At 63.0% G+C, this 57,671-nt stretch carries 48 protein-coding genes, 11 tRNA genes and 1 CRISPR repeat array; of the genes, 46 read left to right on the forward strand and 13 right to left on the reverse strand.

Annotation, left to right across the window (positions count from 1 at the left end; translation table 11 throughout):
• Positions 1-44: 44 nt before the first annotated feature.
• Positions 45-1,014: direct repeats of the CRISPR family, unit length 32 nt; unit sequence GTCGCACCCCACGCGGGTGCGTGGATTGAAAC.
• Positions 1,015-1,229: 215 nt separating this feature from the next.
• Both HF854_RS04050 and HF854_RS04055 read right to left on the reverse strand, forming a co-directional pair.
• A tRNA-Thr gene (locus HF854_RS04050) sits at positions 1,230-1,305 on the reverse strand.
• A 118-nt stretch (positions 1,306-1,423) separates the two neighbouring features.
• On the reverse strand, positions 1,424-3,211 hold the full coding sequence (locus HF854_RS04055; RefSeq protein WP_168935180.1) for a 3'-5' exonuclease: 1,788 nt from the start codon (positions 3,209-3,211) through the stop codon (positions 1,424-1,426).
• 366 nt (positions 3,212-3,577) lie between these two features.
• On the opposite strand from HF854_RS04055, the gene HF854_RS04060 reads away from it, so the two are divergent.
• From HF854_RS04060 to HF854_RS04155, 20 genes are all read left to right on the forward strand, one after another.
• Complete coding sequence (locus HF854_RS04060; protein ID WP_168935181.1) at positions 3,578-4,015, forward strand: MarR family winged helix-turn-helix transcriptional regulator; 438 nt, start codon at positions 3,578-3,580, stop codon at positions 4,013-4,015.
• A gap of 48 nt (positions 4,016-4,063) precedes the next feature.
• Entirely contained in the window at positions 4,064-4,372 is a 309-nt protein-coding gene (locus HF854_RS04065; protein WP_168935182.1) for an SLC5/6 family protein, read from the forward strand.
• Between the two features lie 6 nt (positions 4,373-4,378).
• Positions 4,379-5,500, forward strand: coding sequence for a sodium:solute symporter family protein (locus HF854_RS04070; protein ID WP_168935183.1), 1,122 nt, complete (start codon positions 4,379-4,381; stop codon positions 5,498-5,500).
• A 354-nt stretch (positions 5,501-5,854) separates the two neighbouring features.
• The gene (locus HF854_RS04075) at positions 5,855-6,259 is read left to right on the forward strand and encodes a hypothetical protein (protein ID WP_168935184.1); all 405 of its coding nucleotides are present in this window, start codon (positions 5,855-5,857) and stop codon (positions 6,257-6,259) included.
• Positions 6,260-6,261: 2 nt separating this feature from the next.
• Complete coding sequence (locus HF854_RS04080) at positions 6,262-7,530, forward strand: PqqD family peptide modification chaperone (protein ID WP_168935185.1); 1,269 nt, start codon at positions 6,262-6,264, stop codon at positions 7,528-7,530.
• Between the two features lie 257 nt (positions 7,531-7,787).
• Positions 7,788-7,873 (forward strand) — tRNA-Tyr (locus HF854_RS04085).
• Between the two features lie 145 nt (positions 7,874-8,018).
• A tRNA-Gly gene (locus tag HF854_RS04090) sits at positions 8,019-8,094 on the forward strand.
• Between the two features lie 173 nt (positions 8,095-8,267).
• Positions 8,268-9,461: an elongation factor Tu gene (gene tuf / locus HF854_RS04095; RefSeq protein WP_168935186.1), complete on the forward strand. Its 1,194-nt coding sequence runs from the start codon at positions 8,268-8,270 to the stop codon at positions 9,459-9,461.
• 4 nt (positions 9,462-9,465) lie between these two features.
• Positions 9,466-9,615 carry a 50S ribosomal protein L33 gene (gene rpmG, locus HF854_RS04100; protein WP_072334080.1) on the forward strand — a complete coding sequence of 50 codons (150 nt, stop codon included), beginning with the start codon at positions 9,466-9,468 and terminating at the stop codon, positions 9,613-9,615.
• Positions 9,616-9,660: 45 nt separating this feature from the next.
• Positions 9,661-9,737, forward strand: a tRNA-Trp gene (locus tag HF854_RS04105).
• 23 nt (positions 9,738-9,760) lie between these two features.
• On the forward strand, positions 9,761-9,997 hold the full coding sequence (gene secE, locus HF854_RS04110) for a preprotein translocase subunit SecE (RefSeq protein ID WP_006003620.1): 237 nt from the start codon (positions 9,761-9,763) through the stop codon (positions 9,995-9,997).
• Positions 9,998-10,005: 8 nt separating this feature from the next.
• Positions 10,006-10,581 carry a transcription termination/antitermination protein NusG gene (gene nusG / locus HF854_RS04115; RefSeq protein ID WP_006003618.1) on the forward strand — a complete coding sequence of 192 codons (576 nt, stop codon included), beginning with the start codon at positions 10,006-10,008 and terminating at the stop codon, positions 10,579-10,581.
• A 50-nt stretch (positions 10,582-10,631) separates the two neighbouring features.
• Positions 10,632-11,054 (forward strand): 50S ribosomal protein L11, encoded by a 423-nt coding sequence (gene rplK, locus HF854_RS04120; RefSeq protein WP_006003616.1) that lies wholly within the window; start codon positions 10,632-10,634, stop codon positions 11,052-11,054.
• 109 nt (positions 11,055-11,163) lie between these two features.
• Entirely contained in the window at positions 11,164-11,871 is a 708-nt protein-coding gene (rplA, locus tag HF854_RS04125; protein WP_040368907.1) for a 50S ribosomal protein L1, read from the forward strand.
• A gap of 187 nt (positions 11,872-12,058) precedes the next feature.
• Positions 12,059-12,583, forward strand: a complete 525-nt coding sequence (rplJ, locus tag HF854_RS04130) for a 50S ribosomal protein L10 (RefSeq protein ID WP_006003612.1) — start codon at positions 12,059-12,061, stop codon at positions 12,581-12,583.
• Positions 12,584-12,642: 59 nt separating this feature from the next.
• Positions 12,643-13,029: a 50S ribosomal protein L7/L12 gene (gene rplL / locus HF854_RS04135; RefSeq protein ID WP_006003610.1), complete on the forward strand. Its 387-nt coding sequence runs from the start codon at positions 12,643-12,645 to the stop codon at positions 13,027-13,029.
• A gap of 627 nt (positions 13,030-13,656) precedes the next feature.
• Positions 13,657-17,793, forward strand: coding sequence for a DNA-directed RNA polymerase subunit beta (gene rpoB / locus HF854_RS04140; RefSeq protein WP_168935187.1), 4,137 nt, complete (start codon positions 13,657-13,659; stop codon positions 17,791-17,793).
• A gap of 120 nt (positions 17,794-17,913) precedes the next feature.
• Entirely contained in the window at positions 17,914-22,083 is a 4,170-nt protein-coding gene (gene rpoC, locus HF854_RS04145) for a DNA-directed RNA polymerase subunit beta' (RefSeq protein ID WP_168935188.1), read from the forward strand.
• A gap of 677 nt (positions 22,084-22,760) precedes the next feature.
• Positions 22,761-23,684, forward strand: a complete 924-nt coding sequence (locus tag HF854_RS04150) for a respiratory nitrate reductase subunit gamma (protein ID WP_168935189.1) — start codon at positions 22,761-22,763, stop codon at positions 23,682-23,684.
• 10 nt (positions 23,685-23,694) lie between these two features.
• Complete coding sequence (locus HF854_RS04155; protein WP_168935190.1) at positions 23,695-25,293, forward strand: (Fe-S)-binding protein; 1,599 nt, start codon at positions 23,695-23,697, stop codon at positions 25,291-25,293.
• A 479-nt stretch (positions 25,294-25,772) separates the two neighbouring features.
• On the opposite strand, the gene HF854_RS04160 is transcribed toward HF854_RS04155, so the two are convergent.
• From HF854_RS04160 to rsfS, 4 genes are all read right to left on the reverse strand, one after another.
• On the reverse strand, positions 25,773-27,188 hold the full coding sequence (locus HF854_RS04160; protein ID WP_168935191.1) for a mannose-1-phosphate guanylyltransferase/mannose-6-phosphate isomerase: 1,416 nt from the start codon (positions 27,186-27,188) through the stop codon (positions 25,773-25,775).
• Between the two features lie 92 nt (positions 27,189-27,280).
• On the reverse strand, positions 27,281-27,523 hold the full coding sequence (locus HF854_RS04165; RefSeq protein WP_168935192.1) for a hypothetical protein: 243 nt from the start codon (positions 27,521-27,523) through the stop codon (positions 27,281-27,283).
• Positions 27,513-29,048: a 2,3-bisphosphoglycerate-independent phosphoglycerate mutase gene (gene gpmI, locus HF854_RS04170; protein WP_168935193.1), complete on the reverse strand. Its 1,536-nt coding sequence runs from the start codon at positions 29,046-29,048 to the stop codon at positions 27,513-27,515. The genes HF854_RS04165 and gpmI overlap by 11 nt, the downstream gene beginning before the upstream one ends.
• Positions 29,045-29,437, reverse strand: coding sequence for a ribosome silencing factor (gene rsfS, locus HF854_RS04175; protein WP_168935194.1), 393 nt, complete (start codon positions 29,435-29,437; stop codon positions 29,045-29,047). The genes gpmI and rsfS overlap by 4 nt, the downstream gene beginning before the upstream one ends.
• 192 nt (positions 29,438-29,629) lie before the next feature.
• On the opposite strand from rsfS, the gene HF854_RS04180 reads away from it, so the two are divergent.
• The 9 genes from HF854_RS04180 to HF854_RS04220 all read left to right on the forward strand — a co-directional run bounded on the left by HF854_RS04180 (position 29,630) and on the right by HF854_RS04220 (position 32,610).
• Positions 29,630-30,934: a phenylacetate--CoA ligase family protein gene (locus tag HF854_RS04180; protein WP_040368905.1), complete on the forward strand. Its 1,305-nt coding sequence runs from the start codon at positions 29,630-29,632 to the stop codon at positions 30,932-30,934.
• Between the two features lie 107 nt (positions 30,935-31,041).
• Positions 31,042-31,116 (forward strand) — tRNA-Gly (locus HF854_RS04185).
• A gap of 8 nt (positions 31,117-31,124) precedes the next feature.
• Positions 31,125-31,199: transfer RNA gene (locus HF854_RS04190), tRNA-Cys, on the forward strand.
• A gap of 34 nt (positions 31,200-31,233) precedes the next feature.
• Positions 31,234-31,308 (forward strand) — tRNA-Gly (locus HF854_RS04195).
• An 8-nt stretch (positions 31,309-31,316) separates the two neighbouring features.
• Positions 31,317-31,391: transfer RNA gene (locus HF854_RS04200), tRNA-Cys, on the forward strand.
• A 32-nt stretch (positions 31,392-31,423) separates the two neighbouring features.
• Positions 31,424-31,498 (forward strand) — tRNA-Gly (locus HF854_RS04205).
• A 19-nt stretch (positions 31,499-31,517) separates the two neighbouring features.
• Positions 31,518-31,592 (forward strand) — tRNA-Gly (locus HF854_RS04210).
• 58 nt (positions 31,593-31,650) lie between these two features.
• Positions 31,651-31,725: transfer RNA gene (locus HF854_RS04215), tRNA-Gly, on the forward strand.
• Between the two features lie 231 nt (positions 31,726-31,956).
• Positions 31,957-32,610, forward strand: coding sequence for a GntR family transcriptional regulator (locus HF854_RS04220; protein ID WP_168935195.1), 654 nt, complete (start codon positions 31,957-31,959; stop codon positions 32,608-32,610).
• 415 nt (positions 32,611-33,025) lie between these two features.
• Here HF854_RS04220 and queE read toward each other — a convergent pair whose 3' ends face one another.
• The 3 genes from queE to HF854_RS04235 form a co-directional block, all read right to left on the reverse strand.
• Entirely contained in the window at positions 33,026-33,703 is a 678-nt protein-coding gene (gene queE, locus HF854_RS04225; RefSeq protein ID WP_168935196.1) for a 7-carboxy-7-deazaguanine synthase QueE, read from the reverse strand.
• Positions 33,703-34,119: a 6-pyruvoyl trahydropterin synthase family protein gene (locus tag HF854_RS04230; protein WP_006003584.1), complete on the reverse strand. Its 417-nt coding sequence runs from the start codon at positions 34,117-34,119 to the stop codon at positions 33,703-33,705. The genes queE and HF854_RS04230 overlap by 1 nt, the downstream gene beginning before the upstream one ends.
• Positions 34,120-34,259: 140 nt before the next feature.
• Positions 34,260-34,841 carry a manganese efflux pump MntP gene (locus tag HF854_RS04235; RefSeq protein WP_168935197.1) on the reverse strand — a complete coding sequence of 194 codons (582 nt, stop codon included), beginning with the start codon at positions 34,839-34,841 and terminating at the stop codon, positions 34,260-34,262.
• 263 nt (positions 34,842-35,104) lie between these two features.
• On the opposite strand from HF854_RS04235, the gene HF854_RS04240 reads away from it, so the two are divergent.
• On the forward strand, positions 35,105-36,034 hold the full coding sequence (locus HF854_RS04240) for a hypothetical protein (RefSeq protein ID WP_168935198.1): 930 nt from the start codon (positions 35,105-35,107) through the stop codon (positions 36,032-36,034).
• A 71-nt stretch (positions 36,035-36,105) separates the two neighbouring features.
• Complete coding sequence (locus HF854_RS04245; protein ID WP_168935199.1) at positions 36,106-36,600, forward strand: protoporphyrinogen oxidase; 495 nt, start codon at positions 36,106-36,108, stop codon at positions 36,598-36,600.
• A gap of 359 nt (positions 36,601-36,959) precedes the next feature.
• On the opposite strand, the gene HF854_RS04250 is transcribed toward HF854_RS04245, so the two are convergent.
• A complete protein-coding gene (locus tag HF854_RS04250; protein WP_168935200.1) occupies positions 36,960-39,464 on the reverse strand; it encodes a tetratricopeptide repeat protein in 2,505 nt (834 codons plus the stop codon).
• Positions 39,465-39,609: 145 nt separating this feature from the next.
• Between HF854_RS04250 and HF854_RS04255 the strand changes: the two genes are divergently transcribed.
• From HF854_RS04255 to HF854_RS04280, 6 genes are all read left to right on the forward strand, one after another.
• Complete coding sequence (locus HF854_RS04255; RefSeq protein ID WP_168935201.1) at positions 39,610-40,233, forward strand: MBL fold metallo-hydrolase; 624 nt, start codon at positions 39,610-39,612, stop codon at positions 40,231-40,233.
• Positions 40,233-40,820 carry a flavodoxin family protein gene (locus tag HF854_RS04260; protein WP_239463769.1) on the forward strand — a complete coding sequence of 196 codons (588 nt, stop codon included), beginning with the start codon at positions 40,233-40,235 and terminating at the stop codon, positions 40,818-40,820. The genes HF854_RS04255 and HF854_RS04260 overlap by 1 nt, the downstream gene beginning before the upstream one ends.
• On the forward strand, positions 40,817-41,638 hold the full coding sequence (locus HF854_RS04265; RefSeq protein WP_303932211.1) for a ComFC family protein: 822 nt from the start codon (positions 40,817-40,819) through the stop codon (positions 41,636-41,638). The genes HF854_RS04260 and HF854_RS04265 overlap by 4 nt, the downstream gene beginning before the upstream one ends.
• An 83-nt stretch (positions 41,639-41,721) precedes the next feature.
• Complete coding sequence (locus HF854_RS04270) at positions 41,722-42,705, forward strand: DUF4198 domain-containing protein (protein ID WP_239463770.1); 984 nt, start codon at positions 41,722-41,724, stop codon at positions 42,703-42,705.
• Positions 42,706-42,873: 168 nt separating this feature from the next.
• A complete protein-coding gene (locus HF854_RS04275; protein ID WP_168935202.1) occupies positions 42,874-43,776 on the forward strand; it encodes a Tim44 domain-containing protein in 903 nt (300 codons plus the stop codon).
• Between the two features lie 90 nt (positions 43,777-43,866).
• Positions 43,867-44,262, forward strand: a complete 396-nt coding sequence (locus HF854_RS04280; protein ID WP_168935203.1) for a PaaI family thioesterase — start codon at positions 43,867-43,869, stop codon at positions 44,260-44,262.
• Positions 44,263-44,391: 129 nt separating this feature from the next.
• On the opposite strand, the gene HF854_RS04285 is transcribed toward HF854_RS04280, so the two are convergent.
• The gene (locus HF854_RS04285; RefSeq protein WP_168935204.1) at positions 44,392-45,393 is read right to left on the reverse strand and encodes an RluA family pseudouridine synthase; all 1,002 of its coding nucleotides are present in this window, start codon (positions 45,391-45,393) and stop codon (positions 44,392-44,394) included.
• Positions 45,383-47,074, reverse strand: coding sequence for a sensor domain-containing diguanylate cyclase (locus tag HF854_RS04290; RefSeq protein WP_168935205.1), 1,692 nt, complete (start codon positions 47,072-47,074; stop codon positions 45,383-45,385). Before HF854_RS04290 ends, HF854_RS04285 begins: the two co-directional genes overlap by 11 nt.
• A 153-nt stretch (positions 47,075-47,227) precedes the next feature.
• On the opposite strand from HF854_RS04290, the gene HF854_RS04295 reads away from it, so the two are divergent.
• Together HF854_RS04295 and HF854_RS04300 are read left to right on the forward strand one after the other, a co-directional pair.
• Positions 47,228-47,926, forward strand: coding sequence for a glutamine amidotransferase (locus HF854_RS04295; RefSeq protein ID WP_168935206.1), 699 nt, complete (start codon positions 47,228-47,230; stop codon positions 47,924-47,926).
• Between the two features lie 38 nt (positions 47,927-47,964).
• Positions 47,965-49,221 (forward strand): competence/damage-inducible protein A, encoded by a 1,257-nt coding sequence (locus HF854_RS04300; RefSeq protein ID WP_168935207.1) that lies wholly within the window; start codon positions 47,965-47,967, stop codon positions 49,219-49,221.
• A gap of 250 nt (positions 49,222-49,471) precedes the next feature.
• Here the strand turns inward: HF854_RS04300 and HF854_RS04305 are convergent, their stop codons facing one another.
• A complete protein-coding gene (locus tag HF854_RS04305; protein WP_240937656.1) occupies positions 49,472-50,425 on the reverse strand; it encodes an alpha/beta fold hydrolase in 954 nt (317 codons plus the stop codon).
• 207 nt (positions 50,426-50,632) lie between these two features.
• On the opposite strand from HF854_RS04305, the gene HF854_RS04310 reads away from it, so the two are divergent.
• From HF854_RS04310 to HF854_RS04340, 7 genes are all read left to right on the forward strand, one after another.
• The gene (locus HF854_RS04310; protein ID WP_168935209.1) at positions 50,633-51,985 is read left to right on the forward strand and encodes an alanine/glycine:cation symporter family protein; all 1,353 of its coding nucleotides are present in this window, start codon (positions 50,633-50,635) and stop codon (positions 51,983-51,985) included.
• Positions 51,986-52,731: 746 nt separating this feature from the next.
• Entirely contained in the window at positions 52,732-53,820 is a 1,089-nt protein-coding gene (locus tag HF854_RS04315) for a sulfite exporter TauE/SafE family protein (protein ID WP_168935210.1), read from the forward strand.
• A gap of 27 nt (positions 53,821-53,847) precedes the next feature.
• Positions 53,848-54,267, forward strand: a complete 420-nt coding sequence (locus tag HF854_RS04320; protein ID WP_168935211.1) for a DUF1634 domain-containing protein — start codon at positions 53,848-53,850, stop codon at positions 54,265-54,267.
• A 43-nt stretch (positions 54,268-54,310) separates the two neighbouring features.
• On the forward strand, positions 54,311-56,032 hold the full coding sequence (locus HF854_RS04325) for a sensor histidine kinase (protein WP_168935212.1): 1,722 nt from the start codon (positions 54,311-54,313) through the stop codon (positions 56,030-56,032).
• A gap of 1 nt (position 56,033) precedes the next feature.
• On the forward strand, positions 56,034-56,444 hold the full coding sequence (locus HF854_RS04330; protein WP_168935213.1) for a response regulator: 411 nt from the start codon (positions 56,034-56,036) through the stop codon (positions 56,442-56,444).
• Between the two features lies 1 nt (position 56,445).
• Positions 56,446-57,102: a HAMP domain-containing histidine kinase gene (locus HF854_RS04335; protein ID WP_168935214.1), complete on the forward strand. Its 657-nt coding sequence runs from the start codon at positions 56,446-56,448 to the stop codon at positions 57,100-57,102.
• Between the two features lie 41 nt (positions 57,103-57,143).
• On the forward strand, positions 57,144-57,617 hold the full coding sequence (locus HF854_RS04340) for a response regulator (protein ID WP_006003526.1): 474 nt from the start codon (positions 57,144-57,146) through the stop codon (positions 57,615-57,617).
• Positions 57,618-57,671 lie beyond the last annotated feature (54 nt).

Here is a 57,671-nt window from a genome sequence, read left to right on the forward strand (position 1 = left end):
GATTGAAACTCGACCTCACCCGTGATCTAATCGACGAGCTGAAAGTCGCACCCCACGCGGGTGCGTGGATTGAAACCCTTTTTACCCACGGCCATCTGAAAAACGGCATTGGTCGCACCCCACGCGGGTGCGTGGATTGAAACGATTGCAAGGAATGTCTTTTTGTCGAAGACACTGACAGGTCGCACCCCACGCGGGTGCGTGGATTGAAACCATGTCCTGGCGTCCATCGTCGGAACCAAAGATGACGTCGCACCCCACGCGGGTGCGTGGATTGAAACACACGAGGCGCCGCGCCGGTGGAGATGTGGACCCAAGTCGCACCCCACGCGGGTGCGTGGATTGAAACATGGTCAGGGCCGTGGATGCTTCCGGCGCGCGCAGGTCGCACCCCACGCGGGTGCGTGGATTGAAACCTGTTCCTGCTGCTGTGCTTCCCATTGTTCATACGTCGCACCCCACGCGGGTGCGTGGATTGAAACCAACTTCAGCACGTCGCGGTCGGCCTGCCCATAGGGTCGCACCCCACGCGGGTGCGTGGATTGAAACTTCCGTCGCGGACTGCTCGAACCATTGCGTCTTTGTCGCACCCCACGCGGGTGCGTGGATTGAAACCCTCCTGCCTCATTTCCGGCGGTAACTGTCGTCCGTCGCACCCCACGCGGGTGCGTGGATTGAAACCACCAGGGCCAGATGATTGCCCCGGATGTTGCGCAGTCGCACCCCACGCGGGTGCGTGGATTGAAACCGTGGCGCAAGGATTGATCTTGACGCAGCAGGGCGCGTCGCACCCCACGCGGGTGCGTGGATTGAAACCCGAAAAATCCCACTGTCGATACGCCATCGCCGGTCGCACCCCACGCGGGTGCGTGGATTGAAACCAGGGCGGAATCTGGCCGGTGAGGGCGTCGTATAGTTGCACCCCACGCGGGTGCGTGGATTGAAACGATCAGCCCCGCTTCTGGCGCGGCTGGCACATCATGTCGCACCCTACGCGGATGCATGGATTGAAACTGATGCGCATAGTTTGCCTGATTGAGAGCTGCGGGTCGCCCCCCTCACGGGTGTGTGATTGAAATGGGGAGGCTCGAGCGCAGTTGCAAGCCCGCATGTCATGACGCTCCGTTGCGGATACATGACTTGAAGCTCCCTGCAAAAGAGTATCCGAAAGCTGGCCTAAAACAAAAAAGCCCTCACGGAGATTTCCGTAAGGGCTTTTTGCTTTTTCCTGGAGCTGGTGAAGGGACTTGAACCCATAACCTGCAGATTACAAATCAGCTGCTCTACCGATTGAGCCACACCAGCATTTCTCCTCTTTTAGATGAATCCTGACCGCTTGGCAAGGGCTTTCGCACAGGGGGCTTTTCACCGGCCGGCTCTCCTGCCCTCAGCATCTGAAGGACAGCAGACGGCTCTCAAGCGGCTACCGCTCTGCCGCTGCCAGCAAGGGGACGAGCCCTTCCCGGCCGCAAATAGCCAGCGTCAGATGCTCCCGGGCGCGCGTCATTCCTACATAAGCCAGACGCCGCTGGCGGGGCTTCTCCGGCTGGAGGCGATCCATGCCCAGCAGGAAGACATGGGAAAAATCCAGACCTTTGGCGCTGTGGATGGTGGAGATGCAGACGCTGTCCGTGGTGATGTCGAAATAGCGCTTGCTGGTCGTATCCCGGGCCACCCAGCGGGCCATGACGCCCCGGGCCTCCACCGCTTCCAGCAGGCTTTCCGGCAGGCTGGACGCCAGCCCTTCCATGCGGGAATGGGCGTAGAGGATCGCTATCTCGCTCATGGGCACACCCTCCCGTACCAGAGTGGCCACGGAATCCGCCACGTCGCGCACCAGCGCAGGCGCATCGGCGCTTTGCAGCCAGCAGGGCGCTTCCCCTTCCGCCCCTGCCAGCTCCGGCACGGGCTCACCTTCCGGCAGCAGACGCAAGGCCATCCGGGCGATGGCCCGTGTGTTGCGGTACTGGCGTTGCAGGCGGCGCAGCCGCAGACCGGCGATGCCCATTTTCTCCCAGCCGCTGTCCTCCGGCTGGTACAGGCATTGCTGTTCATCCTGGGCCACGGTCAGCACCCCATACGGCGGCAGCAGGGCCAGCAGGACGTGCGCCATCTCCGGGGAAAAATCCTGCCCCTCATCGACCAGGATGGCATCCCAGTGCCCTTTGAGCGGATGTTCCCCTTGCAGGCGCTCCTGTGCCTCCTGCACGATGATGTTGTAATACTCGCTCTCCTCGGCATGGGTCAGCGGTTCGCCCAGGATACGTTCGCAAACACTGTAAAACGGCACCACCTCCACCCCGTCCGGGCCAAGGCTGGCGCCCTTGCGGGCCAGCAAGCGGCGGATGTAGCCCACCAGCGACAGATTGAAGCAGGTCACCAGCACACGGCGGATCTTTTTGTCCACCCGCGGCAGGTTCCAGGCCTGATGCGCCAGGATGAGCGTCTTGCCGCTGCCGGACGGCCCGATGATGAGCTGTTTCCCGGCGCCCATGCCGCGTGCCAGATTTTCCTGGTCGCGGTCCAGAGCGCGGATGGTCTCGTCCTGGGCCGAGGCATGCGTCCCGCCGCGTACGGGCAGTTCCAGCCGCACCACGGGGAAGATCCGGGCCCGCAGCCAGTCGATCTGGGAACCCGAGAGCTGGAAAGGGAACAGGGGCGGGAAATGCTCCGCGAGCCAGCACGCGAAACTGCGGCCCGAGGCATCCCGCCGCAGCGGGGACTCCTCGTGCAGTTCATCCCAGAAGATGATCCGGCCCTCCTCCATGACCTCGCCCAGACCGGCCGCCCGGAATTCCTCACGGCTGATGTGCGGCAACACCGCCCCGCCGGTGACGGGACAGGGCAGCAAAGGCTTGCCGTCCGCCATGCGGGGCGCGTGCTTGTTCAACAGGGTGAGCAGGCTGCCCACATATTCCCGCGCCTGGGCCAAAGGCTGCTTGCGCCGCTCCTCCCGGCCGTTGACCGACAGGAGCACGCTTTTGCCGTCCACTTCCAGCAGCTGGTCGATGAGCCAGTCCTTGACCTCCAGCACCACCAGGCCGCAATCGGGCGACAGCAGGATGAAGTCCGGCTCGCGCTCTTCGATGTCCGGCGCGTACCAGCACAGGAATTTGCCGTCCGGCCGGGCCGTGCGTTGCAGAAAACTGTACGTTGCTTCTTCGCCGGTCGTCAGGAACGACGTCACATCAGCAGGAAACATGGTCGCCATGGCAGGGGCCCTCCCCCTACATGATATACATGACGAACCTTTTCCCGCAATCCTTGCAAGCGAGGATGATCCTGCCCTGCGCAGGACAGGTCCCGGATACGGGCAACAGACGGCGCAGCCACTCCGGCAGAAAAGACAGGCTTGCCCGGCTCAGCGTCGTGTGGCGGGAACCGCAATGCGGACAGGGAAACACAGGCCTGTTCCTATCCATGAGGACCTCCTTTTTTGCCTGTTGTCTCGCTTGTCCGCTCCATAAAATGGAAAAGAAAGATGCATTCCATCGGGCAGCTCTGACGGCTGCCCTTCTTCCGTTGACATTAGTTCGCCCACGAACTAAAAACGCCCGAATTCCTGCACGGAGGCCCCATGCCTGCCACCTCACCTGATGACATCATCGACCTGCTTTCTCGTATCCGGGAGCAGGCCAACCAGCATATCTGCGACGAACTTGCCCGGCGCGGCATCACCGATCTGCTGCCCGCCCACGGGGCCGTGCTCCATGCCCTGTTCGAGGAATCCCCCCAGCCCATGAGCACGCTGGCCCGGCGCATAGGCCGCAAAAAAAACACGGTCACGGGCCTGGTGGATACCCTGCAGGAGCGCGGCTACTGCCGGCGCCGTCCCTCGCCGCAGGACGCACGGGTGCAGCTCGTGTCCCTGAGCGACAGGGGCGAGGCCCTGCGCCATGTCCAGACGGACATCTCCACGGCACTGCACCGCAGGCTCTGGCAGGACGTCCCGCCCGCGGATCAGGCCGCCTGCATGGCTGTGCTGGACAGCCTCCTGCGCAATCTGGCCCGCTGATCCTCTGTCCCCAACGCCCCGCCACTTTCAGCCATTCGCGGAATCCCCATGCTCAAGACCGCTTCCCTTATCGGGCTCGTCCTCTATTTTGTCATCCTGTTGCTGGTCGTCCTCAAGGAAAAAAAGAACAGCGACGTGGAAGATTATTTCTTTGCCGGGCGCAGCCTGCCGTTCTGGGCCCTGTCCATCACCTTCATCGCCTCATGGTGGGGCGGGGGCTCGGCCCTGTCCACGGCGGATCTGGCCTTTGCCGACGGCATGGGGGCCTTCTGGTACTACGGCGAGCCCGTGCTGGTGGCCACCCTGCTCATGGGCCTGGGGGCACGGGCCATCCGCAGCGTGGGCTATCTGACCTAGGGGGCCATGATGGAGGCCCGCTATTCCCGTCCCGTGGCACGGCTGCTGGCGCTGATGATCCTGTTTTTCATGCTGTTCTCCGCTGCCTCGCAGATGGTGGCCGTAGGGGACTTTTTCGGGACCTTCCTCGGCATGGGCTATGAGGGCGGCGTGCTGGCCGGGACGCTCATCGTGCTGGTCTATTCCATGTTCGGAGGCTTTCGCGGCGTTGTGCTCACGGACATCATCCAGTTCGTGCTGCTGCTCCTGTCCGCCCTGGCCGTCTTCGTGGTGGCCATGCAGGAATGCGGCGGTCTGGGCCCCATCGCCGAGGCGGCGGCCCGCAGCGGCAGGCCGGAATTCATGAGCCTGACCGCAGGCGCCCCCAAATACCTGATGTACGTCATCACCTTCGGCTGCTCGTGGATGATCCAGGCCAATGTCTGGCAACGCATCTCGGCCACACGCGACACGCGGGACGCCCGGCGCATGACGGTCATGAGCTTTTTCGTCTACATCCCGCTGTACCTGATCGTGGTCCTTACCGGCATGGCGGGCATCGTCCTGTTCGACACCCTGCCCAAGGGCGGCGTGGTCACCGCCCTGGTGGAAAGCTCCATGTCGCCCCTGCTGGCGGCGGTGGTCTTCGTGGGCATCTCGGCGGCCATCATGTCCACCATGGACTCCCTCATCAACACCGGCGCCATGACCCTGGTCATGGACCTGCTCCCCGGCAGCTACGACGAAAAGACCCGCTTGCGCCTGTCCCGGCTGGCCACGTTGGTCATCGTGGCCGTGGGCATCCTCATCTCCCTGCGCATCCGTTCCATCTTCGAGATCACCTGGATAGCCTCGGACATCATCACCACCGGCGTGTTCGTACCGCTTGTCCTGGCCTTTTTCTGGCGGCGCGGCACCAGCAGGGGCGCCCTGTGCTCCATGCTCTGCGGCCTGGCCTACTGCCTGTACAATCTGGCCATCTTCCTGGGGATGCCCTTGCCCGCCTTCTGGGAGCAGCAGTCGGCCCTGCAGGTGATCCTGGGCGTCTGCCTCTCCCTGCTGGTCTTTACCGTGACCAGCCTGCTGGATGAGCCGGAATACCACAAGGCCGACGCCTTTCTGGCCCGGACCCGGCAACAGGCCTGCTGACAACATGCTGCCCCGTGCCGTGACGCGCCTGCCGGGAACGCAGCCCGCAGCGTGAGCCACCGCGACATGTCCGGCAATCCACCGGCCGCGGCACATGGAAGCAGACCGGAAGGATGCCCTGCAAAGCCGCATCCTTTGGCGGACGAGGCCATGCCGAAACAACGCCGGCACAGGGCGTACGGCCATGCCACGCCCTGACGCTTTGCTCATGCCTGCCGCAGCAGACTGGCTCCGTCAGACTTGCGGACGCCCCCTTGGCAAGGCCCCGCTTTGCTGGCACAATCTCTGACAGGCCGTTTTTCGTCTGCTATTCAGGATACTTTTACCTGACCCGCTCCCGGGCAGGAGGGCATTATGAAGACAGAATCGTCCGCCCCTTCCGAAGACAGCCTCCGCAACAAGCGCCGTTCCTTCCTGGCCGGTCTGGTCGCCACGGGCCTGCTCTATGCGACGCCGGTCCTTTTCTGCGTCAATGAGGCCGAGGCCCACTCCCGGCCCTCGCACCGGCGCCGTAGCCGCTATACCCACGGCAGCCATTATTCCCGGCGAAGCCGCTACTCCAGACGCAGCCGCCGCAGCCGTCCCTCGCGCCGCCGTTCCCGTCCCTCCCGCAACTATGATTACCGTGACCGTTATGACGACCGCTACGACGGTCGTTACGACGGCCGCTATAATGAAGGCTGGCATCGTGAGGCCGGGGATCGCCTGCGTGACACGTTCAATGATGCCCTGGGGGGCTTCCGGCCGGATCGCTACTAGGCATGGCGCGCCAGGACGTCTTTTTTGCCGGTGTGCCGGGAGCCGTGCGACTGCATGACTGCGAAGGCCTGCTGCCTGCACTGGATGCTTTTTTCCGGCTCTGGCCGCACGCCCCGCAACCAGCAGGGCTCCCGACCATCTCCGGGATGCTGCCATCCGGCCTGCACGAAACTGCGCCCCTGCTGGTCATCACTCCACAGGGACGCGGCTATCGCCTGCGCTCACCCTGGTTGCCCGCTCCCCGTTACGAGCCCTCCCGGGCCTGTCTGCTGTGCAGCCTGGCCATCGAACTGGTGGCCGCCTGCTGCCATGCCTGCCCCCGCCTGATCTCCCTCCATGCCGCGGCCGTGCGCCTGCATGGGCGCACCCTGATTTTCTGCGGCGACAACCGCGCCGGGAAAAGCACGCTGGTCACCCGTCTCATGGCCGATGCCGCCCGGGGGCTCGGTGACGACCTGCTAGGTCTCCATCAGGGAAAAATCTTTTCCTTCGGCGTAGCTCCCCGCCTGCGCCTGCCCCTGCCCTCTTCCCCTGCCCTGAAACGCTTCATGAACGAGCGCCCGGGCATACGTGATCGCCATTATGGCTATCTGGCCCCCTCCCCGGACGATCTGGCGCCCTGGGGCGAACGCCACGCCCCGGATGCCGTGATCCTGCTGGAACGCACGCCCGGCAGACGGGCCGTTCTTCTGCCCGCCTCTGCCGCCACCGGCATGGACAACGTGCTGGCCCGTTTCCTGATCCCCGATGGCGGTGCACCGGAGGTCCTCAGGCTGGGCTCGCAACTGCTGGATGCCCTGCCCTGCCGCATCCTCCGCTATGATGACCTGGATGAAGCCGCAGGGCTCCTCGCACGGCAGGCGCCCTTGCTGCCCCCGGCTGCGCCCCTGCCCGCGGATTTTCCTCCCGTGCCGGATTCTTCTGCCTCTTGTGCTCGTCCCTCAGCCGGTCGGCCTCCCGCAGCCGAGCCCGCCGGCGACGCGGGGGACAGCAGGACACTGTGGCAGCAACGCCCGGGCCTGAGTTGCCGGCAGGCAGGACAAAGCATCTTCCTCACGGACAGCCACGGTAACCACATCTTCCGTCTCGATGGCACCGGAGCCGTGGTCTGGCAGCTGCTTTCCGCTCCCCTTTCACGTGACGAGGCTCTTTCCCTGCTGGCCGAGACCTTCCCTGACGTCCCCAAAACACGCATCCGGCACGAGCTGAAACAACTTTTTCAGGCCCTTTTTAAAGCCCGCTTGATCGAAAAAGCCCATAAAAGCCCCTGAAGCAAGGAAAACGGGCTTTTAGGTATATTCATAAACTATTGTTTTTATTTATTTTTTATTTTTTAACGAAAAAAAATCGAAAAAATGCAAAAAAGTGCTTGCCAAAGGGGCCGGTTTTCCGTAAACACATCCTTGCTGCTGACGAATGCCTCACGAAAGCGAAAGCCGAACGGGGCAGCAGGGCACCGGAAGCAAAGCCGGACAAGCCCACGCCAGACTGAAAATCTTGCAAGCCAACATCGCTTGCAACTCAGAGTGGAGGGGTTCCCGAGTGGCCAAAGGGAACAGACTGTAAATCTGTCGTCGTAAGACTTCGGTGGTTCAAATCCACCCCCCTCCACCACTTCTGAATAAGAAGTGTGGCACATGCTAACAACTGCCTTGGCTGTAGGAGACAGGTAGACTGTCGGGAACTACGGTGCAGTACCGGGCCATGCCGAAACCCGGGGGTCAGTTCGCTGACCTGCAAAACAACGCGCATCGAGGATGCGGGAATAGCTCAACGGCTAGAGCATCAGCCTTCCAAGCTGAGGGTTGCGGGTTCGAATCCCGTTTCCCGCTCCATTCCTGCATTTTTCCCTTCCAGTCATCCTTTTTCCTGTCAAAGCACGTTCCCTGGGCAACAACACAGGGACTTATGCGGGCAGTGGCAAGAAACCGGGAGCAGGCGTTCGAAACCATGCTCAAGGTTGAAAGTACAGTAACCGCAACAAATTTTATCCTCAGGGAGACGTACAATGGGCAAGGAAAAATACGAACGCAAAAAGCCCCACGTTAACATTGGTACCATCGGCCACATCGACCATGGTAAGACCACTCTGACCGCCGCCATCACCAAGATCGCCGGTCTGAAGGGCGAAGGCAGCTTCGTTTCTTACGACGAGATCGACAAGGCTCCCGAAGAAAAGGAACGCGGCATCACCATCGCCACCGCCCACGTGGAATATGAAACCGACAAGCGTCACTACGCTCACGTGGACTGCCCCGGCCACGCCGACTACATCAAGAACATGATCACCGGCGCCGCCCAGATGGACGGCGGCATCCTGGTGGTGGCCGCCACCGACGGCCCCATGCCCCAGACCCGTGAGCACATCCTGCTCGCCCGTCAGGTGGGTGTGCCCCAGCTGGTCGTGTTCCTGAACAAGTGCGACCTGGTGGACGACGAAGAACTGCTGGAACTGGTGGAACTGGAAGTGCGCGAACTGCTGTCTTCCTACGACTTCCCCGGTGATGACGTGCCCGTCATCCGCGGCTCCGCCCTGAAGGCCCTGGAATGCGAAAGCGCCGACGCCCCTGAAGCCAAGTGCATCATCGACCTGCTGCAGGCCTGCGACGACTTCATCCCCGATCCCGAACGCGACATCGACAAGCCCTTCCTGATGCCCATCGAAGACGTGTTCTCCATCTCCGGCCGCGGTACCGTGGTGACCGGTCGTGTGGAACGCGGCGTCATCAAGGTCGGCGATGTGGTGGAAATCGTGGGTATCAAGCCCACCGCCCAGACCACCTGCACCGGCGTGGAAATGTTCCGCAAGCTGCTGGACCAGGGCGAAGCTGGTGACAACATCGGTGTGCTGCTGCGCGGCACCAAGCGTGACGAAGTGGAACGCGGCCAGGTGCTCGCTGCTCCCAAGTCCATCACGCCCCACAAGAAGTTCAAGGCTGAAGTGTACGTCCTGTCCAAGGAAGAAGGTGGCCGTCACACCCCGTTCTTCTCCGGCTATCGTCCTCAGTTCTACTTCCGTACCACCGACATCACCGGTGTGATCAACCTGCCCGAAGGTGTGGAAATGGTCATGCCTGGCGATAACAGCCAGTTCCTGGTGGAACTGATCGCCCCCATCGCCATGGAAGCCGGTCTGCGCTTCGCCATCCGTGAAGGTGGCCGTACCGTGGGCTCCGGCGTGGTGACCGAAATCATCGAGTAGTACCATGAGAGTGAATATCATCCTTGCCTGCACTGAGTGCAAGCGTCGCAACTACAGCACCCGGAAGAACAAGAAGAACACCACCGGGCGTCTGGAAATGAAAAAATATTGTCCCTGGGACAAGAAGCACACGCTTCACAGAGAAACCAGGTAACAATACTTCCGCAGGGGGGAGCACCCCTCCCCCCTGACGGTACGCAGGGCAGTAGCTCTAACGGCTAGAGCGGCGGTCTCCAAAACCGCAAGTTGGGGGTTCGAATCCCTCCTGCCCTGCCATTTTTTATCTTGTGGGAAGCACCATGGTAAAGAAATCCGCGCAAGCCGACTCCAAGACCGAACAGACCCCCAACCCCATCTCCCGCCTGGCGCAATATATCGAAGATTCTCGCGGCGAACTGCGTAAGGTTACGTGGCCTACGCTCAAGGAAACGCGCAAAGCGACGTTTGCGGTTCTGGGCTTTGTTGCCGTCATGGCGATCGTGCTTGGCCTCGTGGATCTGGGGCTTTCGGCCATCATCAAGAGCATCCTCTCCTGAAGGCACATATGAACACTCCCGTTATCGACGAGAACTCCGAACTGGGGAAGAAGTCTCGCTGGTACATCGTGCACACCTACTCCGGTTTCGAGCAGCGCGTGCAGAAGACCATTAAGGCGATGATGGATTCCGGCGAGGACAATGGCCTCATCCAGGAAGTGGTCGTGCCTACCGAAAAGGTCATCGAACCTTCCAAGAACGGCTCGCAGCCTCGCACCAGTACCCGCAAATTCTACCCCGGCTATGTGATGATCCGCATGATTATGACGGATCTTTCCTGCCATCTGGTGCAGTCCATCCCCAAGGTCACCGGTTTTGTGGGGGGTAAGAACCGCCCCACTCCCATGAGCGAAAGCGACGCCGCGCGTATCCTCTCGCTGATGGAAAGTCGCCAGGAGACCCCCCGGCCCAAGTTCAACTTCGAACGCGGCGACGACGTTCGGGTTATCGAGGGCCCCTTCGAGGGCTTCAATGGCGTCGTGGACGATGTCAACTACGAAAAGGGCAAGCTGCGCGTATCCGTTTCCATCTTCGGAAGACAAACCCCGGTGGAACTGGATTTCGTGCAGGTTTCCAAGGGCTAGCATCGGAGCAGCGCCGCAGGGCGCTGTTCCAGTCATAAGGATAGAACATCATGGCCAAAAAAGAAGTTGCCAAAATCAAACTGCAGATTCCGGCCGGCGCCGCCAACCCCTCCCCGCCGGTGGGTCCCGCCCTGGGTCAGCATGGCCTGAACATCATGGGCTTCTGCAAGGAATTCAATGCCCGCACCCAGGACCAGAAGGGCATGATCATCCCTGTGGTCATCACGGTCTACGCTGACCGCTCCTTCACCTTCATCACCAAGACCCCCCCGGCCGCGGTGCTGATCATGAAGGCCGCCAAGATCGAAAAGGGCTCCGGTGAACCCAACCGTAACAAGGTTGGCAGCCTGACCATGGCCCAGGTGGAAGAAATCGCCAAGCTGAAGCTGCCCGATCTCAACGCCGCCACCCTTGAGTCCGCTGTGAAGTCCATCGCCGGCACCGCCCGCAGCATGGGCATCGAAATCAAGTAGGGACCGGTTTACCGGATGACGGCAGCCTGGCTGCCCCTCGTTGATCAATTGTACTGCCAGACCTGGAGCAGTCCATGTGTGGCAGGAGATAAAACGAAAGGATAAAGACATGCCCAAGCATGGCAAAAATTTTCGCAAAGCTCTCGAAGGCGTGAACCTGCAGGAACGCCTGAGCGTTGAAGACGCTGTGAGCAAATCCCTGGGCGCTTCCTTCGCCAAGTTCGACGAAACCGTCGACGTGGCCATCCGCCTGGGTGTTGACCCCAAGTACTCCGACCAGATGGTGCGCGGCGCTGTGACCCTGCCTCACGGCCTGGGCAAGACCGTTCGCGTGGCCGTTTTCTGTAAGGGTGAAAAGCAGGCCGAAGCCACCGCCGCCGGCGCCGACTTCGTGGGTGCTGAAGACCTGGTGGCCAAGGTCAAGGAAGGCTGGCTGGACTTCGACGCCGCCGTCGCCACCCCTGACGTCATGGCTCTGGTGGGCCAGATCGGCCGTCTGCTCGGCCCCCGCGGCCTGATGCCCAACGCCAAGACCGGTTCCGTTACCTTCGACGTGACCAAGGCCGTCAACGAACTGAAGGCCGGTCGCGTGGACTTCAAGGTCGACAAGGCCGGTGTTCTGCACGCTCCTCTGGGCAAGGTTTCCTTCGGTCCCGAAAAGATCCTGGGCAACCTCAAGGCCCTGCTGGAAACCGTGAATCGTCTGAAGCCCTCCGGCGCCAAGGGCACCTACATGCTCTCCATGGCTGTGTCCACCACCATGGGCCCCGGCTTCAAGATCGATATGTCCCAGGTGAAAAAATTCCTGGAAGGCTAAGCCCATTTTTTAGTTGACATCGTGCGGGGATTGCAGTAATAGCAATTCCCGCATTTGAATTTACTGGCTAAGGCAAGGGAATTCGAGTCGAAGACGGCAGGCAGGCCGCAAGGCCTTTAATCCACCTGTCCAGACTTATCTTTGGCTCGGCATTCCACCCGGCAACCCCGAACGTGAGAGGTATCACGTGACCAGGTCTGAAAAAGCAGCCGTCATTGAAGCGATCAAAGCGAATGCCGATCGTGCTTCTTTTGCGGTGCTGACCGAGTTCAAGGGCATGACGGTGGAAGAGCTGACGAACCTCCGTGTGAACCTGCGCAAGGCTGGCGGCGAATTCTACGTCGTCAAGAACACGTTGGCCCGTATCGCTTTTACCGGTGGCACGCATGACGTTGTCAAGGACAAGTTCCACGACAACAGCGCCATTGCCCTTGGTTTCGATGACCCCGTGGCGGTGGCCAAGGCGTTGAGTGATTTTGCTAAGCAGAGCAAGCTGTTCCAGCTGCGCTGCGGCAGCCTGGAAGGCAAGGAAATGTCTGCCGAACAGGTTGAAGCCCTGGCCAAGCTGCCGTCCAAGGAACAGCTCCTTGGTCAGCTGCTCGGCACCATGAACGCCGTGCCCACCAATTTTGTTTCGCTGTTCGCCAACGTTCTCCGCGGCCTGCTCTATGCGCTTAAGGCCATCGAAGAAAAGAAGGGCGAAGCCGCCTAAGGCTTTCGCAGCAAGAAAAGCAATCAACCAAATTTTAGCCAAAGAGCTAGGAGTTTACCATGTCCGTGACCAAAGAACAGGTTGTTGAGTTCATCTCCAACATGACCGTCCTGGAACTGTCCGAATTCATCAAGGAACTGGAAGAAAAGTTCGGCGTGTCCGCTGCCGCTCCCGCCGCTGCCATGGTGATGGCCGCCCCCGCTGACGGTGGCGCCGCTGCCGCTGCCGAAGAAAAGACCGAATTCGACGTTATCCTGAAGGAAGCCGGCGCCAACAAGATCGGCGTCATCAAGGTCGTGCGCGCTCTGACCAGCCTGGGCCTGAAGGAAGCCAAGGAAAAGGTCGACGGCTGCCCCTCCACCCTGAAGGAAGGCGTGAGCAAGGAAGAAGCCGAAGAAGCCAAGAAGCAGCTGACCGAAGCCGGCGCTGTTGTCGAAGTGAAGTAAGTTCGGTTTTTCCGATCTTTTTGAAGGCGGGGTGCAAACCCCGCCTTTTTTATTGCCTGCCCACAGTCGGCCGGTATCTTGCGGGTTCCCTTTTGTGTCTTTTTGATGCAGCCTGCTTTTTTTCATTGACGCTCCGTCTTTTTCCATACAAAAAAAGACGGAGTTTCTTTTTTTCGGCGTTGCCCCGGCGGCACAGGCATGGTAGATACTGCCCAGGCTGCTCACGGCAGCCGTCCCGCCCTCGCCCCCTCTCCCTTCCGGGGCGCTTCCGGGCTGCGGAAAAAGTGCTTGCAAAAACCATGCTTTTGCGGTATGTCTCTTCGTTCCAAAACTGTTGTGGGAGAAGTATCTGGTTTTTCTGGTAGATAACGCCCGACGCGCATAGCCTTTTCTTTCAAGACAAGCGGCCTCACCCCTGCCGGCAACGCGGGGAAGTGTCGTTTGTCCTTTTTGCGCGTTGTGAAAACCGGATCCCACTGAGAGATATAGATTGTACGCTTCGGATCGCGGCATGACTGGCGTTTTGGCAGTCTGTCCACAGCGGTCTGCACGGGCAGAATGCCGACCGGACGTTCCGGTGCAACGCCGGCAGCCGAAGCGCAACCGCTACCTACCTTGAGGTATCGCATGGGCCAGCTTACCAAACAGTTCGGCAAAATCAACGTTACTCTCCCCATTCCGCACCTCCTCAATCTTCAGATCGACTCCTACAGCAAGTTCCTGCAGGAAGGCGTTGCCGAAGCCGATCGAAATAAGGAGGAAGGTCTGGAAGGCGTGTTCCACACCGTCTTCCCCATCGAAGATTTCAACAAGACCGCCAGCCTGGAATTCGTCAGCTACGAAATCCGCGAGCCCAAGTACGACCAGGCCGAGTGCATCTCCAAGGGCCTGACCTACGAAGCCCCGGTGCACATCAAGGTGCGCCTGGTGGTCTATGACACCGATGAAGCCACGGGCAACCGCACCATCCGCGACATCAAGGAACAGGGCATCTACTTTGGCACCCTGCCCCTGATGACGGAAAAGGGCACGTTCATCATCAACGGCACCGAGCGCGTCATCGTCAACCAGCTGCAGCGTTCTCCCGGCATCATCTTTGAACACGACGGCGGCAAGACCCACACCAGCCGCAAGGTGCTCTACTCCTGCCGAGTCATCCCCATGCGTGGCTCCTGGCTGGACTTCGACTTCGACCACAAGGACATCCTGTATGTCCGCATCGACCGTCGCCGCAAGATGCCCGCCACCATCCTGTTCAAGGCCATGGGCATGAGCAAGATGGACATCCTGGAGTACTTCTACACCCGCGAGCACTACCTGCTGAAGCCGCACAACACCCTGATGTGGGAAGTGGAAAAGTCCCTGTACCGCAAGGACAACGCCTACTCCGACATCGTGGCCGAAGACGGCACCGTGCTCATCAAGGCCGGCAAGCCCATCACCAAGCGTGGCTGGCGTCAGGTCTGTGAAGCGGGCATCAAGGCCATCGAAGTGCGTCCCGACACCCTGGACGGCATGTTCCTGGCCGAAGACGTCATCGCTCCCGGCAGTGGCGAAGTGCTGGCCGAAGCCGCCGACGAGATCACTCCCGGCCTGCTGGAGCGCATGCGCGAAGCCGGCATCGAGCGTATCGCCGTGCTGCACACCAAGGGCACCGACACCTCTTCCTCCATCCGCGACACCCTGATGCAGGACCGCATCCCCGATCAGGAAAAGGCTCAGGAAGAGATCTACCGTCGTCTGCGTCCTTCCAGCCCGCCGACCGCCGAGATCGCCGCCAGCTTCTTCGACAACCTGTTCCGCAGCCCGGATTACTATGACCTGTCGCCGGTGGGCCGTTACAAGCTCAACCAGCGCCTGGGCCTGCCCGACACCGAAGATTCCCGTACCCTGACCGACAACGACATCCTCACCGCCATCAAGGTGCTGGTGCAGTTGAAGGACAGCCACGGTCCGGCCGACGATATCGACCATCTGGGCAATCGCCGCGTGCGCCTGGTGGGCGAACTGGTGGAGAACCAGTACCGCATCGGTCTGGTGCGCATGGAGCGCGCCATCAAGGAACGCATGAGCATCCAGGAAATCTCCACGCTCATGCCCCACGACCTGATCAATCCCAAGCCTGTGGCTGCGGTGCTCAAGGAGTTCTTCGGTACTTCCCAGCTGTCGCAGTTCATGGACCAGACCAACTCCCTGTCCGAAGTGACCCACAAGCGCCGTCTGTCGGCCCTGGGCCCCGGCGGTCTGACCCGTGAGCGTGCCGGCTTCGAAGTGCGGGACGTGCACACCTCCCACTATGGCCGCATCTGCCCCATCGAAACGCCCGAAGGTCCCAACATCGGTCTGATCGTGTCGCTGACCACCTTCGCCAAGGTCAACGACTTCGGTTTCATCGAGACCCCGTACCGCGTGGTGCGCAATGGCCGCATGACTGACGAGATCGTGCATCTGGACGCTTCCCGCGAAGGCGACCAGGTGGTGGCCCAGGCCAACGCCCGCGTGGACGCCGACGGCAACTTCCTGGACGAGTTCGTGACCGTGCGCGTCAAGGGCGAAGTGGAAATGCGCTCCCGTGACGAGGTGACCCTCATGGACATCTCGCCCAGCCAGATGGTCTCCATCTCGGCCGCGCTCATCCCCTTCCTGGAACACGACGACGCCAACCGCGCCCTCATGGGTTCCAACATGCAGCGCCAGGCCGTGCCGCTGCTGCGCAGCGAAAAGCCCCTGGTGGGCACCGGCATGGAAATCGACGTGGCCCGCGACTCCGGCGCCTGCATCGTGGCCCAGGCCGACGGCAAGGTGGAATACGCCGACGCCGACCGCATCGTGGTCTCCTACGAAGGCGACCTGTACAAGAAACAGGGCGGCGTGCGCGCCTATGACCTGCTGAAGTTCCACAAGTCCAACCAGAACTCCTGCTTTGGTCAGAAGCCCACCTGCTACCCCGGTCAGGTGTTCAAGAAGGGCGAGATCCTCGCTGACGGTCCCGGCATCGACGAAGGCCAGCTGGCTCTGGGCAAGAACCTGGTGGTGGCCTTCATGCCCTGGTGCGGTTACAACTACGAAGACTCCATCCTCATTTCCGAACGTACCGTGAAAGAGGACATCTTCACCTCCATCCACATCGAAGAATTCGAAGTGGTGGCCCGCGACACCAAGCTCGGACCCGAAGAGATCACCCGCGACATCCCCAACGTCAGCGAAGACATGCTGCGCAACCTGGACGACAGCGGCATCATCCGCATCGGCGCGGCCGTGAAGCCTGACGACATCCTGGTCGGCAAGATCACCCCCAAGGGCGAGACCCAGCTGACCCCGGAAGAAAAGCTGTTGCGGGCCATCTTCGGCGAGAAGGCCCGCGACGTGAAGAACACCTCCCTCAAGGTGCCCCCGGGAGTGGAAGGTACGGTCATCGACGTCAAGGTGTTCAACCGTCGTTCCGGTGAAAAGGACGATCGCACCCTGGCCATCGAGGCCCACGACACCGCCGTGCTGGATCAGAAGGAATCCGATCACATGCGCGCTCTGGGCAACCGCACCCGCGAAGTGCTGGCCCCCCATGTGCTGGGCAAGCTGACCGCCGTCAGCGTCCCCGGCAACAAGAAGGGCGAAGTGCTGGTGGAAGCCGGTGTCGCCCTGACCCGCGAGCAGCTGGACGCCATCCCGGTGAAGAAGCTGCAGGGCCTGTTCGAGAGCAAGGAAGTCAACGACATCGTGGCCGACCAGCTCAAGGACTACGACCATCAGGTGGATTACCTGCACGCCATCTATGACTCCAAGCGCGAGAAGGTCACCGAAGGGGACGATCTGCCTCCCGGCGTCATCAAGATGGTCAAGGTCCACATCGCCATCAAGCGTAAGCTCTCGGTGGGCGACAAGATGGCCGGCCGTCACGGTAACAAGGGTGTGGTCTCCTGCATCCTGCCCGAAGAAGACATGCCCTTCTTCGCCGACGGTCGCCCCGTGGATATCGTGCTCAACCCCCTGGGCGTGCCTTCGCGAATGAACATCGGCCAGATCATGGAAACCCACCTGGGCTGGGGCGCCAAGGAACTTGGCCGCCAGCTGGCCGAACTGCTGGATTCCGGCGCGGCCCTGCAGGTGGTGCGTGACGAGGTCAAGGACGTCTTCGATTCCCCGGCCATCAGCGAGCTGGTGGACAAGATGGATGACGAAGAGTTCATCGCCTCGGTCAAGAAGCTGCGCAACGGCATCGTGACCAAGACCCCGGTCTTCGACGGCGCCACCGAAGAAGAGATCTGGGGCTGGATGGAAAAGGCCGGCAAGGACAGCGACGGCAAGACCATCCTGTACGACGGCCGTACCGGCGTGCCCTTCAAGAACCGCGTGACCACCGGTGTCATGTACATCCTGAAGCTGCACCACCTGGTCGACGAAAAGATCCACGCCCGCTCCACCGGCCCCTACAGCCTGGTCACCCAGCAGCCGCTGGGCGGTAAGGCGCAGTTCGGTGGCCAGCGTCTGGGTGAAATGGAAGTCTGGGCTCTGGAAGCCTACGGTGCCGCCTATCTCCTGCAGGAATTCCTCACCGTCAAGTCCGACGACGTGACCGGACGTGTGAAGATGTACGAGAAGATCGTCAAGGGCGACAACTTCCTGGAAGCCGGTCTGCCCGAATCCTTCAACGTTCTGGTCAAGGAACTCATGAGCCTGGGCCTCGACGTGACCCTGCATCAGGAAGACGGCAAGAAAAAGCCCAAGCGTATCGGCTTCATGCGCGACCAGGACCCCGAGGAATAATTCATGGATGCGCCGGGCATCACGCCACCGCGCGGTGCCCGGCAGCGCCATTCCCCGGGACGGAGCGTCAACCATACGCCACAACGACTGTAACGAGCTTTTGACAAGCAAGGTAGATATATGAGCCTGGACGATCTCTTCACTGCACGCGGCACGTCGGCCAATGTGACCAACATCCGCAACCTGAAAGCCATCCAGATTTCCATCGCCTCGCCCGAAGCCATCCGCGAATGGTCCTACGGTGAGGTCAAGAAACCGGAAACCATCAACTACCGTACCTTCAAGCCGGAGCGCGACGGCCTGTTCTGCGCCAAGATCTTCGGCCCCGTGAAGGACTACGAGTGCAACTGCGGCAAGTACAAGCGCATGAAGCACCGCGGCATCGTCTGCGAAAAGTGCGGCGTTGAAGTCATTGCCTCCAAGGTGCGTCGCGAGCGCATGGGCCACATCGAACTGGCCGCGCCCGTGGCCCACATCTGGTTCCTCAAGACCCTGCCTTCTAAGATCGGCACCCTGCTCGACATGACCATGGCCGATCTGGAAAAGGTCCTGTACTTCGATTCCTACATCGTGCTCGATCCCGGCCAGACCAATCTGCAGCGCCGCCAGGTCATCTCTGAAGACCAGTACCTGCAGATCCTGGACCACTACGGCACCGAAGACGCCCTGACCGTGGGCATGGGCGCCGAAGCCGTGCGCTCCCTTCTGGAAGAGCTGGATCTGGAAAAGCTGCGCACCGAACTGCGCGAAGAAAGCGAGACCACCAAGAGCCAGACCAAAAAGAAGAAGCTCACCAAGCGCCTGAAGATCGTCGAGGCCTTCCTGGAGTCCAACAACAAGCCCGAATGGATGATCATGGAAGTCATTCCCGTCATCCCGCCGGAGCTGCGTCCCCTGGTGCCCCTGGACGGCGGCCGTTTCGCCACCTCCGACCTCAACGACCTGTACCGCCGCGTCATCAACCGCAACAACCGTCTGAAGCGCCTCATCGAACTGGGCGCTCCCGACATCATCATCCGCAACGAAAAGCGCATGCTGCAGGAAGCCGTGGACGCCCTGTTCGACAACGGCCGCCGCGGTCGCGCCATCGCCGGTACCAACGGTCGTCCGCTCAAGTCCCTGTCCGACATGATCAAGGGCAAGCAGGGCCGCTTCCGTCAGAACCTGCTGGGCAAGCGCGTGGACTACTCCGGTCGTTCCGTTATTACCGTGGGTCCTTACCTCAAGCTGCACCAGTGCGGCCTGCCCAAGAAGATGGCCCTGGAGCTGTTCAAGCCCTTCATCTACTCGGAGCTGGAAAAGCGCGGTTATGCCTCCACCATCAAGAGCGCCAAGAAGATGGTGGAGCGTGAAGAGCTGGTGGTCTGGGACATCCTCTCGGAAGTGGTGCGCGAATACCCCATCATGCTCAACCGTGCCCCTACCCTGCACCGTCTGGGTATCCAGGCCTTTGAGCCCCTGCTGGTGGAAGGCAAGGCCATCCGTCTGCATCCCCTGGTCTGCTCGGCCTACAACGCCGACTTCGACGGTGACCAGATGGCCGTGCACATCCCGCTTTCCGTGGAAGCGCAGATCGAATGCCGCGTGCTCATGATGAGCACCAACAACATCCTCTCGCCCGCCAACGGCGGTCCCGTCATCGTGCCTTCCCAGGACATCGTTCTGGGTCTGTACTACATGACCTCCGAGCGCAGCTTCGAGAAGGGCGAAGGCATGACCTTCTGCGGTCCCTGGGAAGTGGAAGCCGCCTATGATGCCGATGCCGTGTCCCTGCACGCCCGCATCAACGTGCGCATGCCCGACGGCAAGACCCACCGCACCACGCCCGGCCGCGTGCTGGTGAGCAACATCCTGCCCAAGGAAATGTCCTTCGAGAACGTCAACCTGGTGCTGACCAAGAAGATGATCGCCAAGCTGGTGGAAAACTGCTACCGCCAGTGCGGCATCAAGGCCACGGTCATCCTCTGCGACAATCTGAAGAACATGGGTTATGAGTTCGCTACCCGCGCCGGTGTCAGTATCGGTGTGAAGGACCTCATCATCCCGGCCCGCAAGAAGGACATCCTGGCCGCTTCCCAGGCCGAGGTGGACGGCATCGAACGCCAGTACCGCGACGGTATCATCACCCGTACCGAAAAGTACAACAAGGTCGTCGATGTGTGGACCAAGGCCACCCAGGACGTCTCCACGGAAATGATCAAGGAGATCTCTTACGATATCCTGAAGGATCCCAAGACCGGCCGTGAAGAGAAGAACCAGAGCTTCAACTCCATCTTCATGATGTCCACCTCCGGTGCCCGAGGCAACCAGGACCAGATGCGTCAGCTGGCCGGTATGCGCGGTCTGATGGCCAAGCCTTCCGGTGAAATCATCGAAACGCCCATCACCTCGTCCTTCCGCGAAGGTCTGTCGGTGCTGCAGTACTTCACCTCCACCCACGGTGCCCGTAAGGGTCTGGCCGACACCGCCCTGAAGACGGCCAACTCCGGTTACCTGACCCGTCGTCTGGTGGACGTGGTGCAGGACGTGATCGTCTCCGAACACGACTGCGGCACGGTGGACGGCATCGAGCTGACCCACCTGCGCGAAGGCGGCGACATCAAGACCCCGGTGTGGGAACGTGCCATGGGCCGTGTGCTGCTCTACCCCGTCTACGATCCCGAAGACGCGGAAAAGGTGCTGCTGCCCGAGAACACCCTCATCGACGAAGCCGAGGCCGCTGTGCTGCGTGAACACGGCGTGAGCTCCATCACGGTGCGTTCGCCCCTCACCTGCCAGGCCGGGCGCGGCATCTGCGCCCTGTGCTACGGCCGCGATCTGGCCCGCGGGCACCTGGTCAACACCGGCGAGACCGTGGGCATCATCGCCGCCCAGTCCATCGGTGAACCCGGTACCCAGCTGACCATGCGTACCTTCCACATCGGTGGTACCGCATCCAGCACCATTGAAAAGAACAAGTTCGAAGCCCAAAACACCGGTCGCGTCATCCTCAACCGCGTGCGCGCCGTTACCAACCGTGACGGCATCCAGCTGGTGCTGGGCAAGAGCGGCCAGCTGACCATCGTGGATCCGCAGGGCCGCGAACGTGAAAAGTACATCCTGCCCAACGGCGCCCGCCTGCATGTGACCGACGGTCAGGAAGTGACCAAGGGCACCGTACTGGCCGAGTGGGACCCCTTCAACGAACCCTTCGTGTCCGAAGAAGAGGGCATCATCCGCTTCACCGACATCGTGGACGGCAAGACCGTGCAGGAAAAGGTGGACGACGTGACGCGTCAGGCCTCCCTGACCATCATGGAATACCGTACCACCAACTACCGTCCGTCCATCTCGGTCTGCGATGAGAACGGCAACGTCAAGCAGCGTCCGCACAGCGTGGCGTCCGCCGTGTACAGCCTGCCCGTGGGCTCCATCATCATGGTCAAGGACGGCGAGGCCATCCAGGCCGGTGACATCATCGCCCGTAAGCCCCGCGAAACTTCCAAGACCAAGGACATCGTGGGTGGTCTTCCCCGCGTGGCCGAGCTCTTCGAAGTCCGCAAGCCCAAAGACATGGCCGTGGTCTCCGAGATCTCCGGTACCGTGTCCTACGCCGGCGAATCCAAGGGCAAGCGCAAGCTGGTGGTGACCCCCGAGATCGGTGATTCCAAGGAATACCTGGTGCCCAAGGGCAAGCACATCACCGTGGCCGACGGCGACTTCGTGGAAGCCGGCGATCCGCTGACCGAAGGTTCGCCCGAACTGCACGACATCCTGCGCACCCGCGGTGAAAAGTACCTGGCCCGCTACCTCGTGGACGAGATCCAGGAAGTGTACCGCTTCCAGGGCGTGGGCATCGACGACAAGCACATCGAAGTCATCGTGCGCCAGATGCTCAAGAAGGTCACCGTGCTGGATTCCGGCGGCACCAGCTTCCTGGTGGGCGAACAGGTGGACAAGGCCGAGTTCAAGGCCGAGAACCACAAGGCCATCGCCGAAGGCCGTCAGCCCGCCACCGCCGAACCGCTGGTGCTGGGCATCACCCAGGCTTCGCTGACCACCTCGTCCTTCATCTCGGCGGCTTCCTTCCAGGAAACCACCAAGGTGCTCACCGAGGCCTCCCTCAAGGGCAAGATGGACTACCTGCGCGGCCTCAAGGAAAACGTCATCGTGGGCCGTCTCATCCCGGCCGGTACGGGCTATCGCGAGTATGTCCACGGCGACATCACCGTGCCCGACCAGAAGGAACGTCCGGACAAGTTCCTGGAAGATCTGGAAGAGAACCCCGTGCTGGTGGATCTGGGCCAGTAGGCCCTTTCCTCTGCTGAACATCAGGGCGACCGTCATATGGCGGTCGCCCTTTTTTTATGTATGGCTGATCGGCCGAAGGACCGTATGCAGCACGCCCTGCCCTCTCGCCATCGCCGGCCCTGCCTCTCTTGCCGGCCGCTGTCCCGGCGCCTTCCTCCCTGCGGCTGGGACCGGGTGGTGTCGTCCCCAATGCAACAAAATGTATGGCAGCCCTTCCCATCTTTCTTTTTGTGACTAATTCCTGATAAGAGAGAAAAATTTCCCGGCCATGGCCGGGAAGACCTGCTGGCTAAGACGCATCCCCCTCCGCCGGAGCCGACGTGTTGTGAAAAGGAGGTCAAAAAATTTTTCATACGCGCAAAGCATGGCTTTATTCATATTAACACATTAAAATAATTACATAAATAAGAAAACATAGTCAGGTCGGAGTATTTTGGGAATCTGCGTGCCATCTTTGCATTTCCTGCATTTTACGGTAGAAGGCAGGAATTGTTCCGCGCCTGAGACCAGGCGGCGACAGGTCGTGCCCCGGCATGATCCGAGCCGCAGGATCCCGGCGCATTGTTCTGGAGAGGTTGGTTCCTGGTGCGCTGCACCTCTTGCTCATGACCGGATCTGGCTCGGTCATGCGCAGAAACCACGATGCCGCAGGCATCTCGACTCATGGGAGAAAACGCATGACAACTCTGTTCTACATCCTGGCCTACCTTGCAGTAATCGGCTTTGTGGCGACTGCCGCCATCAAGGTGAAAGGCTATCTGGCTGCCAGCCCCCTGCACGTCCGCTGGGAGCTCTACCCCGTGCCGCATGAAGGCCCCAAAGGCTCCTACGGCGGCAGCTTCATGGAAGAGACCGACTGGTGGACCAAGCCCCGCCACATCGACCACATGGGCGACCTCAAGGCCCTGCTGGAAGAAGTGCTCTTCCTGCACGCCACCTTCACCCATAACCTCAAGCTGTGGTTCCGCACCTACCCCTTCCACCTGGGTCTGTACATGCTGATGGGCGGCACCATCATCCTGGTCGTGGCCGCCTTCCTGCGCCTGTTCGGCATGAACCCCGACGGCGGCTTCCTGACCTTCGTGCACAACGTCATCAATGCCATCAGCCTGCTGGGCATGTTCGGCATCATCGGCGGCGGCATCGGCCTGATCTGCCGTCGTCTGCACGACGAAGGCCTGCGCAAGTACTCCACCCCCGAACACTTCTTCAACCTGGGCGTGTTCATCGTCTTCGCCCTGGTGGGTCTGGTGGCCTGGGCCTTCAACCCCTCCTTTGCCCGCATGTCCGGTGACTTCATCTACAACCTGCTCACCTTCAACTTTGCCGACATCAACAGCACCACTTTCGTGATCCACATGCTGTTCGGCTTCTTCGTGCTGATCTGGATCCCCATGACCCACATGGGCCACCTGCTCTTCAAGTACTTCACCTACCATGACATCCGCTGGGGCGACACCCCCACCGATTTCAGCCAGAAGAACAACGAGAAGATGAAGCAGGCCCTGCAGTTCAAGGTGAGCTGGGCTGCCGACCACATCAACGGTCAGGGCACCAAGACCTGGCTCGACATCGCTACCGAATCCCCCAAGAAGGACTAGGGAGTACATCATGAAAGATACGCTGCGTTTGACTGATATTTCCACGGCCGAAGGCCAGATGGTCAGCATCGACCTCAAGGACATCCCCGATGTGGAAGGCCTTGACCTCGTCAAGATGCCCTGGCGCCCCGTTACCGACGAGCAGAAGGCCAAAGTGGCCTGCATCCTGGACGAAGTCTGCGTGCTGAACATCCCCAAGCCTCAGACCCCCCAGGAAGAAGAAGAGCTGGTCAACCGTTTCCTGGACGGTATGCGTAAGCTGTTCAGCAAGGAGAACAACTGGACCTTCCTGCCCATGCTGGAAACCAGCATGGACTACTGCGCCCAGTGCAACTCCTGTTCCGATGCCTGTCATCTGTACGAGATGTCCGGCAAGAACGAGATGTACCGCCCCAACTACCGCTCTGAAATCTTCCGCCGCATCTACAAGCAGTATGTGAAGAAAGAGCCCCTGGCCAAATGGCGTTACGGCGACATGGGCCTGAACTGGAAGACCGTTGCCCGCCTGGGCGAACTGGCCTACCGCTGCAACCTCTGCCGTCGCTGCGCCCAGACCTGCCCCATCGGTGTGGATAACGGCCTGATCGCCCGCGAAATCCGCAAGCTGTTCAGCCAGGAACTGGGCTTCTCGCCCCGCGAACTGCACGAAAAGGGCACCATCAACCAGATGAAGGTGGGCTCCTCCACCGGTATGACCCCCGACGTGGTGAAAGAAAACGTGGAGTTCATCGACGAGGACTACACCGAAATCACCGGCGTGGGCATCCACACCCCCTTCGACGTGAAGGGCGCCGACATCCTGCTGATCCACAACGCCGGCGAAGTCATGGCCTGGCCCGAAAACATCGCCAGCTTCTCCCTGATCTTCCAGGAAGCCGGCCTTTCCTGGACCCTGTCCAGCAAGGCCGTGGCCTATGACGGCGTGAACTACGGCGTGTTCTATGACGACGCCCAGACCGCCCGTATCGCCCTGCAGCACATGCAGGCCGCCAAGGAACTGGGTGCCAAGAAGATCGTCATCGGCGAATGCGGCCACGCCCACAAGGCCATGACCGTTATCGCCGACCGCGTCATCCCCTACGAATACCAGGTGCCCCGCGAATCCTGCTATGTAACCCTGCGTGACATCATCATGTCCGGTCGTCTGAAGCTGGATCCCTCGCGCAACAACTTCCCCGTCACCCTGCACGACCCCTGCAACGTGGTCCGTCTGATGGGTGTGGTGCAGCCCCAGCGCGACATCCTGCACAAGATCGCCCCGCAGTTCCGCGAAATGCCCTGCCACGGCGTGGACAACTACTGCTGCGGCGGTGGTTCCGGCTTCGCCATCATGACCCGCCAGAACATCGACGAATGGCGCGGCAACATCTCCGGCCGTAAAAAGATGTGGCAGATCGCCCAGGCCTTCAAGGACTGCCTTGGCCCCGAAACCAAGAAGTACATCTGCGCTCCCTGCTCCAACTGCAAGGGCCAGATCCGCGAAATGCTGGAACACAGCGATCTGTACACCAAGAACAGCTTCGCCTACGGCGGTCTGGTGGAACTGATCGTCAACGCCATGGTCAACGTCAATCCCGGCTTCATCAAGTGGGAAGGCGACGAAGAGTAATCTTCGACCATGTGTCATCTTTGGGGGGAGCAGCGATGCTCCCCCTTTTTTATACCTGCAGAAAAGCGGGAGAACTGCGACGCACCCGTCTGCACCCGTGTTTTCCTGCGGGCGAGGGAAAGGCCCCCTTTGGTGGACAAAAGCTGCGTCCTCTCCTCGCCCCCTCCTCGCCAAAAAACTTTTTTCCGGGCCTGTCCTGTGTCCGGCGATCGCCCTGTGACATCAGGAAAAACGTCCGGATGCTTACAAAAAAGATCCGTTTCATCCATCTGGCTGCGTCGTATACCAGACGGGCTCTGAAGGACTGCGAGACGTTATCGGGGACGTTTGCCTGATGCCTGTCCCTGGGCCATCCTCCAAATCATCCGCCATTTCGTTTCGCGTCGTGACGCTCACCAGGCTGACCCCAAAAATAAAAAAGGCCGCGGGAACTCTCCCGCAGCCTTGGTATCTGGTGATGGCCTCAGGCCATCTCAGGCTCATTCACGCCCGTAACGGTCGTCAAAACGCTCGATATCGTCTTCGCCCAAGTAATCACCGGTCTGGACTTCCACGATCTCCAGCGGCTGTGCCGAAGCGTTGCTCAGCCGATGCATGGTCTTCTGGGGGATGTAGACCGACTGGTCCACATGCAGGTGCATCTCTTCGTCCCCCACGCGCACCAGACCTTCCCCGGCGATGACGACCCAGTGCTCGGCCCGGTGCCGGTGACGTTGCAGGGAAAGCGCTGCTCCGGGATTGACCTGGATCCGCTTGACCTGGAATCGCTCGCCCAGGGCCAGGGTCTCATACCAGCCCCAGGGACGATACACACGCAGATGCATCTCCTGCTCGTGCCGGTCCTGGGCGGCAAGACGGGCCACCAGGGTCTTGACCTCCTGGCTGCGGGCCCTGTCGGCCACCAGGACGGCGTCGCCGGTCTCCACCACCACAAGATCCTTCACGCCCAGCGTCGTCACCAGGCGGCTCCCGGCATGGATGTAGCATCCCCGGCTGTCCTGGGCCATCACATCGCCCACGCAGGCATTGCCTTCCGCATCCTGCGTGCTGTTTTCGTAGATGGCTTCCCAGGATCCCAGATCGCTCCAGCGGCACGGCAGCGGCACCATGGCCACATGCGCGCTTTTCTCCATCAGGGCATAGTCCACCGAATCAGAGGGGCAGTGGGCAAAAGATTCCCGATGCAGGCGGATGAAGTCATAATCGGCCCGGCGCAGGGCCCAGGCCTTGCGCACCGCGGCCATGATGGCCGGAGCCTGCGCTTCCAGCTCGGCCAGATACTGGGAGGCGCGAAACACGAACATGCCGCTGTTCCAGAAATAGCCGCCCTGCGCCAGCATGGCCTCGGCAGCCTCCTGCGCGGGCTTTTCCACAAAACGGCGGACCGCGAAACCGGAAGCCAGGGCATCGCCCTTTTCGATGTAGCCGTAACCGGTCTCGGGGCGGTCCGGCGTGACCCCGAAGGTGACCAGGGCCCCTTCGCGGGCACACTCCGCAGCCTGTGTGACGGCAGCGGCAAAAGCCGGCAGATCCTCCAGCACATGGTCCGAAGGCAGGACCAGCAGGACAGGATCACCGTCTTCCACGTCACAGGCGGCCGTCACGGCCAGCGCGGCAGCGGCGATGGCCGGTGCCGTATTGCGCGGTTCCGGTTCCAGCAGGATCCGGCCGTTCAGTCCCTGACGCTGCAGGGCTGCGGCGGCAAGAAAGCGCTGCTCTTCATTGCAGATGACCACGGGCGCGGCCAGTCCGGGCACGGCCGCAAGACGCTGCAGCGTGTCCTCGAACAGCGTATGGCCGCCCAGGTCCATGAATTGCTTGGGATACTTGCGACGGGACAGGGGCCACAGGCGTGTACCGGCGCCCCCGCACAAGATGACGGGACAGATCTTCATGTCGTTTGCTCGGTATATTTGGTAGCGTGGAGAAAAAAGCATCGCGGCAGAGAAAACGGCCGGAGGACTTTCCTCCGGCCGTATGGCGACGCTTACAGATAGTCGGGATTGGCAGCGGCCTTGCCGTTGGCCAGCATGATGCGCACATAATGCAGGCCGTGCTCGTCCACCGGGATGATGGGGAACTGCTTGCCGCAGCCGTCGCAGCGCACATTGCGCGGCTCCACCGGGTTGACCAGCGGTACATGGCGCAGGCAGTGGGGGCAGCGGTAGAAGAACAGCAGCTCCATGCCGTCAGGAGCCACAGGCTCCAAAGGTTTCTGGCTACCGGACATGGGCTTCCTCCACCAGCGGCGTCCCGGTCATGGCCTCGGGCTGGGCGATGCCCCACATGCGCAGCAGGGTCGGGGCCACATCGGCCAGCTTGCCGTCATGCAGGCGCCATTCCTTGCCGGAGGCATCCAGCAGGATGCAGGGCACGGGATTGGTGGTATGGGCGGTCTGGGGCTTGCCCTCTCCGTCCTTCATGACTTCGCAGTTGCCGTGGTCGGCGATGAGCAGCATACGGCCCTTGCGGGCCTCCACGGCAGCCACCATGCGGCCCACGCATTCATCCACCACCGTGCAGGCTTCCACGGCGGCGGAGAGCACGCCCGTATGGCCCACCATATCGCCGTTGGCCAGGTTGCAGACCACCAGGTCGTACTGGCCGCTCTGCCAGGCTTCCACGAACTTGTCAGTGACCTCGCGGGCGCTCATGGCCGGTTTCTGGTCATAAGTCTGCACCTCGCGCGGCGAAGGCACGAGGATGCGGTCTTCCAGCGGCAGGGGCTCTTCCACACCGCCGTTGAAGAAATAGGTGACGTGCGCGTATTTTTCCGTTTCGGCCAGACGCAACTGGTGCATGCCCTGCTGCGAAACGACTTCGCCAAGGCCCATGGTCACGGATTCCTTGGGGAAGGCCACCGGCAGGGGGAAGTGGGCGTCGTAGGCCGTCATGGAAGCCACGGCAGCCAGCTGCGGCACCCTGCCCCGCTCGAAACCGGTGAAGTCCGCGTCCACGAAGGCCTGGGAAAGCTCGCGCATGCGGTCGGCGCGGAAATTGTAGAAGAACAGGCCGTCGCCGTCCTGCAGGGTGGAGGCATCCTCGCCTTCCAGCAGCACGGGCTTGATGAATTCGTCGCTGATGCCCTCGGCATAGGAATCTTCCACAGCCTGCACGGCATCCGTGGCCTTGCGGCCCTTGCCGTGGACCATGAGATCCCAGACCTCGGACACGCGCTCCCAGCGCTTGTCGCGGTCCATGGCATAGAAGCGCCCCGCCAGGCTGGCCACACGCACGTCCTTCATGGAGACGATCTGTTCCAGCAGGCTGCGCACATAGGAGGCGCCGCTCTGGGGCGGGGTATCGCGCCCGTCCATGAAGCAGTGGATGCGCACCGGCACACCGGCGGCGAAAGCCATGGCGCACAGGGCCACCAGATGGTTGATGTGGCTGTGCACGCCGCCGTCGGAGAGCAGGCCCGCCAGATGCAGACGGCCGCCGCTGCGGCGTGTTTTTTCCAGCACGTCCTGCAGCACGGGGTTGTGGAACAGGGAGCCGTCCTCAAGGGCCACGTCGATGCGCGTCATGTCCTGATAGACGATGCGTCCCGCACCGATATTGAGGTGTCCCACCTCGGAGTTGCCCATATAGCCGGCAGGCAGGCCCACTTCGCGCCCGGAGGCGGCAAGGCGGCTGTGAGGACAGCGCGCCATCAGGTCATCCAGATGGGGCGTGGCTGCCACCCAGGGGGCATTGCCTTCCCCTTTTTCCGTCAGGCCCCAGCCGTCAAGGATGAGCAACAGGGTGGGGGTCATGCACGGGGCTCCTTGTTGAGGGCAGCGGCAGCCGCGCCCCACAGGTTCTCCAGCTGATAAAGATCACGCACGGACTGCTGGAAGATGTTGACCACGATGTCGTTGCAGTCCACCAGGATCCACTGGCCGGTGTTGTAGCCTTCCATGCGCAGGTATTCGTAGTTCTGTTCATGGCACAGGGCGGAGACGCCGTCCGCCAGGCTCTGGGCATGACGCACGGAGGTGGCGCTGACCACCAGCAGGGCGTCCGTGAAGGCACCCTGGCCGGCCAGGTCGATCTCGGCCACGTCGACAGCCTTGTGTTCCTCAAGCCACGCCTTGATGACGGCCATTTTTTCCGCCGTAGGCAGTTCCGAATATTTCTTGGGGGTAGAGATAAGGTTTTGCATGTCCCTCCCATACCTCAAAGCGTACCCGAGGGCAACAATCCCGCCCGGGCCGGGGATGGCCCGGCGCATTGTTCCGGGCATAAAAAAGACATTGCATTGCAATATGTTATCCATGTTTTTCAAGCAGATATCTTGACCTTGGGGGGCTTTTGCGTCATCCATAGACTACTCAGGATTTCAAGGAGAAACGCCGTGATTTTCAATATCGACAAGGAAACGCTGCCCCGCGAAGATATCGAAGCCCTGCAATTGCGCCGTCTGCAGGACCTTTGCTCCCGTGTCTATGCCAATGTGCCTTTCTACCGCAAACGCTTCGACGAGAGCGGTATCAAGCCCGGCGACATCAAGAGCCTGGCCGATCTGAAGAACCTGCCCTTCACCGAAAAGCAGGACCTGCGCAATTACTATCCCTTCGGTCTTTTCGCCGTGCCGCGTGACAACATCGTCCGCCTGCACGCCTCCAGCGGCACCACCGGCAAGGCCGTGGTGGTGGGCTATACCGCCCGCGACCTGCACAACTGGGCCGAACTGGCCGGCCGCAGCCTGTCCGCCGCCGGCGTCAACCAGACGGACATCGTGCATGTGGCCTACGGCTACGGCCTGTTCACCGGCGGTCTGGGCGCCCACGGCGGTGCCGAGCGCATCGGTGCCACGGTGGTCCCGGCCTCGGGCGGCGCCACGCGTCGCCAGGCCTACCTGCTGCGCGACTTCGGCGCCACGGCCCTGTGCTGTACGCCCTCCTACGCCCTGCACCTGTGGGAAGCCGGCCAGGAAGTGGGCATCGACTTCCGTGACCTGCCCCTGCGTACCGGCGTGTTCGGTGCCGAGCCCTGGACCGAAGAGATGCGCCAGGACATCGAGCAGAAAATGGGCATCAATGCCCTGAACATCTACGGCCTTTCCGAAGTCATGGGCCCCGGCGTGGCCATGGAATGCCTGGAATCCAAGTGCGGCATGCACCTGTGGGAAGACCACTTCCTGCCCGAGATCATCGACCCCGTCACCGGCGAACAGCTCCCCGAGGGCGAAGTGGGCGAACTGGTCATCACCACGCTCACCAAGGAAGGCATCCCGCTGATCCGCTACCGCACCCGCGACCTGACCAGCCTGGATTACACTCCCTGCCGTTGCGGACGTACCCATGTGCGTTTGACCCGCATCCGGGGCCGCAGCGACGACATGCTCATCATCCGCGGCGTCAATGTCTTCCCGCAGCAGATCGAAGCCCTGCTCATGGAAAACCAGAACCTGAGCCCCAACTATCAGATCATCGTGGACCGCGTGAACAACCTGGATACCCTGGAAGTCCAGGTGGAGATGAACGAGACCCTTTTTGCCGACGAGATCCGCAAGCTGCAGAGCCTGGAAAGCTCCATCCAGAAGAGCATCAAGGAATTCCTGGGCGTCACCACCAAGGTGCGCCTTATGGAACCGCATTCCATCCAGCGTTCCGAAGGTAAGGCCAAGCGTATCATCGACAAGCGGCCTACAGAATAAAGCTAACAAAAGCAGCATGTTGGAAAATAAATTTTTTATTTTTCGACAAAATGAAAAAAGCTGCTTGACAGAAAGGGGGTCTCTAGCGTAGAACCCTCTTTCGTTGAGCGGGAGTAACTCAGTGGTAGAGTGCAACCTTGCCAAGGTTGAAGTCGCGGGTTCAAATCCCGTCTCCCGCTCCAACAAATGAGGCGACATAGCCAAGTGGTAAGGCAGAGGTCTGCAAAACCTCCACTCTCCAGTTCAAATCTGGATGTCGCCTCCAAAAAAAACGATCGGTGGATATGCCGTGCATATGCGCGGGAGTAACTCAGTGGTAGAGTGCAACCTTGCCAAGGTTGAAGTCGCGGGTTCAAATCCCGTCTCCCGCTCCACAACATAAGGCGACATAGCCAAGTGGTAAGGCAGAGGTCTGCAAAACCTCCATTCTCCAGTTCAAATCTGGATGTCGCCTCCATAAAAAACGATCGCAACATACCGTGCCAGTGTGCGGGAGTAACTCAGTGGTAGAGTGCAACCTTGCCAAGGTTGAAGTCGCGGGTTCAAATCCCGTCTCCCGCTCCATAAAAAACTGCCCTTTCGGGCGGGAATAACTCAACGGTAGAGTGTCAGCTTCCCAAGCTGAAGGTTGCGGGTTCAAGTCCCGTTTCCCGCTCCACAAGCCGACACGGACTTCTTATGAGGTCCTTTCCATAGCGGATCGTTCCGCATCCCGCGCGGGAGTAACTCAGTGGTAGAGTGCAACCTTGCCAAGGTTGAAGTCGCGGGTTCAAATCCCGTCTCCCGCTCCAGCAAATTCAGGGGTTTTCTCTTAGGAGAAAGCCCCTTTTTTTGTATCCGGACATATCTCCCCGACAGCGTTCTCCTGTTGTACGCATGTCCGGAGGCTTCCCCGCCCTGCTGGCGGACCGCAAAAAAACGTGCCATGCAGGCGAGTTTCCTCCTTTTTTTGCCATCCCGGGCCATTTGACATAATTTCATAAATTATTTATCAAAATATGTACCTTACAGAAGGAGTTTCCATGAGTACTGCTTCTACCATCAAATCGCTGGCGGCCTACGATTTGATCCGTGACATGATCCTGTCCGGTGAGGCCCTGCCCGGCACCCGACTAGTCCTTGTAGACTTGGAAAAAAAGCTTGGCGTGGGGCGCGGGCCCATCCGGGATGCCCTCATGCGCCTGGACAAATCCGGCCTGGTCCAGAACATCCCCTACAAGGGGGCCATCGTCATGATGCCGCCCTCTTCCAAGGAAATTGAGCACATCTTCAATCTGCGCATCCAGGTGGAATGTGCCCTGGCCAAGGAAGCCATGCAGCAGGCGACCGCCGAAGACATGGACAGGCTGGAGCAGCTGGCCGGCGACTTAGCCGATACCCGTGATGCCGACTTTTTCTTCCACAAAGACAGGGACTTCCACCTGCAGCTCTACTCTCTTTCGCGGATGCACCATCTGCTGGCCGTGGACAGCCACCTGCTGGACTATGTGGAAGGTTTCCTCAACACCCGCCGCTATTCTCCCGAAGACATCTCGCTCTTCATCCAGCAGCACAAGGACATCCTGACCGCCATGCGCGACAAGGATGAAGAAAAACTCATGGAAGCCATGCGCCGTAACATCCTGGTCGGCCTGGAACTGATGCAGGACGAGATGAAGCGCCTGAAGCGCCACTAGGTTGCGCGCGCTCCACCGGATATGACAAGCCACCTTCGGGTGGCTTTTTTTTTCGTTCTGGGGACAGGCCTATACCTTGCGCACGCTTTTCACATCACGAACGGGATGCCGGAAGCCTGCGGAATGCCCCCCCGGCAAGATCCCCTCTTCCTGTATCCTCTGCCTGTACTATGGATGGCCTCTCCATAAGCCTTGCCCCGTTTCCCCGGCGAAACGCTGCGGCTGATCGCCGGATGCCTAGCCACATCGGCAGGCATGGCTTGCTCCCTTTTCGGCAGCCGTTCCATCCGGTATAGTCGTCCCTAACGTTCCAGAATCCTTTGCTGCTGCGGCCACCAGCTAAAGAAAAAGGCGACATGCCATGTGCATGCCGCCTTTCATATTCGTTGTGCCTTTCCCTGTTCAAAGGGCTGCGTCAACGCAAGTCCAGATATTTGTGGGCCTGGACGCTCACACGCCACTGATGGGCAAAGGCCGCCTCCACGCACAGTCGTGTGGCTTCCTTCCCCTGGCTCACGGGCTGCAGCCAGACGAGCTCCGTCAGCGGCCGGGCAGCCGCCTTGCGGGCCGCTGCCAGCGCCTGTTCGAAACGGGCCAGATCCGCGGCCGTATCCACAGGGAATTTGATCTCTCCGGCCCGCTCCCAGGCATCCTGACGCACTGCCAGCCCCCCCGGCATGTCCAGCTTGGGGCTCAGGGTCACCCAGACATCCGCATGGCAACGGATGGGCATGGTGCCGCTGGTCTCGATCTGGACACGAAAACCTTCCGCCACCAGCCGGGAGGTCAGCTCCGTGAGGTCATGGCGGCAGGGCTCGCCGCCGGTCAGCACCACATGGCGCGGCCCGGCCTCCCGGGTGGCTGCCAGCAACACCTCGGGCTCCACATCGGCATAGCCCGCTCCCGGCCCCTGCTTGGCACGCACGGCGGCAAAATCCAGCGTCGCGCCGTCCAGGCGGGCGGCGTACTGCGTATCGCACCACGGGCAGGCCACAGGACAGCCCTGAAAACGGACGAACACGGCGGGCGTCCCGGCAAAGGAGGCCTCGCCCTGCAGGGTGACGAAAAATTCGTTGACCGCCAGGGTCCGCATCACAGGCTCCAGCGCGCCTTGCACTTGGCGGTCTCTTCCACTTCCACGGCCACCAGACGGGCCCCGGTGCCTTCCAGCTGGGCCGGCCCCACCACTTCGCCCAGATAGCGGGCCATGTTCTCGGCGGACGGATTGCAGGGCAGGACGCTCACCGAAGGATCCAGCGCCCGCAGGCCTTCCAGCAGGGGATCCTTGTCCCAGACCAGAAAGCGGTGATCCCAGTGGTCTTCCAGCCACTGGCACAGGCGTTCCTTGACCACCTGGAAGTCCAGCACGCGCCCCAGGGCGTCCAGCTCGTCGGCGGTGCAGGTGAAATGGATGCGGTAATTATGCCCGTGCAGACGGGCGCAGTGGGATTCGTGCCCGCAGATGCGGTGTCCCACGGAAATATCATGATAACGGCAGATACTGATCATGGTCTCCTCTCAACACTCCGGCATGCCGGATGATTTCGGACATGCCTGCGGCACGGACGGTCTCCGGGCCTCCGGCACTATAGGGCATCTTGGCGCGGCTCGGCAACCATCCGGCAGGGGCCTGCGGCCTTCCCGGCAGGCTAGATGACACCGCTCTCGTGCAGGATGTTCAGGCCGATGCACAGCAGCACCACGCCGCCCAGCACCTCGGCCCAGCCGTTGAGCATGGGCAGCGAGGACAGCTTTTTGCCCAAAAAGAGCCCGCAGGCCGAGATGGCGGCGCAGACCACCCCGATAAGACAGGAAGGCAGGAAGGCATTGGTATTCGTCATGGCAAAGGTCAGGCCCACGGCCAGGGCATCGATGCTGGTGGCCACGGCCAGAAGGAGCAGGTTCCAGCCTGCGGTGGGGTCGCTCTGGGGACAGGACACGGGCTCGTTCTTGCGCAGGCCACCGATACCGGAGCGCAGCATGTTGCCGCCGATCCACGCCAGCAGCACGAAGGCCAGCCAGTGGTCCCAGGCCTCGATGAAATGATGCACCGACTGCCCCAGGAACCAGCCCAGCACCGGCATGAAGAACTGGAAAAAGCCAAAGGCCGCGCTGACCCGGACATACTGGCGTAGCCGGACTTCGCGGATGGCGCATCCCGAGGCCAGCGCCACGGCAAAAGCATCCATGGACAGGGCCACAGCCAGCAGAAAAACAGTAAAAAATGACATGATTATCCCGCAGGTTGACGGAGGTGAAACAGACGAGTCATACCCCAAGCGCACGACGGCGGCAAGCTTTCCGCCGCAGCATCCCCGGCCGGGAAGAGGCTCCGGAGCCGGAAACCACTTCCGCGTTCCTGCGCGGCAGCCACGATCACGCGCCCGCACGGCAGATCCGCATCCCGACGGCCCGCGGCAAAGGCTGCTGTCCCGGCGCCCTCCTCTTGCAGCCCGCACGGGCAACGCTTATATAGCGGGCAGGAGAGTATCCCATGCAAATGACTTTCATCCTCATATACTGGCTTGGCAACCTGCAGGCCCTGCTCGCACAGACGGCCCAGGCCCTGCCCTTCCTCATCCTCATGACCCTGCTGGCCGGCCGCAAGGGCAACGCGGCCCTGTGCCTCTGGGGCGGACGTCAGCTCCTGCGTCTGGACCTGTTCTGTGCCGCCCTCTCCCTGCCCCTGTTCCCGCTCATGCTCCTGCTGGAAACCCTGCGGCAACCGCAGATGCCTCCGCTGGCCGACCTTCTCGTCCAGCCCGCCAGCGTGGCCCTGCTGGCCTGGCTGCCGGCCACCCTGCTGCTCTGGGGCCTGCTGCGTGCCTCCCGTCACTGGCCCGACACCACGGATCCGGCCATCACGGTCTATCGCACCACTGACCTGCGCCTGACGCTCTGGGGCTGTCTGCTGGCCCTGCTGCTCTTCCTGCTGGGCAGCCTGCTGTCCACAGGCCTGCTGCTGGAGCCGCCGCAGGGCATGGAGCGCAGCAACTTCATCCTGCTCCAGATCCGCCAGGCCCTGCACCTGCTCTTCCGCTACCTCTCGCTGGCGGGCGGCGCTGCCCTGCTCTGGCTCTGGTATCTGCGCCACCGCGCGCCGCTGACGGACGAAAGGGCGTTCCCCCTGGCCGTCCGCTGGTGCACGGTCTGGGCCGTGGTGGGGTATCTGCCTTCCATCATAGACTTCTGGAGCACCCTGCTGGCCGCCCTGCTGCGCAGCCTGCACAGCGGCGTCCCCTTCGACATCATGCCCCAGATGAACGCCCTGATCCTGTCGGTGCTGGCCGCCCTGGCCATCATCAGCTGGAGCGTCTTCCTGTACCGGCCTCAGAAGGCCCGCAGCCTTGTGCTGCAGCTCCTGCCCTGGTGTTTCCTCATCATACGGATGGCCGTACCGCTCACCCAGCTGCCGCGGCTCTGACCCCGCTTGCTCCCGTCCCCGCTGCGGGCTATGCTGGCGAGAACATCTTACCCCACTCCAAAGGATCCGTTATGCGCCATATTCTTCTTGCTCTCGTGTTTCTGCTGACCGCCGCCGTCAGTACTCCGGCCGCCGAAAAGACCTTCAGCCAGTTCGCCGTGGACCTGCCCGACGGCTGGACCAGTGACGAACGTCCCGGTTTCCAGAGCGGACACCCGGACGAATACATGCTCCTGCTGGGCAAGCGCGGCGAGGAAGCCGTGGAGGCCCACATCACCATCTTCATCCTGCCCAACAAGGACAAGATGGACGCCAAGACCTTTGCTTCCCGCATGCGCGAGATGCAGGACGCTCCCACGGACCTGCAGCAGGAAGGCACCATGTGGATCTTCCGCGGCACGCCCCGCAGCCGGGCCATGGCCATGGAGACCCTGACCCGCGTCAGCGCCGATGATGCCCGCATCCTCATCATCATGGAACAGGATCCGGCCGGTCTGGGCACGGCCAAGGTCGTGGAAAGCCTGCGCGGCCTGACCCCGGCCAGCAAGGCCCTGCTGGGCCGCTAGGCCTGGCCTTCCACACATCGCGAACATCCGGGGCCATCCGCCATGCGGGTGGCCTTTTTTCATGCCCGTCCGCCGCAAATGCGAAAAGAGGGGGACCCGCAGGCTCCCCCCTCTTCATGATGCACGGTACGGCTGATCCGTCCCGCATCCTCTCCGCCGGACACACGAAGCGGAGAAATATCTTCCCGCCCTCCCGGATGAAGGGAGGGCCGCCCATCCTTTTTCCTTCCCGGCCCGTCCGGAGGAAGAGTTGCCGGGCCGCCGGCAGCTCCCCGAAGGCGCGGGCGTCCCCTTGCCCTCACAAGCACAGACAGAAGAACGAGGCAAGGGCCTCTTCCTTCACTGCCCGTACGTTGCCGCTAGCCCACGGAGGCATGCGCCTCGGCCAGGCTGGCTTCCTCTTCACGGCCCAGGGCGCGCAGGGCCCGGGCCAGTACCTGCCAGCCTTCGGGCGTGTCGCGCAGGCCCACGCTCTTTCGGGCCAGCAGCTCGGCCATGGCCGGATCCTCGTCGCCGTCCAGATACAGGCGGGCCAGCAGGAGCATGGCCGCGGCATCGAAAGGATTGCGCAGCAGGGTATCGTGCAGCAGTTCGCGGGCCTCGCCGCCATGCCGCTGCCGGGCCGCGAGCCGGGCCAGATAGCGCCGGGCAAGGCTGGGCCGCTGCTCCCCGGCCTGCTCCGCCTGCCTGTCCTCGATGGCGGCGGCCAGCTCATAGAAGCGCCGGGCCTCGTTGCGGCGTCCGCCCTCCTCGCACAGCTGCCCCAGACGCAGGTGGGCATAGACGTGTTCCGGGGCGTCCTTGATGCATTCCCGGTAATAGCGGGCCGCGGCACGGCGCTCGCCCAGCTGCTGGCAGACCGTGCCCAGATTGTAATGGGTCTGGGCGATGCGCTCCTGCCGTTCCGGCCCGGCATCGCCCTTGTAGCGCAGGGCCTCCAGAAAATGCCGCCGGGCCTCGTGATAACGCCCCAGAGCGGCCATGCAGACCCCCAGGGAATTGCGGGCCAGCACGTTTTCCGCATCCGCCAGCAGGGCCAGCTTGTATTCGTCGATGGCGCCGAAGACGTCCCCCAGCGCATAGCGGCGGTCCGCACTGATGTTCAGGGCCAGGGAATTGCACAGGCCCGCGCGCGGCGAAGGCAGCAGCTGGGCGTACTCCAAGGCCTTGAGGGCGCAGTCGAGCATCTCGCCCTTGCGATAGTGCAGGAGGGGATACCCGGCAAGACCGGCCGAGACCGGCAGTCCGGCCCCTTCCAACCGGGTGCACAGGGCCGCATAGTGGGGCAACAGCGTCTCGGCGCTGCTGTCCGCATGGAAAAAGATCAGGGCATTGCTGCCATAGAGCCCCGCCAGCGGTTCCCCGGCGCACAGTTCGGGGATCTGCCGCCATGCCGCGAGGCATTCGCCCAGCGCCGCTTCCTGCCGTGCGTCATGCGGGACATCCACCCGCACGATGGCCAGCACGAAGCGCCCCGTGCGCTCTTTCTCCTGGGCAAAAAGATGCAAAAAGTCCCCATGCCCGTAGATGCCCGCGCAGGAGCCGTCCTCCAGAACAGGGATGCGGGCGCGTACCTCCTGCACGCTCCCGGCAGCGGAAGCCTCCTCCGTTTCCTTATCCGCCGCGGCCGTCCCTTCCTGCCCGGGCGTGCCGGATGCATCGGCGGCAGCGGTCTTGCCGCCCGGCGTATGGGGATGCGACGCCGCAAGGGAGGGCACTTCCAGCAGGCTGAGCCTGTCCCCGGCTTCCAGCGGCGCCGTAGCATCGGCCAGATGCACGGTCTCGGCCACGGAGTAGAATTCCCGCACCTGCAGCAGCACCACTTCGCCCTTGTACTGGTTGCCGGAGCCTTCCTGTCCCGACGGTCCCCAGACCGCGAAACGCATGCCTTCGCGGGCCTTGGCCTGGGCCCCCAGCCCCACCCGCACCCGGCCCTGCGGCAGGGCCCGGAGCACGGTACCGCCGTCCTGAAGGATGCGGGCAAAGGGCATGACGCGCGGCGCTCCCGGCTGGGAGGTCATGCGGGCCGCGAGCCGGGCACGTTCCATGAGCATGCGGGCCTGCTCGAACATGGGCAGACGCAGCTCGGCGCCTTCCATGTCCTGCGGGTACACGGCATGTCCGGCGCTCAGACGGGGACGTATGGTCCTGCCCGTCAGGGGGGCGGGCATGGCGGCCCCGGCCATGCGGGCCAGCGCGGCCTCGGCCATCTTCTGGCAGGCGCTGCGGCCGCTCACCGACGGCAGCAGCAGGGCCATGCCGAAGCGCCCCACACGGGCGGCCACCACATCCGACGGCAGCTCCTCCTGCAAGGCTTCGGCCGCGCGGCGCATGAGCTCATCGGCAAAGCGGAAGCCCATGCGGCCCACGATCTCGCGCCCGTTGGAAAAATGCAGCAGCACCAGCCCCATGCACAGCCGGTGCAGGGGGGAGCTCTGTCCGTCCCCGCGGGAGGGGTCCGCGAATATCTCGCGCACCCGGGCGGCCTCGTCTTCCATGGAGCCGTAGAGCACGTTCTCCGTGGCCAGCCCTGTCACGGCATCCACGCGCGTGGCCTTGACCCGGGCCAGAAGTTCCAGGCAAAGGTCAGCGATGGCAGGGAGCTGCGGCAACAGGAGACGGGCATCCCGCACCTTGACGCCGTGCAGCATCAGCACGCCCAAAAGGCTCCCCTGCCGGTACAGGGGCAGGAGCAGGCGGCGTTCGCGCGGCAGCAGTTCCGGCTGGCGCGGCGCATGGGTGGTGGGGAAGTACAGGGCATGGTGCGAACACTGGATGAACTTGCCCAGTTCCTGCATCAGGAGGGCGTCCATGTCCATGAGGTCCCTGCGGGTCAGGTCACAGGCGGAAGGAGCGATATTCATGCCGCCAGTGTAGTTGTCCCCCCGGGCATTGTCTAGAAAAAATCAAGAAATATCGTCCGCGAATATGCCGGTACCGGGCGGGCTTGCCCCACGGACCCTCCTGCGCTACCTAGAAGAAAATCCCATTCGCAAAAGGAAGGATCCCATGCCGTATTCCGTCTATCCTCTGGGTCCGCTGGAGACCAACAGTTACCTCGTCTACAAGGACGGCCAGGCCGTGGTCATCGATGCCGGCGGCGACCCCGCCCCCATCCTGCACGACCTGCGCGCCAAGGGCCTGACGCTGGCCGCCATCTGCCTCACGCACCGCCACTTCGACCACATGTACGGCGTGGCCACGCTGGTGAAGGAGACCGGCGCCCCTGTCTACTCTCCGGTCCACGATGCCTGCCTGATCGGTACGGAATCCTCCGACGGCGGCATCTGGGGCTTCCCGCCGGTGCCTGCCTTCGAAAGCCGTGACCTGCCCACGGGACCGCAGGTCTTCGGCGGCATGACCTGCACCGTGCTGGACACCCCCGGCCATACCCCCGGCGGCGTCTCCTATTACTTCCCGGACGAAAAGGCCGTGTTCACCGGTGATGCCCTCTTCTACCGCTCCCTGGGCCGCACGGACTTCCCCGGCGGCGATCACGACACCCTGCTGCATTCCATCCGCAAGGTGCTCTTCGCCCTGCCGGAGGAAACGGCCGTCCTGCCCGGTCACGGCCCGGCCACCAGCATCGGCAACGAACGCCGCAACAACCCCTTCTGCGGGGACTTCGTCTGATGCGCATCCTTTCCCTGCTGGGCAGTCCCCGCGCCAACGGCACCACCCATACCATGGCCCGCCTCATCGCCGGGGGACTGTCCGGCGGCGGGCCCGTGGAGGAGATTGCCCTGCAGGAAAAGCACATCCGTCCCTGCCGGGGCTGCCAGAGCTGTGACGCCGCGCCCCATGTCTGCCCGCTGGCGCGGACGGACGATGCCGAGGCCGTCTTTGCGGCCATCGCCGCCGCGGACGTGGTCCTCTGGACGTCCCCCGTCTACTTCTACGGCCTGCCCGCCCAGGCCAAGGCGCTGGTGGACCGTTCCCAGCGCATCTGGGCCGGGGTGGAGGCGGGCCGACCGGCAGGCAAAGGCCCCCTGGTGCTGGCGGCTCTGGCGGCGGCCCGTCCGCGCGGGGAACAGCTCTTCACCGGCAGCCTTCTGGGCCTGAAATACTTTTTTGCCAGCTTCGGCGCCCGGATAGCGGATACCCGCACCCTTCGGGGCCTGGCCTGTCCCGAGGACCTGCTTTCCCGTCCCGACCTGTGCGCCGATCTTGAGCGCTGGGGCCGGGACTGGGCCGTCCGTCTGGCGGAGGGCCGCCCGTGAGCCCTGCCGGGCGGGATCACGTCAGGGAGAGGAGACCCGGCGCTGTCCCGGAGGCGCCGCTGCGGCGTTCCTCCTTCCTGTTCCGCCTGACCCGTCTGCTGGGCCTCAGCGAACACCGCTGCCCGGTCTGCGGCACGCCTGTGGAGGATGACGGGACAGGCGGCTCCGGCCCGGAAGCCGGGATGCTGGCCCACGGCCTCTGTCCCGCCTGTGCCCGGGCCCTGGGCCCGTACGTCGGGGGCCGCTGCCGGGCCTGCGGGCTCCCCCTGCCCTGGCCTGCCGCCGGGCAGCCGCTGCTGTGCGGAGACTGCCTGACTTCCCCGCCTCCCTGGCAGGGACTGGCACTGCACGGCCAGTACCACGGGCCGTTGCGCCAGCTCATCTTGCGTTTCAAGCACGGCGGCAAACCGGCCCTGGCCTTCTTGCTGGCCGGGATGCTGGCCGATGCCGCCTCCTGCCTGCCATTGCCCGACGCCGTCCTGGGCATCCCCCAGCATGAGGATCATTTGCGCCGACGCGGCTACAACCAGGCGCATGAGCTGGCCGTGGCGCTGGGGCTCTTGCTCTCCCTTCCTGTCCGTCCCGGACTGCTGCGCCGTCCGGCGGACAGCCCTCACCAGACAGGCCTCACCGCGGCCCAGCGGCAGCGCAACGCCGCCGGGAGCTTTCAGGCTGCCGACGTCCGGGGGCTGCACCTGTGGCTGGTAGACGACATCATCACCACCGGCAGCACCCTGCGGGCCGCCAGCGCCGAACTGCGTCGGGCCGGGGCCGCGCGCGTGGATGTCCTGGCCTTGGCGCGGACGCCCCGTCCCTGAGGCGCCTCTGGAAATGGCGCATGACAAAAATGGGGAAAATTGCTACATCTGCCCTATATTACCCATAAAATAAGGATCGAAGCATGTCACTGCCACGTGCCGCCCTGCTGGGCTGTATGCTGTCCCTGGCCGTCTCCCTGACTGTCCCTGCCCCGGCCCGCGCCGAAGTCACCCTGCTCATCCCCAGTCGTACCTTCATCGACGTCCCCGCCGAGAAAAAAGGTACGGAACCCCAGGCTGCCAAAGCGCCCGCCGCCAAAGAAGCCAAGAACACCGCCGACAGCGGCAAGGAGGCCCCTGCCGAAGCCGCCGGTGAGGAGAACAAGGCCCAGGCTGCCGCCCAGCCCGCCCCGCCGCCGCTCAATGCGGAGGTGGACATGCTCATCAGCCTGATGCGTCCCAGAGAACATGCCGCCCAGCCCATGGACATGCCGCAGCTCTTCGCCGTGCTGCGGCACGATGCCGGGACCCGTTTCGTCAACGGGACTCCCCAGCCCGAGCGCCGTGACCTGCTGGGCGACATGGAAGAAAGCCTGTACCTGGATACCAAGGCCTGGGGCGCCAATGTGGCCATCGACCAGCCCGGCCTCTACCAGTTCATCACCGAGACCCGCCCGCGCCTCAATGCGGAACGGCAATGCTTCGAGCAGCAGTACGTCAAGAGCATCCTGCCGGTCTGCGGCGTGGAAGAAGGCTGGGAGCGGCCCGCCGGACTGCGCTTGGAGATCCTGCCCCTGACCCGGCCTTTCGGCCTGACCGCAGGCAGCAGCTTTACGGGCAAGGCACTGGGTCCTGACGGTCCCCTGACAAATGCCCGTGTATACATGGACCGCATCCGCACGGAAAAAAAGACCGGCCCCCTGCCCTGGCAGCATGATCTGGAAGCCCGCACCGATGCCGACGGCCAGTTCACCTTCACCCCCGGAGCGCCCGGCTGGTGGTGCTGCGTGGTGGAAGTGCCCGGCCAGCCCCTCAAGGGCCCTGACGGCCAGCCCACGCCCCTGATCCTGGGGAGCGTCCTCTGGCTGTACGTGGATGCGGCGGAACAGCCCGACAAAAACCGGTAGGCCGAAAATACACTTTTTTCAGCAGGTATTTCCCGCGATTATCACCGTGCAGCCCCGGCCGTCCCCCCGGGAGAGCCTTGCGGGCCTTGCCTTTTTGCCCAAGCCAGCTATAGTAAATGGTATTGAGAAAAGAAGCCTGAACGCATCTTTACCCTTACGGAGACATCAATGAAGATCAAAGCTATCCTGACCATGCTCATCATGCTGGGAGGCGCCTGTATGTATGCCCTGCCCGACACCGCCGATGCGGCCCGTCTGGGCGGGGGGCGTTCCTTCGGCAGCCGTCCTTCCATGTCTCAGCCCGCCCAGGCCCCCAGCGCCATGCAGCGCCAGTCCACGCAGCAGCGCCAGCAGGCGGCCCAGGCCCAGCAGCCCCAGCGCAAGGGCTTCCTCGGCGGTATGGGTGGCCTGCTCGGCGGCCTTCTGGCCGGTTCGCTCATCGGCTCCCTGCTCTTCGGCGGCGGCTTCTCCGGTGGCGGCATCATGGACATCCTGCTGCTCGGCATCCTGCTCTTCGTGGGCCTGAAGCTTTTTGCCCGCGCCCGCAGCAAGGCCCAGCCCGCGCCCGCCGGTGCCGGCAACGCTCCCATGGGCGGCATGGAGCCCCCCCTGCAGCGTAACGACACCGCGGCTTCCGGCTGGGACACCCTGAGCGGCCAGAACAATGCCTACAACAGCCAGCCCGAAGTGGTCATCCCCATGCCCGCCGACTTCGATGCCGAAGAATTCCTGCGCGGCGCCAAGATGGCCTACAACCGCCTCCAGGCTGCCTGGGACAGCCGTGATCTCAACGATATCGCCCAGTTCGCCAGCCCGGCCGTCATGGACGCCGTGCGTCAGCAGCTGGCCGAAGAGGCCGAACCCAGCAAGACCGAGATCCTGCTGGTCAACGCCCAGCTCCTGAGCGTGGTCAATGAAGACAAGGAACAGCGCGCCCAGGTCTACTTCGATGTCCTCATGCGCGAACGTCCCGATCAGCCTACGCCTTCCAACGTGCGCGAGATCTGGCATTTCGTCCGTGAGCTCGACGGTGGCACCTGGAAGCTGGACGGCATCCAGCAAGTAGCGTAATATACGCAAAGAAGAACTATTACTAAATAATCGGGGCCGGAAGTTCTTCCGGCCTTTTTTATCCCCCGCCCGGCGGGGCAAGGAGTCCACATGGAATGTTATGTCCGCAAGCACGACAAGCTCGTGCGTCATCTTGATATGTGCATCGAAGAAGTCAGCCGCGAATATGCCCGCGTGACCATGCCCATCACCGAGAACCACAAGAACGGCATGGGCGTGGCCCACGGCGGCGCCATCTTCTCCCTGGCCGACGTGGCCTTCGGCTGTGCGGCCAATGCCGGCAACGACCACGGTGTGGTCAGCCTGTCCACCACCATCGAGTACCTGCGCCCCGGCATGGTCAGCCCCCTCAAGGCCGAAGCCCGTCTGGTGCGCAACGGCGCCCATGTGCTCACCTACGACGTCAACGTCTATGACGGCAGCGGCGCCCATGTGGCCAAGTGTCTGGCCACCGGTTTCCAGACCAACGTGCCCCTGCCCCGCTAACGCGAGCGAAAAAGTCCTTTTTCCCTGCGCGTCCTTTACCGGCAGGGCGCTCTCCTTCCGGCAAGGCAACAAGCACACAAAAAGGGGACGGCATCATGCCGTCCCCTTTCTTTATGGTCATCTTAGGATTCAGTTCCCCTGCCGGGCCGCCGCCTCGTCGATCTCGTCCGGCACGGCCTGCGGCAGCCTGTCGGCGGGCCAGTCGGGCAGGCAGGCAAAACGTCGTCCATCCGGCAGGATGACCCGCATGGCATGCAGGTACATGGGCGTCCCTGCGGCACGTCCGCGGGCCCCGTATTTGACGTCCCCCTCGATGGGATGCCCCAGGGAGGAAAGCTGGGCCCGGATCTGGTGGGTGCGCCCGGTCAGCAGACGGACCAGCAGCAGACTGCGACGATCCTCCACCCGTACGGGCCGGACCAGCAGCAGGGCTTCCGTCTCCCCATTGCCCGGTGCGCCGGTCTGCCGGACATGCATCTGTTCCCGGCCGTTATCGGCCTCCTTGCGCAGCCAGTGCCGGAACAGGCGCACCCCCGTATGGGGCCAGCGCCCTTCCACCCAGGCCAGATATTCTTTTTTCATCCGCCGTTCACGCAGAGCCGTGGTCAGCTCGCGCAGGACGGAAAAACTGGCAGCCACCAGCAGGATGCCCGAAGTGTCCTTGTCCAGACGATGGACAGGCGTGGGCTTGAACGGGGCATCCCCTGCCCGGGCCGCCAGACGGCTGGACAGACTGTCCTCGTGGCCGGTGCCGGGATGCGTGGGCAGGCCCGCCGGCTTGCAGAAGACCCAGAGGTCCCCGTCCTTCTGCAATGGACGGGGGGCAGGGGGCAGGGCCTGTGTCCGCTGGCGCGGCTCATGCTCCTGCTCCGGGGAGGCCTGACCTCCCGTGGCCTTGCTCCGGCGGCTCATGCCCAGAGCAAAGGGAGGCAGGCGCACGCTGTCGCCCGCGGCCACAAGGCCGAACGGTTTTGCCCGGCCACCATTGATGCGGACCTGACCCGTGCGGATCCAGCGATGCAGCAGCGACGGCGGCAGATCCAGACGCCGTTGCAGGAATTGCAGCAGCTTCTGCCCGCCTTCGCGGGGATCCACGATGACTGTATTGGGGTCGGGCGCTTCACCCATCATATCGGCTCTCCTCCAGGGATACCACGCAATCCTTGCGTTTTTCTATCCAGGCCTTGATGGCATGGCCGGAAACCAGCCGGCTGCCGTGCTTTTCGTGGAGCATCCGGCGGTCGGCAAGGGCAAGGGCCTCCCGCAGGGAGGGTGCCTCCTCCGCACCGGAAAGGCCAAAGGACATGATGACCGGCACATTGCCGGAATGTTCGTTGTAATGCCGGAACACCGCCCTGATCTTTTCCAGGACCCGCGCGGCATCGCGCAGATTGCACCGGGGCAGCAGCACGGCGAACTCGCCACCGCCCAGCCGGGCTACGCAGTCCGTGGAACGCAGCGAGCTCCGCAGCAGACGGGCGGCCGTCTGCAACATGCTGTTGCCGGTGTCGTGTCCCAGATAGTCGTTGATCAGTTTCAGTCCGTTGACGTCGCAGCTGATGATGCTGACCACCTTGTCCGGCTGCATGTCCAGCCGGTCCAGCTCGTTATGGAAATAGACCAGGCTGTGGACGTCCGTCAGGGGATCGTATTCGATCATCTCCGCCAGCCGGTCGCGCTCTCCCTGGGTGGTGGTGATGTCCGTATGCAGGCCAATGAGGCGCGTGGCGCGACCGTGGGCGTTGCGCCGCAGGACGCGGGCCCGGCTCAGTATCCAGCAATAGGTGCCGTCTGCCTTGCGCATGCGGAAAGAATGTTCGTAACTGTCACCGTAACGGGGCGACATGATGATGTCCATCTGCCGTTTCAGGATCGCCGGACGCTCATCGGGATGCAACTTGTCCCGCCAGCTTTCGAAGGTGTTGCCGAACGTGCTCCTGTCATAGCCCAGCATGGCGGTATAGCGGGGACTGTAGTAGATGGTGTTGGTCTCCATGTTCCAGTCCCACAGGCCGTCACCGCTGCCGAACAGGGCCATGAGGGAGATCTCGCAGCTTTTGCTGGAAAGGGCCTCCTGAGGTTCTTCCCCGCCCCGCTGCACGAGGTTCCCTGTCACATAGACGGGCTGCCCGGAATCGTCATGGCCCACAAGGGTGCCGGAAACCAGAAAATTTTTACGGCTGCCGTCCGGCAGATGCAGCAGCACGCGCTCCACGAAGCTGCCGTCATGGTCACGGGCGTTCAGGAGCCGGGAAAAGCGGCTGGAAAAAAAGCGTGCGGCATCGGCCCCCAGCATGTCCCGGATGGTCTGACGGGGCAGACGCAGGCCGACGCTGTCGGGAAGGCGGAGCAGCCGGGCACAGTTCCTGTCCAGCGTATATTCCTCCCGGGCGCAATCATAGACCCACCGGCCTTCCGCGCCGGTCTCATGCAACCAGCCCCTGCCGTCCAGCCTGGTCAGGGCCCCGACCAGCAGGCGGGGCGTGCCGCAGGAAAAACGCTCCAGCACGATGGCCCGGCAGCAGATGATGTCCTCGCCCACGGTCTGCAGGATCTCCATGGCACTGTCGAAGGAAGAGCGGCGCAGGCTACCGAAGAGCTGCCGGACACTTTCCTGCCGGTCTTCGGCAAGGCCGTCACAGAAGGCCCCGCATTCGCCCCGGTAACCATTCCCCGCCCCGCCTTGCAGCAGGTTGGCGGCCTCCGGGCTCAGGACGATGCGGTCACTGTGGACGTCCCACTGCCAAAGGGGGTCTGCGGCACCCATGACATGGGATTCATACCAGTCAGCCGGTAAAGGTACATCACTCATAGGGTCATCCCGGGTATCATACATGATTTCCTATCAAAAGCGCATGAAGGGAGCAAGCCTTTCCCTCCCGGCATTCCGCGTGTATGACAGGGGGCAGCGGGAGCGCCCGTACCTTCCATGACACCGGACGACGCTCCCTCACAGGAGGTCCCCATGCGCTGCTGCGTACTGCAACATCTGGCTTTTGAAGATCTTGGGACATTCGCGCCCGTACTCCTTGAAACAGGCTGGACCATACAGGCCTGCCATGTGGCGGATGGCCTCCCGGATGCACGGGACTGGCGCGATGCCGACCTGTGCATCGTCCTGGGCGGGCCCATGGGCGTCCACGACGGGGCGGCCTATCCCTTCCTTTCCCGTGAACTGGAGCTCGTCCGCAGCCGCCTGGGCGAAGGACGGCCCCTGCTGGGCATCTGCCTGGGCGCCCAGCTCATGGCACAGGCCCTGGGCGCGGCGGTCTATGCGGGCAAGGCCAAGGAGATCGGCTGGGGCGGCCTGCAGCTGACGGAAGCCGGCGCAGCCTCGCCCCTGGCAGCCCTGCGCGGGGCCCCCGTGCTGCACTGGCACGGCGATACCTTCGACCTGCCGCCCGCCGCCACCCTGCTGGCCTCCACGGACATCACGCCCCATCAGGCGTTTCAGGCAGGGGCAGGCCAGCTGGCCCTGCAATTCCATGCCGAGGCCGACGCCGCCCGCATGGAGCACTGGCTCATGGGCCATGCCTGCGAACTGGCCGCCGCCGGTCTGGACGTGGCGGCCATCCGTCAGGATGCCCGCGACCTGGGTAGCCGTGCCGCGGCCGCCGGACAAGATTTCTTCCGCCGCTGGCTGACCGGCGTCTTCACCGCCTGAGCCCGCCCCGACGCATCCCCACAGACAAGGAACATCGCATGAAAGCCGAGATCATTTCCGTGGGCACCGAGCTTTTGCTCGGCCACACCATCAATACGGACGCCGCCCATGTGGCCCGCGCCCTCTCCTCCCTGGGCATCGACCTGCACCATGCCTGCGTGGTGGGCGACAACGCCGCCCGCCTGGAAGAATGCCTGCGAGCCGCCCTGCAGCGCAGCGACCTGGTCATCACCACCGGCGGCCTGGGCCCCACCAACGACGACCTCACCAAGGAGACCGTGGCCCGCGTCCTGGGCCTGCCGCTGGAAGAAGATGCGGACAGCCTGCGCAGGCTGCGGGAATACTTCGGTGACCGGCCCGTGGGCGAGAACCAGTACAAGCAGGCCTGGTTGCCGCGCGGCAGCCACGCCTTTGCCAACAGCGTGGGCACGGCCCCGGGCTGCGCCGCGCCTGCGGAAGGCGGCAAGCTGGTCATCCTGCTGCCCGGCCCGCCGTCCGAGCTCCTGCCCATGCTGCATGACGAGGTCGTGCCCTGGCTTGCCCGCAAGACCGGGGCCTGCATCCACTCCAGCATGGTGCGCACCTTTGCCCTGGGCGAAGGGGATGCCGAGCTGCGGCTGCGCGACATGACCGGTGCCGCCAACCCCACAGTGGCCACCTACGCCACCGATGGCGAGATGTTCGTGCGCATCACGGCCAAGGCCGCCACCGCCGAAGAGGCCGCACGGCTGGTGGCCCCCGTGCGGGATGCCGTCTGCCGCCGTCTGGGCGAACACGTCTACGGCGTGGACGTGGAAAATCTGGAAAGCGTCGTCGTGCCCCTGCTGCTGCAACGCGGCGAGACCCTGACCACGGCCGAATCCTGCACGGGCGGCCTGCTGGCCAAGCGCATCACCGACGTGGCCGGTGCCTCGTCGGTCTTCCATCAGGGGGTCGTGACCTATGCCAACGAAGCCAAGACCCGGCTGCTGGGCGTTCCCGAAGAGCTGCTGGCCAGCGTGGGGGCCGTCAGCCCCGAAGTGGCCCGCTGCATGGCCGAACAGGCCTGCACCCGCTACGGCAGCACCTGGGGCGTGGGCATCTCCGGCATCGCGGGCCCCGGCGGCGCCACGGCCACCAAGCCCGTGGGCCTGGTCTACATCGCCCTCAGCAACGGCCGGCAGACCTGGCTGCGCGTCATGCGCCCCCACGGCCGCTACATGGGCCGGGCCTGGACCCGCCAGCGCGCCGCCAGCCACGCCCTGGACATGCTGCGCCGCGCCATGCTCGGCCTGCCTGTGGAGATGGAGGCGTAGCAGACTGCTCAAAGCCGGGAAGGAGCGTCCTTCCCCGGAACATCCTGCACAGCGCCCCATCCCGGTGTGAAGACCGGCAGCTTGCCCGCATGGCAGACAGCCGTGCTCCGGTACGTCGAACACGCTGCCGTCTCCCTTTCTTCCCTGAAACGATACCGCCCCGTTTATTGGCACGAGCTGATGGACGGGGCGGTATGTCATGACCGGGCTTTTCCGTCAAGCCGGTATCCCGGCCTGTCGCAGCCCGGGACTAGTGTTCCAGGAACTCCACCACCTTCTGGCGGAATTCCTTGTAATAGGGCTTTTCCATCATCATGGCATGGGCAGCGCCGGGCATGATCTCCAGCTTGGAGCCGGAAGGCAGCTTGCTCATGGCGGCCCGCATGCTGTCGAGGTTCAGGTACGGGTCCTTGTCACCGCCGATGACCAGGGTGGGCACCCGGATGGCGGCGGGGTCGATGAGAGGCGTCTCCGCGGAGACCAGCAGGTCGCGGCGGCCGCCGTTGGGGCTGGAGTCCTTGTCATAGCGCCAGCAGTTGGACTGGAACACGGCCACCACCTGTGGGTCCACGATGGTGTAGTCGATGGCGCCGTCCTTGGTGGTCTGGAAGTCGCCCGCCGCATGCAGCCAGGTATTGTGGTTGAAGGGCACCTTCACTTCGGCGGCACCCAGGCCCACCATGATGGGCGCATACAGCACCAACTTCTTCACCATCTCGGGATGACGGGCCACGAAGCGGCTGCTGGTGACGGTGCCCCAGCTCCAGCCCAGCACATCCAGCTTCTTCTGGCCGGAGACCTTGAGGATCTCGGCCGCGGCGGCCGCAGCATCCTCGGCGGCATAGTCGGAATTGGGCATGAAGCCGTCTTCCACTTCCTGGGATTCACCATAACCGGCCACGTCGAAGGTCCAGACAGCGAAGCCGCGCGCGGCAAGGTAGCGGGCCAGGCTGTAGTCGGCATAGTTCACGTCGAACTCATGCGAGGAATAGGTCAGGCCGTGCACCAGCAGGATCTGGCGCTGGGGCTGCGTCCCGGCCACGGCCAGACGCTGCAGATGCAGGGCGACGCCGTTGCGCTCCAGCGGGAAGGTCTGGATCTGATATTCCGTGGCGGCATCAGCACGGGCCTGGACCGTGGCGACCTGAAGGGAAAAAAGCAGCACCTGCAGCATCAGCAGGCAGGACAGAAGTGAACGGATCATGGTTCCCCCCGTGTCCGCTCCCCGGATCATCCCCGCAGGAGCGGCCTTGGATGAAATGTGAAAGATGTGAGCTTTTGCGGCTGAAACCCCTTTGCAGTCGCAAAAAAATTTTATAGCATGGTTTAATATTTATAAACAACGGCGTATTCAGTTTAATGCAAAGACGCCGGGAGGCACGCGGCTGCGGCCTCTTTTCCGGGAGGGAACATGCTGGATTTCTTGAACACGGTTTCTGGGTATGTCTGGGGATGGCCATTGATGATCCTTCTGGTCGGCACGGGCCTGTGGCTGACCTTTTCCCTGCGAGCCCTGCAGTTCAGTCATCTGATCCACGCATTCACCCTCATCGTCCGCAAGACCCCCGACAGGAAGGCCCAGGGCGACATCTCCAACTTCGAGGCCCTGATGGTGGCCCTTTCCGCCACCGTGGGCACCGGCAATATCGCCGGTGTGGCCACGGCCATCTACATCGGCGGCCCCGGTGCGCTGTTCTGGATGTGGATGACCGGCCTTGTGGGCATGGCCACCAAATACGCCGAGGCCGTGCTGGCCGTGAAATACCGCGTGCAGAACGAGAACGGCACCTTCAGCGGCGGCCCCATGTACTACATCTCGCGCGGGCTGGGCTGGAAATGGCTGGCCACGCTCTTCGCCTTCTTCGCGGCCATCGCCACCTTCGGCATCGGCAGCATGGTGCAGTCCAATTCCGTGGCTGACGCCCTCAACCACAGCTTTTCCATCGCTCCCGGCATCACCGGCATCGTGCTCATGGGCCTGACCGCCGCCGTCATCATCGGCGGTGTGCGCAGCATCGGCCGCGTGACCGCCCTGCTGGTGCCCGTCATGATCGCCCTCTATGTGCTGGGCGCTCTGGCGGTGATCCTCATGCACATCACCGAGATCCCCGGCGTCCTGGCCATGGTCGTGTCCAGCGCCTTCCAGCCTGTGGCGGCCACCGGCGGCTTTGCCGGCGCCACGGTGATGATGGCCATCCGTCTGGGCGTGGCCCGCGGCCTGTTCTCCAACGAATCCGGCCTAGGTTCCGCTCCCATCGCCGCCGCGGCCGCCCGCACCAGCCAGCCCGTGGTGCAGGCCCTCATCTCCATGACCCAGACCTTCATCGACACCCTGGTGGTCTGTTCCATGACCGGCCTGGTCATCCTTGTCACCGGCGTCTGGACTTCCGGCAAGAACGGCGCCCCCCTCACCTCCTATGCTTTCGAGACGGGCCTGCCCGGCGAACTGGGCGGCCTTATCGTGACCATCGGCATCATCCTCTTCGCCTACTCCACCATCCTCGGCTGGAGCTACTACGGCGAAAAGGCCATCGAATACCTGCTGGGCAGCAAGGCCATCATCCCCTACCGCTGGGCCTTCATCATCTCCGTCGGCCTGGGCGCGTCCATGAAGCTGGATCTGGTCTGGACCCTGTCCGACATCTTCAATGCCCTCATGGCCTTCCCCAACCTTATAGGCCTCATCATGCTGACCCCGGTGGTCAAGGCCGAGACCCTGGCCTACCTGCGTTCCCTCAAGAAGGAACCGGCCTCCGAAGGATAGCCCCCGAAGCAGGGGATCCCCCCTCCTCCTGCCTGCTCCATCACGCAGCGGCATCCGTCATATCCTGCCGCTGTCCGCCTTCCGAACGGAAAGCCCCTGCCCTGCGGGGGCTTTCTTCCGTCCTGTGCCCTGCAAAATCTCCCGGACGTCGCGGCAGACCGAAGACCGGACGTCTGCCGCGCTGCCTGCGCCCTCAGTCCCGGCAGCCTTTTTTCGTCCCGAGTGCCTGGCCCCTGTTGCCGCGAACAGACTTGCCTGCTGACCTCCGCCTGTCCGTCACGGTCGTTGCCGGGGGCCGGAGGTACAGCACATGTCCTGTACCTCCGCTTACCTGCCCCTGCTTTTCGGAGGCCGTCCCAACGTGTAAAGACGCTTCCCGGCTCTGCACCTCTCCCTTGTCCTTCTGCGTTCAGGCCCGCGTCGCCTGCGCTCCGTGCCCCTCTCCGGGATGCCGGAGCAGGCATCAGAAAAAAAGCGGCTTTCCCCGCCGCTATGGGGAGATTTCCCCATGTAAGCTCTTCCTCCTGAGAGCCATTCCTGTCCGCATGCGGGTGTGGCAGCTGTTTTTTGTGAAGAAAATAACGAATAAAAGCAGTCACCTGTACCGCATCTTCCGGCCGCAGGCCGCTGATGGAGCCAATTTCAGGATTCTCCTGATACCGGCCGCCCCGCCGTACGCGTAGGGTAAGGCCATCAAAAGGAATGCATGTGGGGCACCGCCCCACCAGACAGTAAAGGGGGATCACATGGCGCGCAACGCACTTGCAACGACGGCCCGTGCCGTCAAAGCCACTGCCGGGCAGTGGCTCGTTCTGTTTTTCCTGACCTTCGTCCTGGCCTGTCCGGCCATCAGCATGGCTGCCGATGCCGCCGCTACGGCTCCTGCCGCCCAGACGAACGTCGTCACCGTGGCCGATGCCCAGGATACGGCCGTGACGCCTTCGCCGGTGGCCGCCACCACGGGCGACGTGCAGACCGCCCAGGTCGTGGACAACCATCCGTGGTGGTTCTGGCCTGTGGCGCTGCTTTTCTTCTGCTTCATCCTCGGCATCATCGCCGTTATGGCCGGTGTGGGCGGCGGCGTGCTCTTCGTGCCGCTGGTCTCGGGCTTCTTCCCCTTCCATCTGGACTTCGTCCGCGGCGCGGGCCTGCTGGTGGCCCTGGCCGGTGCCCTGGCTGCCGGTCCCGGTCTGCTGCGCCGTAACTTCGCCAACCTGCGTCTGGCCCTGCCCGTGGCCCTCATCGCCTCGGCCTGCTCCATCGTGGGCGCCATGCTGGGCCTGGCCCTGCCCACCGACATCATCCAGACCTGCCTTGGCGTGACCATCCTGGGCATCGCCGTACTGCTCTTCTTCTCCAAGAACTCCGTGCGTCCCGTGGTCAACAAGCAGGACGCCGTGGGCCTGGCCCTGGGCATGAACGGTGTGTTCCTCGAGCCCAGCACCGGTGAAGTGGTGGACTGGAAGACCCACCGCACCCTGGCCGGTCTGCTGCTGTTCATCGTCATCGGCATCATGGCCGGTATGTTCGGCCTGGGCGCCGGCTGGGCCAACGTGCCCGTGCTAAACCTGCTCATGGGCGTGCCGCTGAAGGTCAGCGTGGGTACCTCCAAGTTCCTGCTCTCCATCACCGATACTTCCGCCGCCTGGGTCTACCTGAACCAGGGCTGCGTGATCCCGCTGATGGCCATCCCGTCCATCGTGGGCCTGATGCTCGGTTCCGTGGTGGGTGTGCGCCTGCTGGCCAAGGCCAAGCCCAAGTTCATCCGTATCATGGTCATCGCCGTGCTGTTTTTCTCTGGCGCCAAGGCGCTGCTGAAGGGCCTGGGCTGGTAAGCTGCCGGGCATGAAGGAGACAGAAAAATGAACAAGAATGACATCCAGGCTTCGCCCGCGCAATTGCGCTATGCCGATACTCTGTTCTATGGTTCCCTCATCGGTTTCGTGATCATGCTCATCACCTACGTCCTGTACGTGACGGGCATCCTCACCCCGCAGATCCCCCTGGACGACCTGCCGCGCCTGTGGACCGGCAGCGCCGCCGATTACCGTGCCGCCGGCAGCATCCCGCAGGGCTGGGGCTGGCTGGCCCTCATCGGCAAGGGCGACATCTGCAACTTTGTGGGCATCATCATCCTGGCGGGCCTGACCATCGTCTGCTTCGCCCAGCTGGCGCTTTCCCTGGCGCGTCGCAAGCAGTGGCTGCTGTGCGTCATCGCCATCCTCGAAGTGCTGGTGCTGGTGCTGGCCGCCTCCGGCATCCTGGTGGGCGGCGGGCATTAGGCCGACGGAGCACAGGCCGCGCCGTTCCTGCGCGGGAGGTCGCATGTTTTCTGCAATCAAAGCGTATTTCGGGCATCTGCTGGAAGTGCCGGACGCCGTATCACCAGCGCGTTACCGCTCACTGCGGCGCATCATGACCATCCTGATGGTCACGGTGTCGGTGACGCCGCTGCTGATCCTCACCGGCATCAACCATGTCCAGTACATGAGCACCCTGGAACGGGAGATGGAGAACCCGCTCTACGCCATGGTGCGCAAATCGCAGGCCTCGCTGGAGCTTTTCCTCGGCGAGCGGGCCTCCACCGTCAGTCTGATCGCCCATGCCTACAGCTTTGACGACCTGACCAACGAGCAGACCCTCAACCGCGTCTTCCTGGCGCTCAAGAGCGAGTTCCAGGGCTTCGTGGACATGGGCCTGGTGGATGTGAACGGGCGGCAGGTGGCCTATGTGGGCCCCTACAAGCTCAAGGACGCCGACTACGCCGGACAGCCCTGGCTCAGCGAGGCCCAGGTCAAGGGCCGCTACATCAGCGACGTCTTCCTGGGGCTGCGCGGCTTCCCGCACATGGTCATCGCCGTGCACCGCATGGAAGAGAGCGGCCGGGAATGGACCCTGCGCGTGACCATCGACACCTCCCGGCTGGAACGCCTGGTGGCGGCCGTGGGCCTGATGCAGGATACCGACGCTTTCCTCTGTGACAGCCGGGGCGTGCTCCAGACCAACTCCCGTTTCTACGGCAAGGTGCTGGACAAGCTGCCCCTGACCCTGCCGCCCCAGTCCTTCGAGACCACGGTGCGGCCCTGGAAGGACGACAGCGGCCAGGATCTCATGGTGGCCTATACCAGCCTAGCGGGCACGGACTTCATGCTCCTGGCCGTCAAGCCCACCCTGGACATCTACAAACCCTGGACGGCCCTGCGCAGCGAACTGCTGCTGGTCTTCTGCGGCGGTATCGCCATCATCGTGCTGGTCTCGCACCTGCTGATGAAGCATCTGGTGGGACGCCTGCAGGCCAGCGACGAACGCCGCGTGGCGGTCTTCGCCCAGATGGAACACAACCAGAAGCTCTCCTCCATCGGCCGGCTGGCAGCCGGGGTGGCCCACGAGGTCAACAACCCCCTGGCCGTCATCAATGAAAAGGCGGGCCTTGGTCTCGACCTGTTGCACATGAGCGGCAACTTCGAGCGCAAGGACAGGCTCATCAGCCTGCTGGAGGCCATCGAGAGCACCGTGGAACGTGCCCGCGGCATCACCCACCGTCTGCTGGGCTTTGCCCGGCGCATGGAGGCCAACCGCCAGGAACTGAGCGTGCCCGAAGTGCTGACCGAGACCATGGGCTTTCTGGAACGCGGCGCCAAGAACCGCGGCGTGACCATCGGCACGGACTTTGCCGAAGGCCTGCCGGACATCGTGTCCGACCGCGGCCAGCTGCAGCAGGTCTTCCTCAACATCATGGGCAATGCCCTGGATGCGGTGCCTGACGGCGGCAAGGTGGACATCGCCTGCAGCCGGATGGCCGACGGCGGGCTGCTGGTGCGCGTCACCGACAACGGCAAGGGGATGAGCCCGGAAGTGATCAAGCACATCTTCGAGCCCTTCTATTCCACCAAGAAGGAGAAGGGCAACGGTCTGGGCATGTTTATCACCTACGGTATCGTGCGCCGCCTCGGCGGCGAGATCACTGTGGACAGCACCGAAGGCAAGGGCACGACGGTCAGCATCACGCTGCCGCTTACACCGCCGGAACGTCCTGTGGAGGCTTGAGATGGCGCTGCGTGTATTGTTGGCCGATGACGAGAAGGAATTCGTGGAGACCCTGGCCGAGCGTCTGGATCTGCGCGGTATCGAAGTACGGGTGGCCCTGGACGGCAAGGCGGCCCTGACCACCCTGGACGAGATGGCGGCCGCGGAGGCCCTGCCCGACGTGATGGTGGTGGATCTGCTCATGCCCGGCATGACCGGGGACGCCGTCCTCCAGCAGGTGCGCCGGAAGTACCCCGGCCTGCCGGTCATCGTGCTCACGGGGCATGACTCCGTGGACGATTCCGGCGACAGCCCCGTGGCCAGTGCCTTCGCCTGCCTGACCAAGCCGCTGAGCCTGGGCATGTTCCTGGAAACGCTGGAAGCCGCGGCCCGTTCCGGCGGCACCGGCAGCGACAAGGCCAGGGGGGCGTAGCATGACCGATTCGCAATGCATGGGACGTCTGCTGGCCTCGGCCACGCACGACATGCGCAACGTGCTGGCCGTGATCCGCGAATCCGCCGGACTGGCGCAGGACATGGTGCAGCTGGCCGCCGGGGCCGACAAGCCCGCCGACCCGCGCGTCATCAAGGCCCTGAAGGAAGCCCAGCAGCAGATCCTGCGGGGCGCGGCCCTGGCCGAGTGCATGGAGTACCTGGCCCAGGTCAGCCACAGCGAGAACGAGAACGCGCCCTGCGACCTGGCGCGTGTGGCCGGCACCTTCTGCCTCATGGCGGCCCGCCGGGCCCGCGCCGTGCAGATGATGCTGGAATCTGCCGACAGCGAAGAACCCGTATGGTCCGCCGTGCCCGCCCTGGCGGTGCTGCGTGCCCTGCTGGACATCTTCGACCTGTGCGCCTCCGTGGGCGGGCAGGTGAAGCTCCGCTTTTCCGCCGGTCGCCAGAACAAGGTGGAAGGCATCATCATCGAAGTTTGCGACGGCGCCAATCGCGACATGGCCCTGGCGGCCCTGACGGGCAGCCCCCTGCTCAACGCCCGGCCCCGGCCCGGCTGGCAGGCCCTGCTGATGCCCTGGCGCGATCCGGCACAGCGCTTTTTCCTCTCCATTTCCGCCTGCGGGAGTGAAGACTAGAACGACATTTTTCCCGGCATCACCGGGTGAAGGAGAATGGCATGAGCAAGGAAGAGATCAAGATTCTGCTGGTAGACGACGAAAAACAGTTTGTGGACACGCTTGCCGAGCGCCTTGCCATGCGCGGTTTTTCAGCGCGCGTGGCCTATGACGGCCCGCAGGCCCTCAAAGCCGTTGAAGAGCCCACCGACGTCATCGTCCTGGACCTGCGCATGCCCGGCATGGACGGTTTCGAAGTGCTGCGCAGCGTCAAGAAGAGCAACCCCCAGGTGCAGGTCATCATCCTGACCGGTCACGGCGGTGATGCCGAAGAACAGACGGCCTACCGCATGGGCGCCTACAACTTCCTCAAGAAACCCATGGACATCGACGAGCTGCTGAACAGCATCCGCATGGCCTACCGCGACAAGGTGGAGAACGCCATGGTGGCCGTCAGCCTGGCCGAAGGCGGCGATTTCGACGCCGCCCAGGATGTCCTCAACGAAAAAGACCTCCTGGCCGAGCACAAGCTTTAGGCCGCCATTGCCCCTGTCCGGCGGCAGCACCGCCGGACAGGAAAGATCCCGCAC

Origin of the sequence: Desulfovibrio piger (genome assembly GCF_012843875.1) — a bacterium.
GTDB lineage: Bacteria > Desulfobacterota > Desulfovibrionia > Desulfovibrionales > Desulfovibrionaceae > Desulfovibrio.

Coding starts and splice junctions, on each gene's coding strand:
- HF854_RS04055 (WP_168935180.1), bottom strand. CDS start 3,211: ATGGCGACCATGTTTCCTGCTGATGTGACGTCGTTCCTGACGACCGGC.
- HF854_RS04060 (WP_168935181.1), top strand. CDS start 3,578: ATGCCTGCCACCTCACCTGATGACATCATCGACCTGCTTTCTCGTATC.
- HF854_RS04065 (WP_168935182.1), top strand. CDS start 4,064: ATGCTCAAGACCGCTTCCCTTATCGGGCTCGTCCTCTATTTTGTCATC.
- HF854_RS04070 (WP_168935183.1), top strand. CDS start 4,379: ATGATGGAGGCCCGCTATTCCCGTCCCGTGGCACGGCTGCTGGCGCTG.
- HF854_RS04075 (WP_168935184.1), top strand. CDS start 5,855: ATGAAGACAGAATCGTCCGCCCCTTCCGAAGACAGCCTCCGCAACAAG.
- HF854_RS04080 (WP_168935185.1), top strand. CDS start 6,262: ATGGCGCGCCAGGACGTCTTTTTTGCCGGTGTGCCGGGAGCCGTGCGA.
- tuf (WP_168935186.1), top strand. CDS start 8,268: ATGGGCAAGGAAAAATACGAACGCAAAAAGCCCCACGTTAACATTGGT.
- rpmG (WP_072334080.1), top strand. CDS start 9,466: ATGAGAGTGAATATCATCCTTGCCTGCACTGAGTGCAAGCGTCGCAAC.
- secE (WP_006003620.1), top strand. CDS start 9,761: ATGGTAAAGAAATCCGCGCAAGCCGACTCCAAGACCGAACAGACCCCC.
- nusG (WP_006003618.1), top strand. CDS start 10,006: ATGAACACTCCCGTTATCGACGAGAACTCCGAACTGGGGAAGAAGTCT.
- rplK (WP_006003616.1), top strand. CDS start 10,632: ATGGCCAAAAAAGAAGTTGCCAAAATCAAACTGCAGATTCCGGCCGGC.
- rplA (WP_040368907.1), top strand. CDS start 11,164: ATGCCCAAGCATGGCAAAAATTTTCGCAAAGCTCTCGAAGGCGTGAAC.
- rplL (WP_006003610.1), top strand. CDS start 12,643: ATGTCCGTGACCAAAGAACAGGTTGTTGAGTTCATCTCCAACATGACC.
- rpoB (WP_168935187.1), top strand. CDS start 13,657: ATGGGCCAGCTTACCAAACAGTTCGGCAAAATCAACGTTACTCTCCCC.
- rpoC (WP_168935188.1), top strand. CDS start 17,914: ATGAGCCTGGACGATCTCTTCACTGCACGCGGCACGTCGGCCAATGTG.
- HF854_RS04150 (WP_168935189.1), top strand. CDS start 22,761: ATGACAACTCTGTTCTACATCCTGGCCTACCTTGCAGTAATCGGCTTT.
- HF854_RS04155 (WP_168935190.1), top strand. CDS start 23,695: ATGAAAGATACGCTGCGTTTGACTGATATTTCCACGGCCGAAGGCCAG.
- HF854_RS04160 (WP_168935191.1), bottom strand. CDS start 27,188: ATGAAGATCTGTCCCGTCATCTTGTGCGGGGGCGCCGGTACACGCCTG.
- HF854_RS04165 (WP_168935192.1), bottom strand. CDS start 27,523: ATGTCCGGTAGCCAGAAACCTTTGGAGCCTGTGGCTCCTGACGGCATG.
- gpmI (WP_168935193.1), bottom strand. CDS start 29,048: ATGACCCCCACCCTGTTGCTCATCCTTGACGGCTGGGGCCTGACGGAA.
- rsfS (WP_168935194.1), bottom strand. CDS start 29,437: ATGCAAAACCTTATCTCTACCCCCAAGAAATATTCGGAACTGCCTACG.
- HF854_RS04220 (WP_168935195.1), top strand. CDS start 31,957: ATGAGTACTGCTTCTACCATCAAATCGCTGGCGGCCTACGATTTGATC.
- queE (WP_168935196.1), bottom strand. CDS start 33,703: ATGCGGACCCTGGCGGTCAACGAATTTTTCGTCACCCTGCAGGGCGAG.
- HF854_RS04230 (WP_006003584.1), bottom strand. CDS start 34,119: ATGATCAGTATCTGCCGTTATCATGATATTTCCGTGGGACACCGCATC.
- HF854_RS04235 (WP_168935197.1), bottom strand. CDS start 34,841: ATGTCATTTTTTACTGTTTTTCTGCTGGCTGTGGCCCTGTCCATGGAT.
- HF854_RS04240 (WP_168935198.1), top strand. CDS start 35,105: ATGCAAATGACTTTCATCCTCATATACTGGCTTGGCAACCTGCAGGCC.
- HF854_RS04245 (WP_168935199.1), top strand. CDS start 36,106: ATGCGCCATATTCTTCTTGCTCTCGTGTTTCTGCTGACCGCCGCCGTC.
- HF854_RS04250 (WP_168935200.1), bottom strand. CDS start 39,464: ATGAATATCGCTCCTTCCGCCTGTGACCTGACCCGCAGGGACCTCATG.
- HF854_RS04255 (WP_168935201.1), top strand. CDS start 39,610: ATGCCGTATTCCGTCTATCCTCTGGGTCCGCTGGAGACCAACAGTTAC.
- HF854_RS04260 (WP_239463769.1), top strand. CDS start 40,233: ATGCGCATCCTTTCCCTGCTGGGCAGTCCCCGCGCCAACGGCACCACC.
- HF854_RS04270 (WP_239463770.1), top strand. CDS start 41,722: ATGTCACTGCCACGTGCCGCCCTGCTGGGCTGTATGCTGTCCCTGGCC.
- HF854_RS04275 (WP_168935202.1), top strand. CDS start 42,874: ATGAAGATCAAAGCTATCCTGACCATGCTCATCATGCTGGGAGGCGCC.
- HF854_RS04280 (WP_168935203.1), top strand. CDS start 43,867: ATGGAATGTTATGTCCGCAAGCACGACAAGCTCGTGCGTCATCTTGAT.
- HF854_RS04285 (WP_168935204.1), bottom strand. CDS start 45,393: ATGATGGGTGAAGCGCCCGACCCCAATACAGTCATCGTGGATCCCCGC.
- HF854_RS04290 (WP_168935205.1), bottom strand. CDS start 47,074: ATGAGTGATGTACCTTTACCGGCTGACTGGTATGAATCCCATGTCATG.
- HF854_RS04295 (WP_168935206.1), top strand. CDS start 47,228: ATGCGCTGCTGCGTACTGCAACATCTGGCTTTTGAAGATCTTGGGACA.
- HF854_RS04300 (WP_168935207.1), top strand. CDS start 47,965: ATGAAAGCCGAGATCATTTCCGTGGGCACCGAGCTTTTGCTCGGCCAC.
- HF854_RS04305 (WP_240937656.1), bottom strand. CDS start 50,425: ATGATCCGTTCACTTCTGTCCTGCCTGCTGATGCTGCAGGTGCTGCTT.
- HF854_RS04310 (WP_168935209.1), top strand. CDS start 50,633: ATGCTGGATTTCTTGAACACGGTTTCTGGGTATGTCTGGGGATGGCCA.
- HF854_RS04315 (WP_168935210.1), top strand. CDS start 52,732: ATGGCGCGCAACGCACTTGCAACGACGGCCCGTGCCGTCAAAGCCACT.
- HF854_RS04320 (WP_168935211.1), top strand. CDS start 53,848: ATGAACAAGAATGACATCCAGGCTTCGCCCGCGCAATTGCGCTATGCC.
- HF854_RS04325 (WP_168935212.1), top strand. CDS start 54,311: ATGTTTTCTGCAATCAAAGCGTATTTCGGGCATCTGCTGGAAGTGCCG.
- HF854_RS04330 (WP_168935213.1), top strand. CDS start 56,034: ATGGCGCTGCGTGTATTGTTGGCCGATGACGAGAAGGAATTCGTGGAG.
- HF854_RS04335 (WP_168935214.1), top strand. CDS start 56,446: ATGACCGATTCGCAATGCATGGGACGTCTGCTGGCCTCGGCCACGCAC.
- HF854_RS04340 (WP_006003526.1), top strand. CDS start 57,144: ATGAGCAAGGAAGAGATCAAGATTCTGCTGGTAGACGACGAAAAACAG.